The sequence below is a fragment of the Bacillus sp. EB106-04-04-XG123 genome (assembly GCF_058791855.1).
In genome coordinates this window covers 1-55,215 of sequence record NZ_JBYTDZ010000008.1, presented here as the reverse complement: position 1 = coordinate 55,215, position 55,215 = coordinate 1, and the positions used below count along the sequence as shown (strand labels likewise).

58 protein-coding genes, 2 tRNA genes and 1 pseudogene are annotated in these 55,215 nt (G+C 41.7%); 1 reads left to right on the top strand and 60 read right to left on the bottom strand.

Annotated elements, in window-relative coordinates:
• Positions 1-296: 296 nt before the first annotated feature.
• The 47 genes and pseudogenes from lysS to metG all read right to left on the bottom strand — a co-directional run bounded on the left by lysS (position 297) and on the right by metG (position 45,024).
• Entirely contained in the window at positions 297-1,796 is a 1,500-nt protein-coding gene (gene lysS / locus AC3WTB_RS19035; RefSeq protein WP_034284259.1) for a lysine--tRNA ligase, read from the bottom strand.
• 90 nt (positions 1,797-1,886) lie between these two features.
• Positions 1,887-2,888, bottom strand: a complete 1,002-nt coding sequence (dusB, locus tag AC3WTB_RS19030; protein WP_039175955.1) for a tRNA dihydrouridine synthase DusB — start codon at positions 2,886-2,888, stop codon at positions 1,887-1,889.
• Positions 2,881-3,114 carry a helix-turn-helix domain-containing protein gene (locus AC3WTB_RS19025; protein WP_024425661.1) on the bottom strand — a complete coding sequence of 78 codons (234 nt, stop codon included), beginning with the start codon at positions 3,112-3,114 and terminating at the stop codon, positions 2,881-2,883. The genes dusB and AC3WTB_RS19025 overlap by 8 nt, the downstream gene beginning before the upstream one ends.
• The gene (gene folK / locus AC3WTB_RS19020) at positions 3,066-3,569 is read right to left on the bottom strand and encodes a 2-amino-4-hydroxy-6-hydroxymethyldihydropteridine diphosphokinase (RefSeq protein WP_039175953.1); all 504 of its coding nucleotides are present in this window, start codon (positions 3,567-3,569) and stop codon (positions 3,066-3,068) included. Before folK ends, AC3WTB_RS19025 begins: the two co-directional genes overlap by 49 nt.
• A complete protein-coding gene (gene folB / locus AC3WTB_RS19015; protein WP_024425659.1) occupies positions 3,566-3,928 on the bottom strand; it encodes a dihydroneopterin aldolase in 363 nt (120 codons plus the stop codon). Before folB ends, folK begins: the two co-directional genes overlap by 4 nt.
• The gene (gene folP / locus AC3WTB_RS19010; protein ID WP_492334099.1) at positions 3,921-4,778 is read right to left on the bottom strand and encodes a dihydropteroate synthase; all 858 of its coding nucleotides are present in this window, start codon (positions 4,776-4,778) and stop codon (positions 3,921-3,923) included. The genes folB and folP overlap by 8 nt, the downstream gene beginning before the upstream one ends.
• A gap of 9 nt (positions 4,779-4,787) precedes the next feature.
• Positions 4,788-5,636, bottom strand: a complete 849-nt coding sequence (gene pabC, locus AC3WTB_RS19005) for an aminodeoxychorismate lyase (protein WP_058838230.1) — start codon at positions 5,634-5,636, stop codon at positions 4,788-4,790.
• Complete coding sequence (gene pabA, locus AC3WTB_RS19000; RefSeq protein WP_024425656.1) at positions 5,633-6,226, bottom strand: aminodeoxychorismate/anthranilate synthase component II; 594 nt, start codon at positions 6,224-6,226, stop codon at positions 5,633-5,635. Before pabA ends, pabC begins: the two co-directional genes overlap by 4 nt.
• A gap of 13 nt (positions 6,227-6,239) precedes the next feature.
• A complete protein-coding gene (locus AC3WTB_RS18995) occupies positions 6,240-7,658 on the bottom strand; it encodes an anthranilate synthase component I family protein (RefSeq protein WP_144495890.1) in 1,419 nt (472 codons plus the stop codon).
• A 124-nt stretch (positions 7,659-7,782) separates the two neighbouring features.
• Positions 7,783-8,706 (bottom strand): cysteine synthase A, encoded by a 924-nt coding sequence (gene cysK / locus AC3WTB_RS18990; RefSeq protein ID WP_024425655.1) that lies wholly within the window; start codon positions 8,704-8,706, stop codon positions 7,783-7,785.
• A 77-nt stretch (positions 8,707-8,783) separates the two neighbouring features.
• A complete protein-coding gene (locus AC3WTB_RS18985) occupies positions 8,784-9,692 on the bottom strand; it encodes a peptidyl-prolyl cis-trans isomerase (protein ID WP_492334098.1) in 909 nt (302 codons plus the stop codon).
• Between the two features lie 46 nt (positions 9,693-9,738).
• The gene (gene hslO / locus AC3WTB_RS18980) at positions 9,739-10,614 is read right to left on the bottom strand and encodes an Hsp33 family molecular chaperone HslO (protein WP_024425653.1); all 876 of its coding nucleotides are present in this window, start codon (positions 10,612-10,614) and stop codon (positions 9,739-9,741) included.
• A gap of 14 nt (positions 10,615-10,628) precedes the next feature.
• Positions 10,629-11,405 (bottom strand): type III pantothenate kinase, encoded by a 777-nt coding sequence (locus AC3WTB_RS18975; protein WP_039175940.1) that lies wholly within the window; start codon positions 11,403-11,405, stop codon positions 10,629-10,631.
• A gap of 161 nt (positions 11,406-11,566) precedes the next feature.
• A complete protein-coding gene (gene ftsH / locus AC3WTB_RS18970) occupies positions 11,567-13,468 on the bottom strand; it encodes an ATP-dependent zinc metalloprotease FtsH (RefSeq protein ID WP_034284252.1) in 1,902 nt (633 codons plus the stop codon).
• 95 nt (positions 13,469-13,563) lie between these two features.
• Positions 13,564-14,103, bottom strand: coding sequence for a hypoxanthine phosphoribosyltransferase (gene hpt / locus AC3WTB_RS18965; RefSeq protein ID WP_008357399.1), 540 nt, complete (start codon positions 14,101-14,103; stop codon positions 13,564-13,566).
• Positions 14,100-15,522: pseudogene (gene tilS / locus AC3WTB_RS18960) on the bottom strand (tRNA lysidine(34) synthetase TilS). Before tilS ends, hpt begins: the two are co-directional and overlap by 4 nt.
• Before the next feature lie 96 nt (positions 15,523-15,618).
• Complete coding sequence (gene prkT, locus AC3WTB_RS18955; RefSeq protein ID WP_084096458.1) at positions 15,619-16,626, bottom strand: serine/threonine protein kinase PrkT; 1,008 nt, start codon at positions 16,624-16,626, stop codon at positions 15,619-15,621.
• Positions 16,610-17,347, bottom strand: coding sequence for a vWA domain-containing protein (locus tag AC3WTB_RS18950; protein WP_034325063.1), 738 nt, complete (start codon positions 17,345-17,347; stop codon positions 16,610-16,612). The genes prkT and AC3WTB_RS18950 overlap by 17 nt, the downstream gene beginning before the upstream one ends.
• A gap of 76 nt (positions 17,348-17,423) precedes the next feature.
• Positions 17,424-19,907 carry a stage II sporulation protein E gene (spoIIE, locus tag AC3WTB_RS18945; protein ID WP_058838225.1) on the bottom strand — a complete coding sequence of 828 codons (2,484 nt, stop codon included), beginning with the start codon at positions 19,905-19,907 and terminating at the stop codon, positions 17,424-17,426.
• A 203-nt stretch (positions 19,908-20,110) separates the two neighbouring features.
• Positions 20,111-20,182: transfer RNA gene (locus tag AC3WTB_RS18940), tRNA-Glu, on the bottom strand.
• Positions 20,183-20,207: 25 nt separating this feature from the next.
• Positions 20,208-20,281 (bottom strand) — tRNA-Met (locus AC3WTB_RS18935).
• A gap of 177 nt (positions 20,282-20,458) precedes the next feature.
• Complete coding sequence (locus tag AC3WTB_RS18930; RefSeq protein ID WP_008357409.1) at positions 20,459-20,854, bottom strand: S1 domain-containing RNA-binding protein; 396 nt, start codon at positions 20,852-20,854, stop codon at positions 20,459-20,461.
• An 82-nt stretch (positions 20,855-20,936) separates the two neighbouring features.
• Positions 20,937-21,311: an FtsB family cell division protein gene (locus AC3WTB_RS18925; RefSeq protein ID WP_003217952.1), complete on the bottom strand. Its 375-nt coding sequence runs from the start codon at positions 21,309-21,311 to the stop codon at positions 20,937-20,939.
• Between the two features lie 18 nt (positions 21,312-21,329).
• Complete coding sequence (gene yabQ, locus AC3WTB_RS18920) at positions 21,330-21,968, bottom strand: spore cortex biosynthesis protein YabQ (protein WP_039175923.1); 639 nt, start codon at positions 21,966-21,968, stop codon at positions 21,330-21,332.
• Positions 21,965-22,273 carry a sporulation protein YabP gene (gene yabP, locus AC3WTB_RS18915; protein ID WP_024425646.1) on the bottom strand — a complete coding sequence of 103 codons (309 nt, stop codon included), beginning with the start codon at positions 22,271-22,273 and terminating at the stop codon, positions 21,965-21,967. The genes yabQ and yabP overlap by 4 nt, the downstream gene beginning before the upstream one ends.
• A 73-nt stretch (positions 22,274-22,346) precedes the next feature.
• A complete protein-coding gene (locus AC3WTB_RS18910) occupies positions 22,347-22,607 on the bottom strand; it encodes an RNA-binding S4 domain-containing protein (RefSeq protein ID WP_008341839.1) in 261 nt (86 codons plus the stop codon).
• Entirely contained in the window at positions 22,604-24,088 is a 1,485-nt protein-coding gene (yabN, locus tag AC3WTB_RS18905; RefSeq protein ID WP_492334097.1) for a bifunctional methyltransferase/pyrophosphohydrolase YabN, read from the bottom strand. The genes AC3WTB_RS18910 and yabN overlap by 4 nt, the downstream gene beginning before the upstream one ends.
• Positions 24,078-25,682 (bottom strand): putative polysaccharide biosynthesis protein, encoded by a 1,605-nt coding sequence (locus AC3WTB_RS18900; RefSeq protein WP_106025930.1) that lies wholly within the window; start codon positions 25,680-25,682, stop codon positions 24,078-24,080. Before AC3WTB_RS18900 ends, yabN begins: the two co-directional genes overlap by 11 nt.
• A 190-nt stretch (positions 25,683-25,872) precedes the next feature.
• Entirely contained in the window at positions 25,873-26,409 is a 537-nt protein-coding gene (spoVT, locus tag AC3WTB_RS18895; RefSeq protein WP_003217990.1) for a stage V sporulation protein T, read from the bottom strand.
• 139 nt (positions 26,410-26,548) lie between these two features.
• Entirely contained in the window at positions 26,549-30,082 is a 3,534-nt protein-coding gene (gene mfd / locus AC3WTB_RS18890; RefSeq protein WP_039175917.1) for a transcription-repair coupling factor, read from the bottom strand.
• Positions 30,083-30,150: 68 nt separating this feature from the next.
• On the bottom strand, positions 30,151-30,381 hold the full coding sequence (gene fin, locus AC3WTB_RS18885; protein WP_003217967.1) for an anti-sigma-F factor Fin: 231 nt from the start codon (positions 30,379-30,381) through the stop codon (positions 30,151-30,153).
• A gap of 55 nt (positions 30,382-30,436) precedes the next feature.
• On the bottom strand, positions 30,437-31,003 hold the full coding sequence (gene pth / locus AC3WTB_RS18880; protein WP_024425643.1) for an aminoacyl-tRNA hydrolase: 567 nt from the start codon (positions 31,001-31,003) through the stop codon (positions 30,437-30,439).
• 140 nt (positions 31,004-31,143) lie between these two features.
• Positions 31,144-31,770, bottom strand: coding sequence for a 50S ribosomal protein L25/general stress protein Ctc (locus AC3WTB_RS18875; RefSeq protein WP_039175914.1), 627 nt, complete (start codon positions 31,768-31,770; stop codon positions 31,144-31,146).
• Between the two features lie 138 nt (positions 31,771-31,908).
• Positions 31,909-32,862, bottom strand: coding sequence for a ribose-phosphate diphosphokinase (locus AC3WTB_RS18870; protein ID WP_024425641.1), 954 nt, complete (start codon positions 32,860-32,862; stop codon positions 31,909-31,911).
• A 22-nt stretch (positions 32,863-32,884) separates the two neighbouring features.
• Positions 32,885-34,255 carry a bifunctional UDP-N-acetylglucosamine diphosphorylase/glucosamine-1-phosphate N-acetyltransferase GlmU gene (gene glmU / locus AC3WTB_RS18865; protein WP_492334096.1) on the bottom strand — a complete coding sequence of 457 codons (1,371 nt, stop codon included), beginning with the start codon at positions 34,253-34,255 and terminating at the stop codon, positions 32,885-32,887.
• A gap of 198 nt (positions 34,256-34,453) precedes the next feature.
• Positions 34,454-34,750 carry a septation regulator SpoVG gene (gene spoVG, locus AC3WTB_RS18860; protein ID WP_008357439.1) on the bottom strand — a complete coding sequence of 99 codons (297 nt, stop codon included), beginning with the start codon at positions 34,748-34,750 and terminating at the stop codon, positions 34,454-34,456.
• Between the two features lie 224 nt (positions 34,751-34,974).
• Entirely contained in the window at positions 34,975-35,352 is a 378-nt protein-coding gene (gene ridA, locus AC3WTB_RS18855) for a 2-iminobutanoate/2-iminopropanoate deaminase (protein WP_024425639.1), read from the bottom strand.
• Positions 35,353-35,390: 38 nt separating this feature from the next.
• Positions 35,391-36,224 (bottom strand): pur operon repressor, encoded by an 834-nt coding sequence (purR, locus tag AC3WTB_RS18850; protein WP_024425638.1) that lies wholly within the window; start codon positions 36,222-36,224, stop codon positions 35,391-35,393.
• Positions 36,225-36,279: 55 nt separating this feature from the next.
• Positions 36,280-37,149, bottom strand: coding sequence for a 4-(cytidine 5'-diphospho)-2-C-methyl-D-erythritol kinase (gene ispE / locus AC3WTB_RS18845; protein WP_041085320.1), 870 nt, complete (start codon positions 37,147-37,149; stop codon positions 36,280-36,282).
• A 146-nt stretch (positions 37,150-37,295) separates the two neighbouring features.
• Complete coding sequence (locus AC3WTB_RS18840) at positions 37,296-37,481, bottom strand: small, acid-soluble spore protein, alpha/beta type (RefSeq protein ID WP_012008653.1); 186 nt, start codon at positions 37,479-37,481, stop codon at positions 37,296-37,298.
• A 163-nt stretch (positions 37,482-37,644) separates the two neighbouring features.
• Entirely contained in the window at positions 37,645-37,902 is a 258-nt protein-coding gene (gene veg, locus AC3WTB_RS18835) for a biofilm formation stimulator Veg (protein ID WP_024425637.1), read from the bottom strand.
• Positions 37,903-38,115: 213 nt separating this feature from the next.
• Complete coding sequence (gene yabG / locus AC3WTB_RS18830; protein WP_024427198.1) at positions 38,116-39,000, bottom strand: sporulation peptidase YabG; 885 nt, start codon at positions 38,998-39,000, stop codon at positions 38,116-38,118.
• 134 nt (positions 39,001-39,134) lie between these two features.
• Positions 39,135-40,013 (bottom strand): 16S rRNA (adenine(1518)-N(6)/adenine(1519)-N(6))-dimethyltransferase RsmA, encoded by an 879-nt coding sequence (rsmA, locus tag AC3WTB_RS18825; protein ID WP_039175905.1) that lies wholly within the window; start codon positions 40,011-40,013, stop codon positions 39,135-39,137.
• A complete protein-coding gene (rnmV, locus tag AC3WTB_RS18820; RefSeq protein ID WP_017359323.1) occupies positions 40,006-40,566 on the bottom strand; it encodes a ribonuclease M5 in 561 nt (186 codons plus the stop codon). Before rnmV ends, rsmA begins: the two co-directional genes overlap by 8 nt.
• 161 nt (positions 40,567-40,727) lie before the next feature.
• A complete protein-coding gene (locus tag AC3WTB_RS18815) occupies positions 40,728-41,930 on the bottom strand; it encodes a G5 and 3D domain-containing protein (protein WP_039175900.1) in 1,203 nt (400 codons plus the stop codon).
• Positions 41,931-42,174: 244 nt separating this feature from the next.
• Positions 42,175-42,942, bottom strand: a complete 768-nt coding sequence (locus AC3WTB_RS18810; protein ID WP_058838218.1) for a TatD family hydrolase — start codon at positions 42,940-42,942, stop codon at positions 42,175-42,177.
• A gap of 81 nt (positions 42,943-43,023) precedes the next feature.
• Positions 43,024-45,024 carry a methionine--tRNA ligase gene (gene metG, locus AC3WTB_RS18805; RefSeq protein WP_492334095.1) on the bottom strand — a complete coding sequence of 667 codons (2,001 nt, stop codon included), beginning with the start codon at positions 45,022-45,024 and terminating at the stop codon, positions 43,024-43,026.
• Between the two features lie 514 nt (positions 45,025-45,538).
• Between metG and abrB the strand changes: the two genes are divergently transcribed.
• On the top strand, positions 45,539-45,829 hold the full coding sequence (gene abrB / locus AC3WTB_RS18800; RefSeq protein WP_087975202.1) for a transition state genes transcriptional regulator AbrB: 291 nt from the start codon (positions 45,539-45,541) through the stop codon (positions 45,827-45,829).
• A gap of 44 nt (positions 45,830-45,873) precedes the next feature.
• Here abrB and rsmI read toward each other — a convergent pair whose 3' ends face one another.
• The 13 genes from rsmI to AC3WTB_RS18735 all read right to left on the bottom strand — a co-directional run bounded on the left by rsmI (position 45,874) and on the right by AC3WTB_RS18735 (position 55,013).
• Positions 45,874-46,755 (bottom strand): 16S rRNA (cytidine(1402)-2'-O)-methyltransferase, encoded by an 882-nt coding sequence (gene rsmI / locus AC3WTB_RS18795; protein ID WP_039175891.1) that lies wholly within the window; start codon positions 46,753-46,755, stop codon positions 45,874-45,876.
• Positions 46,730-47,029, bottom strand: coding sequence for a GIY-YIG nuclease family protein (locus AC3WTB_RS18790; RefSeq protein WP_039175889.1), 300 nt, complete (start codon positions 47,027-47,029; stop codon positions 46,730-46,732). Before AC3WTB_RS18790 ends, rsmI begins: the two co-directional genes overlap by 26 nt.
• Positions 47,016-47,759: a tRNA1(Val) (adenine(37)-N6)-methyltransferase gene (locus tag AC3WTB_RS18785; RefSeq protein ID WP_024427205.1), complete on the bottom strand. Its 744-nt coding sequence runs from the start codon at positions 47,757-47,759 to the stop codon at positions 47,016-47,018. Before AC3WTB_RS18785 ends, AC3WTB_RS18790 begins: the two co-directional genes overlap by 14 nt.
• Before the next feature lie 55 nt (positions 47,760-47,814).
• Entirely contained in the window at positions 47,815-48,168 is a 354-nt protein-coding gene (gene yabA, locus AC3WTB_RS18780) for a DNA replication initiation control protein YabA (protein WP_039175883.1), read from the bottom strand.
• A gap of 14 nt (positions 48,169-48,182) precedes the next feature.
• Positions 48,183-49,010: a competence/sporulation regulator complex protein RicT gene (gene ricT, locus AC3WTB_RS18775; protein WP_024425628.1), complete on the bottom strand. Its 828-nt coding sequence runs from the start codon at positions 49,008-49,010 to the stop codon at positions 48,183-48,185.
• A gap of 2 nt (positions 49,011-49,012) precedes the next feature.
• Positions 49,013-50,002, bottom strand: a complete 990-nt coding sequence (gene holB / locus AC3WTB_RS18770; RefSeq protein ID WP_492334094.1) for a DNA polymerase III subunit delta' — start codon at positions 50,000-50,002, stop codon at positions 49,013-49,015.
• 11 nt (positions 50,003-50,013) lie between these two features.
• Positions 50,014-50,454, bottom strand: coding sequence for a YaaR family protein (locus AC3WTB_RS18765; protein ID WP_039175878.1), 441 nt, complete (start codon positions 50,452-50,454; stop codon positions 50,014-50,016).
• Between the two features lie 12 nt (positions 50,455-50,466).
• Positions 50,467-50,796 carry a cyclic di-AMP receptor DarA gene (gene darA, locus AC3WTB_RS18760; protein ID WP_024425625.1) on the bottom strand — a complete coding sequence of 110 codons (330 nt, stop codon included), beginning with the start codon at positions 50,794-50,796 and terminating at the stop codon, positions 50,467-50,469.
• A 79-nt stretch (positions 50,797-50,875) separates the two neighbouring features.
• A complete protein-coding gene (gene tmk, locus AC3WTB_RS18755; protein ID WP_039175875.1) occupies positions 50,876-51,514 on the bottom strand; it encodes a dTMP kinase in 639 nt (212 codons plus the stop codon).
• Positions 51,511-52,920, bottom strand: coding sequence for an aminotransferase class I/II-fold pyridoxal phosphate-dependent enzyme (locus AC3WTB_RS18750; RefSeq protein ID WP_144490961.1), 1,410 nt, complete (start codon positions 52,918-52,920; stop codon positions 51,511-51,513). The genes tmk and AC3WTB_RS18750 overlap by 4 nt, the downstream gene beginning before the upstream one ends.
• 75 nt (positions 52,921-52,995) lie before the next feature.
• Positions 52,996-54,060: a toxic anion resistance protein gene (locus AC3WTB_RS18745; protein ID WP_366207065.1), complete on the bottom strand. Its 1,065-nt coding sequence runs from the start codon at positions 54,058-54,060 to the stop codon at positions 52,996-52,998.
• A gap of 18 nt (positions 54,061-54,078) precedes the next feature.
• Positions 54,079-54,693: a 5-bromo-4-chloroindolyl phosphate hydrolysis family protein gene (locus tag AC3WTB_RS18740; protein WP_073979330.1), complete on the bottom strand. Its 615-nt coding sequence runs from the start codon at positions 54,691-54,693 to the stop codon at positions 54,079-54,081.
• Positions 54,694-54,821: 128 nt separating this feature from the next.
• The gene (locus tag AC3WTB_RS18735) at positions 54,822-55,013 is read right to left on the bottom strand and encodes a sigma factor G inhibitor Gin (RefSeq protein ID WP_024425620.1); all 192 of its coding nucleotides are present in this window, start codon (positions 55,011-55,013) and stop codon (positions 54,822-54,824) included.
• Between the last annotated feature and the right edge of the window lie 202 nt (positions 55,014-55,215).

Sequence of the window (55,215 nt, the reverse complement as noted above, 5' to 3'; positions counted from 1 at the left end):
ATGAAGTATCATAGGATTTTTTTATAAAAACTCGAATTAACAGGTACGTTTTGTCTTGTTTAGTTTTCAAAGATCATTTTCGTTATCGCTCGTAAGCGACTTTAATATCTTACCATTTTGCATCAGTTAAAGTCAAGAACTTTTTTCAATTTCTTTTTTTAACCTCGTTGCTGTTTTGCGGCAACGAATAATAATATACCATCTGGCTTCTTTCCTTGCAATAGTTTTTTTAAAAAAAGTTTCATTTTATGAAAAATAAAAAGCGCCATAGATAAAATGGCGCTTTGGTTGATGTATTAGCGGTTTCTCATTTGTGGGAAAAGCAGTACATCTCTGATTGATGGAGAATTTGTTAAAAGCATGATTAATCGGTCGATTCCGATTCCTAGACCACCTGTTGGAGGCATACCGTATTCTAATGCTTCAACAAAATCGTCATCCATTAGATGCGCTTCGTCGTTTCCTTCTTCACGTTCTTTTAATTGAGCTTCAAAGCGTTCTCTTTGATCGATTGGATCGTTTAGCTCTGTGAATGCATTTGCATGCTCGCGGCGTACGATAAACAGCTCAAAGCGATCAGTAAAGCGAGGGTCTTCAGGATTTTTCTTAGCTAATGGAGAAATCTCCACTGGATGTCCGTAAATGAATGTAGGCTGAACCAATGTTTCTTCTACTTTTTGCTCGAAGAACTCATTGATAATATGACCTACTGTCATATTTTTCGTGATTTCAACACCATGATCAGCCGCATGCTGTTTTGCTTCTTCAACAGACATCTCCTGCCAGAAGTCTACACCTGTTGCTTCTTTGACCGCTTCAACCATATGAAGTCTCTTCCATTCAGGTTTGAGATCAATTTCATCTTCTCCATATTGAATGGTTGTTGTTCCTAACACCTCTTGGGCAATATGAGCAATCAGGTTTTCAGTCAGATTCATGATGTCTTTGTAGTCTGCGTATGCTTCATACAGCTCGATCATAGTGAATTCTGGGTTGTGACGAGTCGATACACCTTCATTACGGAATACACGGCCAATCTCGTATACTTTCTCTAGACCACCGACAATTAGGCGTTTTAAGTGCAGCTCGATCGCAATACGCATATAAAGCGGCATATCAAGTGCATTGTGATGAGTAATGAAAGGACGCGCTGATGCACCACCAGGGATGCTGTGCATTGTTGGTGTTTCAACTTCTAAGTATCCTTTAGAATCTAAGTATCTTCTCATGGATTGAATGATTTTGCTTCGCATGATGAACGTCTGCTTACTTTCTGGATTTACAATGAGGTCAAGGTAGCGCTGACGATAGCGTTGTTCAACATCTTTTAATCCATGATACTTATCAGGAAGCGGGCGAAGTGCTTTCGTAAGAACCTCAAAGCTGGTCGCTTTAATAGAAAGTTCTCCTACGTTTGTTTTAAAAACAGTCCCTGTTACACCGATGATATCGCCTAGGTCTGAGCTTTTGAATAATTCGTAAGCTTCTTCCCCTACACTATCTTTACGAACATAGATTTGAATTTGTCCTTCTAGGTCTTGAATATGTGCAAAGCCAGCTTTTCCTTTTCCGCGCTTTGTCATCATACGTCCAGCGATTGTTACTTGAGCCGCTTTTCCTTCTAAGTCTTCTTTAGAAAACTCGTCATATTCAGCGATAATTTGCGCAGATTGATGAGAACGGTCATATCGTTCACCGAATGGATCGATACCCTCTTCTCTCATTTTATTCATTTTGTCACGTCTGACCTGAAATTGGTCATTTAATTCTTCGTTATTAAGCCCTTCATTACTCATTTATATCACTCCAATAATGTATTTTGCAGAGAAAAGCAGAAAAACTGCCAGTACATGCACTAGCAGTGAGCTACAAAAAGAAAGATAGTCTTATCCTACTTTTATACTTTGAAGCTCTTTTGCCTCGGCTTCGATCGTAAAGTCATCAAGAACTTGTACAAGCTCCGCTCTCGTTTCACTTTGATTGATTTGATTTCTCACGTCCGCATTGCCTCGGACACCTTTTAAGTACCACGCTGCGTGCTTTCTCATTTCTCTGACAGCCACATGCTCGCCTTTCAGGTCAATGAGTCTGTCTAAGTGAAGTTTGCACACTGACATTTTCTCACGCACGTTTGGCTCTTCTTTCAGTTCACCCGTTTCTAAATAATGAACCGTTCGATAGATCATCCACGGGTTTCCTAGTGCGGCTCTTCCGATCATGACAGCGTCCACACCCGTTTCATCAAGCATACGTTTTGCATCTTGAGGGGTTTTGACATCGCCATTGCCGATGACAGGAATGGATACAGATTGTTTAACCTCTTTCATGATATCCCAATTCGCTGTTCCTTCGTACATTTGCACGCGTGTCCGTCCGTGAAGCGCAACCGCTTGTCCACCTGCTCGTTCAACAGCACGGGCATTATCAATAGCAAAGATATGGTCTTCGTCCCAGCCCATTCTCATTTTCACTGTAACAGGTTTGTCTACAGCATCTACAACAGCAGAGACCATTTCATAAATTTTGTTTGGATCAAGCAGCCATTTCGCTCCTGCATCACATTTCGTAATCTTCGGCACAGGACAGCCCATGTTGATATCAATAATATCCGCTGTGGTATTCTTGTCTACAAACTTTGCCGCTTCGACGAGTGTGTCTTTTTCCCCTCCAAATATCTGAAGGCTCAAAGGCTTTTCCCGTTCATCAATGTATAGCATACCCATTGTTCTTGCATTGTTGATCAGGATCGCTTTGTCACTGACCATTTCAGCGCAGACTAAGCCCGCTCCAAACTCTTTCACTGTCAGTCTGAAGGCAGAGTTGCACACACCAGCCATTGGCGCGAGCACTACTTTGTTTTTAATCTCGATATCTCCGATTTTAAACATTTTTCCCCCTCCTTTCTTCTTCAAGGATTGGCGAAAGTTCTTCCACCGTTATATTTAAAGCATCTGCTATTTGACCAACCAATTGGTTTGTTGGTAATCGATTGCCTCGCTCAATTTCTCCTAAGACAGAGACAGAGATGCCCAGTCTTTTCGCGAACCCTTCCTGAGTATACCCTTTTAGCTTTCGGTATGCACGAATTCTTCTACCCCACATGTCTTTTTCCATATGCTTACACCTTCTTGGTCTGTTACGGCATTTATTTGTACTTCGCCGATTTCTGGGCAAATCTCACTCATCGGAACAAGAACGAATAAACGTTCGTACATTCTAGGATGCGGCACTACAAGTTGTTCTGTTTCAATATTTTCACGATTATAAAGTAAAATGTCAAGGTCAGCCGTTCGCGGCCCCCACCTCACTTCTCTTGTTCTGCCTAACTCTTGCTCGATTGTCTGAGTAAGAGACAGTAGTTCCTCTGGACGAAGTGAAGTGGTAATTTTCACGGCCATATTTAAAAAGTCATCTTGGTTTTCATAGCCTACAGGTGTTGTTTCATATATTGATGAGATTAATTCCACTTGTACCTCTGGATGTTCATGCAGTTTTTTAACGGCTTCTTTTAAATAGGTTTCTTTTTTACCTATGTTTGAGCCTAATGCGATGTATGCCGTGTTATTCATGTGCGTGATCTCGTCATTTCAATTGCAACGGACTGATAGTGACCTGGAATTGGCGGATCTGGCTTGATCACCTTCACTGTACATTCCTGGACTGTCGGAAAGTCCTTTAACACTTGGTTTGCAATTCTTTCTGTCAGTGTTTCAACGAGATTGACCGGCTCACCTTCTACGATGCTTTTGCAGATTTGGTAGAGCTCTGCATAGTTGATCGTCTCATTGAGGTCATCAGTTTGTCCGGCTTTACTTAAATCAAGTGAAGCTGTTAAGTCCACGCGGAATCGCTGCCCTAGTTTGTTTTCTTCTGCAAATACGCCGTGGTACCCGTAAAATTCCATTCCGTTTACATATACTTTATCGATGATAAGCGCCTCCCTTATTCAGCATGGCATCCATCATTTTTGCCATTCTTGCAATTTCTTTTACATCATGTACACGGACCATCGCACTGCCCTTTTGAATCCCAAGACAGACCGTCGCACCTGTTCCTTCAGTACGTTCTTCAGGCGGCAGGTCTAAGACAGCACCAATGAATCGTTTTCGAGATGTAGCCAGCAGCAGTGGATACCCAAGGTGACAAAAATGTTCAAGTTCATTCATGACCTTCAGGTTGTCCTCTTTATTTTTCGCAAATCCTACACCAGGATCTAATATGATCATGTCATCGCGGACACCCGCTTGCTGGGCAATTTGGACACTTTCTTTCAAATCGGCGATCATATCTGAAATCAGATGTGTGTAGTTTCGTTCTGGCCGATTGTGCATTAAAATGATTGGAACATTGTGCTTCGCTGCCACATGTGCCATTTGGGGATCTGCCTTTGCTCCCCATACATCATTAATAATGGAGGCTCCAGCTTTCACCGCTTCATCTGCAACACGGGCTTTATACGTATCAATAGAGATAGGTACATCTAATTCTTTTGTGATCGTCTCAATGACCGGAATGACCCTTGAAAGCTCCTCTTCTTCCGAGACAAGTGCCGCTCCCGGGCGAGTCGATTCTCCGCCAATATCAATAATATGTGCCCCGTCTTCTATCAGCTGCGCTGCATGAGCCAGCGCTTTATCTACTTGATTAAACTTCCCTCCATCTGAAAAAGAGTCAGGTGTGACATTTAAAATGCCCATGACTAATGTCTTTTCTTCATAACTAAGGGTATGGTGCTTGGCCTGTATGATTTTAGGCTGTTTTATCAATTGTTGTGTCATTGTGTCCACCTACTCTTTATGGTCTTGACGTTCTTTAGTGTATTGCATTCTTAACCTTGTTGAAATTGTCCGGCTGTTTTTGGGAAAGTGGATTTCTCCTATTCCTCTGAACGGTACAACTCCCTGAACAGAATTGGTCATCCATGCCTCATCAGCAGAAAGCAAATGTGAGACTGGGTATCGCCCTTCCTTTAGCGAAGCCCCCATAGCGCGGAGCGTTTCCATACAGTATCGACGAGTGACCCCATTTAAAATGCCTGTATCAAGTGACGGTGTATAGATCACATCATCTTTTCGCCAAAATATATTCGAGGTAATGCCTTCTGCCACATCATCTTCTTTTGTTAAAAAGATGCCTTCTAACGACGGGTCATTCCCCACTTCCCTTTTAGCGAGCAAGTTGTTCATATAATGATGAGACTTGAGGCGTCTTGGGCCTTCCGGTGTATTTCTTCTCGTTTGAAGAATGACTCCCTTTTTCTCATCCAAAATAGATTCTGGACGGAAAGGAGAGATCATGACAAAAACGACAGGCTCTTCATAAGGATCTGCAGAGAATCCGTTTCCTCTGCCCGCAGAAACATTCAAGCGAATTCTCGCATGGCCGCCGGCTATTTGGTTTTTATTCAGTAAGGTATGAATGATGTCGAGTACAAATGGTTTCTCTATTGTGGATTCGATGCAAAGGTCACGTAATGATTGATTGAGCCTTTCAAGATGCCAATCCAACAGGAAGACTTGTCCTGCCAGGCTGGTAAATGTTTCGAATACACCGATGCCATATAGAAAACCATGATCAAAAGGAGAAAGAGTCGCGTCTTTCTCCTCTATATACTGACCGTTCAGATAAATGATCATGCGTTTACTTCATGCCCCTTTTTACGATAGGTTTCAATGAAATTTTTCAGCATTTCTTTTCCGAAGGACGTCATAATTGATTCAGGATGGAATTGCACACTTTCAATCGGCAATTCTTTATGGCGAATCGCCATGAGCTCGCCTTCCTTTGTGCTGGCTGTTGCGTCAAAGCACTCTGGCAGCGTCTCGTTTTTGACAATTAATGAGTGATATCTCGTTGCAACGAGCGGATTTTGAAGTCCTGTGAAGACACCTTTTCCGTCATGTTTAATCTCTGACGTTTTACCGTGCATTAAGCGCTCTGCTCGAACAACATCCCCGCCAAAGACTTGTGCGATGGATTGGTGGCCTAAACACACACCGAAGATCGGAATACTTCCTGCAAAGTGCTTGATCGCCTCCATACTAATTCCCGCTTCATCAGGACTGCATGGCCCTGGAGAAATCATGAGAAAATCCGGCTTGAGCTCTTCAATTTCCTGAATGGTCACTTGATCATTCCGTTTCACGATCAATTCTTCTCCAAGCTCACCTAAATACTGGACCAGGTTGTACGTAAATGAATCATAATTATCAATCATTAAAATCATACTCTGCTCACCTCTAACTCAAAATAGTCTCTTCTTTGCTCAACTGTATTGCTTTTTTCACTGCATAGGCTTTTTTAATCGATTCTTTGTATTCGTGTTTTGGGACAGAATCTATGACGATCCCCGCACCTGACTGCATAAAGGCTTTTCCTTCTGTACAATACGCAGTCCGAATAACGATATTAAAGTGCATATCTTGATTGAATCCAAACCAGCCTATAGATCCAGTATAAAGCCCACGTCTTGTTGGCTCAAGTTCTTCTATAATTTCCATTGTTCTCACTTTTGGAGCACCTGTAATCGTTCCTCCTGGGAATACAGCTCTCATGACATCTACCGCGTCACATTCATCACGCAGCTCTCCTTGTACATTGGAGACAATGTGCATCACGTGTGAATATTTCTCAATCGCCATAAATTCGTTCACTTTTACGGATCCATAAGTAGATACTCGTCCAAGGTCATTCCGCTCAAGGTCAACGAGCATCACATGCTCTGCGCGTTCTTTTTCATTTTCAATCAGTTCTTTTGCCAGCGCTTGATCCTCAGCGTCGTCTTTGCCTCGTGATCTTGTTCCGGCAATTGGTCTTGTTTCTAGCTGAGTTCCTTTTTTCTTAATAAGCAGCTCTGGAGATCCACAAACAATCTGGAAGTCAGGCGTATGCAGGTAAGACATATAAGGAGATGGATTCACTTGACGTAATGTTTTGTATAAATCATACGGATGAGTGTGAAGCTGTTCATCTTGTCTGATAGATAAATTCACTTGGAACACATCACCGTTTGCGATATATTGCTTAATTTTCTCTACTGCTTCTCCAAAGGTTTCTTCAGTAAAAGGTGCTGCTGGTACAAATTCTGTGGAAGATTCATTGACAGGTGATTGTGCTGATTCTTCAAAAGAGCTTGTCCACTTTCGCTTCCATTCTTCCAGCCTTTGATTCGCTTCACTCATTGGTTCTGCTTCCTCTGTGTGAGTAATCAGCCACAGTGCGTTCTCTTCATGATCAAAAACTGCAACATCGTTAAACACGAGGAAATAAAGGTCTGGTGTTTTAAGATCATCAATTGCCAGCATCTTAAAATGCTCGATGTATCTAGCATAATCGTAGCTTAAAAACCCAATCGCTCCACCTTGGAAATCGGGGTATTCGTCGTTTGTTTCGGTTTGAAGGGATTGAAACCAATCCGTAAACGCTCTGAATGGATCACCTTCTTTGAACAATACCTCATCTTGATAATGGATGGTCGTCATCCCATCTTTCCCCTTCGCTTTAGCGATCGGGTGAATACCAGCAATGCTATATGAACCGCCGCGTGCACTTTCTAGAAGCACATGATGAGTTTCACGAGCAGTTAATTGTTCGTATCTTTTCAAGAATGCATCTTTCGTAAAAGGAATTTTGATGCCCATCGGCCTGCGTTGTGTCATGTTATCATCCTTTTTTATTTTCATTAATCTTATTGTAATGCAATCCAATTTATTTAGAAAATAGTATTTGCTTTCCATCTTCAGAATTCATGAAAAAACCCCAGCAAATGCTGGGGTGATTGGTTTAATCGAATTGATAAAGAGGTGTACTGAGGTAACGCTCACCGTTACTTGGGATGATTGCGAGAACCTTTTTCCCTTTACCAAGCTTTTTCGCTGTTTGAAGTGCTGCGTAAATAGCTGCTCCGGAAGAAATACCGCCAAGGATTCCTTCTTCTTTCGCTGCTTTTCTTGCAAGCTCAAATGCATCTTCGTTTTTCACTTGGATGATGCCGTCATATATTTCTGTGTTCAGGATTGAAGGAACAAAACCTGCTCCAATTCCTTGAATTTTATGCGGACCCGGCTTTCCGCCTGACAATACAGGGGAATCTGTCGGCTCTACTGCATAAAGCTGGATGGATGGGATGGCTTCTTTTAGGACTTCACCAGCACCTGTAATCGTACCGCCCGTACCAACACCTGCAATAAATGCATCAAGCTCGCCGTCAAACTGTTCAAGAATTTCTTTCCCAGTTGTACGACGGTGAATCTCCGCATTGGCTTCGTTGCTAAATTGCTGAGGCATGAAGTAACCATGCTCTTCTGCCAATTCTTCTGCTTTTTTGATGGCACCTTTCATTCCTTCTGCACCTGGTGTTAAGACAAGCTCCGCACCATAAGCGCGTAAAAGGTTGCGGCGCTCCTGACTCATTGTGTCTGGCATAACCAAAATCGCGTTGATTCCTTTAGCAGCCGCTACCATCGCAAGGCCGATTCCTGTGTTTCCACTTGTTGGTTCAATAAGGGTATCGCCGGCTTTTAGTGTACCTTTTGCTTCAGCATCTTCGATCATCGCTAAAGCAATACGATCTTTGACACTGCTTCCCGGGTTCATATATTCAAGTTTCAAGTAGACATCCGCACTGTCTTCATCTACTAAACGGTTTAATTTAACGACTGGTGTATTTCCTATTAGTTCAAAAACTGAATTTGCAATACGAGCCATCACTAACACCTCTATCTCCGAGTAATTTTATTGTATTAATATTAAATTATCAATTTCAAAAAATTTTGTCAATGCTTTTAGTCCTGCTCGCCATCGTAAAACCATGTGACTTTTGCTTCCTTCCACAGGGTTTTGACATTCGCCTTTTCACCTAGATCTTCCATCGCGATCTGCCTTTTAATCTGATCTTTGACTTCGTCATAGGAGAAAGAGCGGCCATTTAATTTTTCTTTTAACTGAATAATGGCATACCCGTTTTGGGTCTGAATTGGCTCTTTCGTCCATTCATCTGGCTGAAGCTTTTGAGCTTCTTGTATGTATAGGGCTGGGATGCTTTCCTGCTCTTCTGTCACAAATCCAAGATCTCCGCCGTATGGTGAGGTGTAACGGTCGATTGAACGTTCAGCTGCCACGGCTTCGAAGCTGGATCCACCTTTTAAATCTTTCAATACATTTTCAGCCTCGTCCTTTGTCTTCACGACGATATGGCGAATGCGGTATGAATCATCATATTGATATAAGTCCTTGTTTTTTTCATAAAACGATTTCGCTTCTTTTTCAGAAACGACGGCATCTCTTGTTAAAAGCTGCTCTAATAAAATTTGATAACGAATCTGTTCTTTCCATTCCTTCTCACTTGTATGTCCATCTTCGTAGAAATTATTAGATACTGCTTTGAGCATAAGCAATTCACGATTGATCTCTTTCGAAGACACGTCCAGCTTGTTTTGCTTGGCAAGCTGATTGACCACCTTCTGATTGATCATTTGTTCAAGTGTTGCCTTTCCGTAGCGGTCTTCCATCTTCTTTAACCATTCTTGACGCGTTACCTTCTCTTTTCCAATCGATGCAATTTCTTCACCGCTCTTCCCATTAGAAGAAGCCTGTGACATTTGTGACTTTGTTAATACATATGCAATGACAACGGCATTAATCATGAGCAACACGAGGATAAATGTCCATACCACTCTTGCTTTTAATCTCATCTTTCGTCTCCTTTCCATTCTAAAAAGAAAACCCGCTGCTTAGAGCTTAGCGGGTTAATTCTTCACGTAGCTCTTCTAGCTCTTCTTTTGTAAATACATACGTTTCGTTACAAAAATGGCATTGAGCTTCTGCTTGTCCGTCTTGTTCAATCATATCATCAATTTCGGCTTTCCCTAGGCTGATAATGCCATTTGCAAACCGTTCTTTTGAGCAGTTACAAGAAAATTCGACAGGTACAGTTTCTAAAATTTGAGGTTTTTCACCGAGTACTTCTTCTAATATTTCTTCTGGTGTCATCCCTTTTTCAATGAGTTTAGAGATTGGTTCAATGGTTGATAGACGCTTTTCTAGTCTTTCAATGACAGCATCTTCTGTACCAGGCAGCAATTGAATGATGAAACCGCCTGCTGCGAGGATCGAATTATCTGGATTGACAAGGACGCCTACGCCTACAGAGGAAGGCACTTGCTCAGAAGAAACAAGATAATATGTGAAGTCATCTCCAATTTCACCCGATACGATTTCCGTTTGTCCTGTAAAGTGGTCCTTCAGCCCGATATCTTTGACAACACTTAAGGTTCCAGATGTTCCGACTGCACGTCTAACATCCAGCTTGCCATGTTCATTTAAATCAAAGTGAACTTGTGGGTTTGAGACATATCCTCGCACCTGACCTTTTGCATTTCCATCAGCAATAATGGCGCCGATTGGTCCACCGCCTTCTATTTTGACAGTTAGCTTATTCTCACCTTTCAACATAGCACCCATCATGACGGTTGCTGTCATCGTTCTGCCGATGGCAGCTGATGCAGTCGGCCACGTATGATGTCTTCTTTGTGCTTCGTTGATTGTATCTGTTGTGTTTGCAGCATATGCGCGGACTTTTCCGTCATATGCTAATGCTTTAACTAAGTAATCCATTTGATTTAAACCTCCTATAATACACCGACACGATTACGTTCATAAATGAGCTGCAGTCCTTTTAATGTGAGGAACGGATCGACAATATCAATGCAGTCTGATTCATTTCCAATCAATGTAGACAAACCGCCTGTTGCAATGACTTTCGGTGTTTGTTTGGCTTGCTGCTTCATCCGTTTCACTATTCCCTCGACTTGACCAACATATCCATAAAGGATGCCGGATTGCATCGCACTGATGGTGTTTTTTCCAACAATGTGATCAGGACGGACAATTTCAATTCTCGGCAGCTTCGCCGCTCTTGTATATAAAGCCTCAGTTGAGATGGTAATACCAGGTGCAATCGCTCCACCCATGTATTGTTTTTGTTCATTGATATAACAGTAGGTTGTTGCTGTTCCAAAGTCTACCACAATAAGAGGCGCCCCATATAGGTGAATTGCTGCTACTGCATTGACAATTCGATCAGCCCCGACTTCCTTTGGATTGTCACACATGATGTTTAATCCAGTCTTCATTCCAGGCCCTACAATTTGGGGTGTTAGATGAAAATACTTTTCGCACATTCTTTCAAGTGCGAACATCATTGGCGGGACCACAGACGAGATGATAATCCCTTCTATTTGATCAAACATCAGCCCCACATAATCGAATAAAGCCCTAATGGACATACCAAATTCGTCTTCTGTTTTATGACGGCTTGTTTCAATTCGCCAATGGTAGTTTAGATCGCCATTATGATAAACACCTAAAACGGTATTTGTGTTTCCTACATCTATCACGAGTAACAACTTCATCACCACTTTGAATAGTTTCTCAAAAAGAGCATTTTTCGACTTTCTATCATACCATACACGAATTGAGTTCCATTTGTAAACAATTCGAAACCGATCCATTCATGAATCGAAATAAAAAAGCTGCCGGTGATCCCGGCAGCTTTCACAGAAGGAGATTAGATCTCCTCATCTTCTTTTTTCTTGATGTTTACTTTCACATCATCGTTTTTCTCTTCGTCATCTGCGTATACACGCTCTGGAAGCTTTCCAGTTTCGTAAAGAGATTTAATTTGTTCAGCATCTAATGTTTCAACTTCTAGAAGGGCTTGTGCGATGATTTCTAGCTTATCTTTATTCTCAGTGAGAATTTGTTTCGCACGTTCGTAGCTCTCCTTAATGAAACGCTGAACTTCTTGATCAATTTCGTAAGCGATCGCTTCACTATAATTCGGCTCATTGTTGAAATCACGGCCAAGGAATACTTGACCTCCTTGTGATTGACCGAATTGAAGCGGACCAAGTTTATCAGACATACCGAACTCTGTGACCATTCTTCTTGCAATGCCTGTTGCACGCTGGAAGTCGTTGTGAGCGCCTGTACTTACTTCACCAAACGTAATTTCCTCTGCAACACGACCGCCGAGCAAGCCGACAATCTTATCAAGAAGCTCTGGCTTCGTTTGGAAATAACGGTCTTCTCTTGGAAGCATGACCGCATATCCGCCTGCCTGACCACGAGGAACGATCGTTACTTTATGCACCATGTCCGCTTCGTCTAAGATAAGACCAATGACGGTATGACCTGCTTCATGGTAAGCCACGATATTACGTTCTTTCTTCGAAATGACGCGGCTTTTCTTCGCCGGCCCTGCGATGACACGGTCAGTCGCTTCGTCGATATCACGCATATCGATTTTCTTTTTGTTTTGACGGGCAGCAACAAGCGCTGCTTCGTTTAGTAAGTTCTCAAGATCTGCTCCAGAGAACCCTGGTGTTCTGCTTGCAATGGCTTTTAAGTTGACTGACTCGTCAAGCGGTTTGTTTTTCGCATGAACTTTCAGTACTTCTTCACGGCCAATAACATCTGGGCGATCAACCGTAATTTGACGGTCAAAACGTCCCGGACGCAGCAATGCAGGGTCTAGAATATCTGCACGGTTCGTCGCAGCGATGATAATAATACCTTCGTTGGCACTAAAACCATCCATTTCGACAAGAAGCTGGTTAAGCGTTTGTTCACGCTCGTCATGACCACCGCCAAGACCGGCTCCACGCTGACGACCCACTGCATCAATCTCATCAATAAAGATTAAGCAAGGTGCATTCTTTTTCGCATTTTCGAATAAATCACGTACACGTGATGCACCGACACCGACGAACATCTCGACGAAGTCAGAACCACTGATGCTGAAGAAAGGAACGCCTGCTTCTCCTGCAGATGCTCTCGCAAGCAATGTTTTACCTGTACCTGGAGGTCCTACTAGTAAAACCCCTTTAGGGATTCTTGCGCCAAGCTCCGCAAATTTACGTGGATCCTTCAGGAATTCCACCACTTCTACAAGCTCTTGCTTTTCTTCATCTGCACCAGCAACATCTTTAAATTTCACACGTTTCTTCTCTTCTGTGTAAAGCTTCGCCTTACTCTTACCAAAGTTCATGACTCGGCTTCCGCCGCCCTGAGCTTGGTTCAATAAGAAGAAGAACAGGATAAAGATGATGATAAACGGAATGATGGTTGTCAGAACTTGCAGCCATCCATTTGTTTCAGGTGCTGGTTCTACTTTTACATCTGTATTCTTCAGTGCACTGTAAATTTGGTCAACACCTTGACCATCTGGAACATGGGTAATGAAGTATTGATCTTTCTTCGCGCCATCTAATTGACCACGAATTTCATAAACCCCTCTTACAGGCTGAATGGAGATACTCTCCACTTTTCCCGCACTTAGATTTTGCGAAAATTTGCTGTAAGACATGTTCTCAGGCTTTTGATTTGGGGATCCTAACCAACTAACGACCCCTATCACAAGTAATAAAATAAGTATATAAAAAATCGTATTACGAAAAACCCGATTCATTCCTTACCTCCTCCCACAGTAAGCACAACTATGTTCAATAGTATCATAGAAAATCATTCCAACACAACCAATAACCTCATGTATACGTATGCTGATCAGCCTTCGTAAACAGATGGTTTTAACACTCCAATATACGGGAGGTTTCGGTAACGTTCAGCGAAATCCAATCCATAGCCGACAACAAATGCATCTGGTACTTCAAATCCAACATAATCTGCTTTGATGTCTGCTTTGCGGCCACTTGGTTTATCAAGCAATGTCACAATTTTAATGGAATTTGCTTTACGGTATCGGAAAAGCTCTACCAGATAGCTCAAAGTTAACCCACTGTCGATGATATCTTCCATAATCAAAATATCTCTTCCTTCAACAGAAGTATCTAGATCCTTAATGATCTTTACTTCTCCAGAAGATACGGTAGACTTTCCGTAGCTAGATACATCCATAAAATCAAGTTCTAAATATGTATCAATGTGTTTGATTAGGTCTGCCATGAATGGAAGAGCCCCTTTCAAAACACCAATAGCCAGGGGAAATTTACCATCATAATCACTGGTTAATGTTGCACCCAGTTCCTTCACTTTTTGCTGGATCTCTTCTTCTGAGATCAAAATCTTTTCAATATCTTGTTTCATGCTTTTGCTTGCCCCCTACAAATTTTCGTGCTGTCTATATTGTAATACAATGAGATCGCTGTTTGTCATATCAATTTCTTCAAAAACAGATTTTTTCAGACCTGGGATCCAGATGATTTGATGATCCGAGTCAGTGACGATCGGCCAGCTGTCTCTTTCTGCAAGAGGCACTTTTTTATCAATAAATATATCCTTCACCTTTTTTGATCCATTCATCCCTTTAAGTTTGATTCGATCACCATTTTTTCGTGAGCGAATGATCAAAGGGAGACGAACATGATCTTTTAGAAGCAAGAAAAAATGGTTTCCGTTCCGTGCATCCTTCGGAACATGATTTGATACGACGATAGACTGTCCATTTGGGAGAAAAAGCTCTTCTCCAAGCTCAACCTTTAAGTGAAGAGCATAAGACTGGTCTACTACATGCGATCGTTCAAAGGTAAACATACAGTGATCATAAGACTTGACAGCTTGTAAACCTTTTGGCAAATCTAATGATCCAGACGGTTGATCAGTATGAGATAACCAGTCTAAAGTCCCTAGAATATGCTGGTTTGAAAACGCTGATTGAGTGTTTTCATAAAGATAGTTTAATATTAGTTGAATGCCTCTTCTTTGTAAAGGCAAAGGCAGGTCAAGCAAAGGCTTCGTTTTGATCTCAATTTGCTTAGGCGATTGACTCGTTATCACTTGGTTCATTTGTACCTTTGTTAAAGCCTGCAAGTATTGCTCATCCTCAGTCAGCATGTCACTTACAAACTGAAAGCTTTCATGTACATGAGGTGCCTCTTCTTTTAACACGGGAAGAATGTGTCTTCTTACCCGGTTTCTCAAGTAGTCATCTGTATGATTGCTTTGATCAATGACATAGGGAACATGTTCTTTTTCACAAGCTTTTAGCACGTCGTCCTTAGAGTATCCAATGAGTGGACGAATCAGCCATCCATTTTGAAAAGGACGTTTTGCTTGGATACCCGCGAGTCCTATACCAACAGTTCCTCTCGCAAGTCTCATCAACATTGTTTCTACTTGGTCGTCTCCATGATGTGCAAGCGCTATAAATTGAGCGTTGTATTGCTCCATCAATTGACGAAAGAAAGCATATCTGCACTCCCTTGCAGCTGCCTGTTTGTTTAAGCGGTTTTCTTTTGCATATTGGGTGACCTGTATGCGGGACGATTCAAAAGGGATCTCGTGCTCCTTACAGTAAGCCTCAACAAATGCCAAATCAGCAAAGGACTCTTCTCCTCTGAACATGTGATCTACATGGGCTGCAATCAGCTGATAGGAACCTTTGCGGCGCTTGTTAAGTTCATGCAGTAAGAGCATAGAATCTGGTCCGCCGGAAACCCCGACAATGACTGTCGTATTTTCAAGGTAAACATCATGTTTTTTCAAAAAAGATTCAATTCTATTCACAACTTCCTCCTCACAAAGAGCAGGTAATTTAAAGATATACATATCCTATCACTTTCAGTAGCTCCAAGCAAAGAAGAAGCCTGCTTTTTTACAGCTCTACAACAGGAACAAAACCACATATGCACAGTAAAGGGCGAGTACACTGCACACGATAAGAATGGTTTCAAAAAGTCCGCCTGATTTTTTACGTACTGACGTTCTTTTTGCTGCTGCAGCCCGCGATCGTGAAGTCACTTGTTGATTTCGATTAACAGCGGGTTTTGGCGCGTTTTTTTGCTGTTGCTTCTTTTGGCGTGATTTTCTTGATTCAATCAGCTGTCCTTCTTTCAGCATCGCACTTTTCATGTTTGCTGCTGATTGATATTTACCTTGTAAAGCAGCCTTTAACACCCTTTCATATCGCTTTAATAAAGGATGTCCTTCAATGGCTCGATAAAGCTGCTTTTCTGGTTCTGCTCCTTTTTTGAATTCTTTCTTATACGCACAGTTAACCATCACCATGGCTAGGGCAAATAAATCATAAGTTGGTTCAGCTTTTCGTGAGCCAAATCCCCAATATCCTCGATCAAAAAACTCGGTATACTCCTTAATTGCCCTGCCCGCTTTTGTCGTTCCTCCCACATCAATGCACCGGATCGTGGCCGGGGGACCAGAAACAATGAGATTATCAGGCTTTAAGTCACCAAAAATCCATCCTTCCTGATGTAAATGAGCCAGGCTAGATAAAAGCTGAATCATCAAAACAACGATCCACTCATCACCCTTTTGTTTCACAAATTCAAGCAGTAATGGGCCTCTGACATATTCCATCACGTAAAAGGAGCGTTTTTGAGGCATACCGGGATAAATCGCATCATCCATATCATAAAAAGAAGGCCCCATGGTTTTCACAGGAGCCTTTGAAAAGGATTTTAATACATTGACTTCAGATGCAATGAGCATACTGTCATCACTCACTTTAAGGGCCGCTTGCCCATGTGGCGATTCGGCCAGATAGACAACACCGTTCGCCCCTTTTCCAAGCTCTTTTACAATACGGTAATGATGGTGGTGCCATTTCCCTTGAATCACCGTGCCTAACGGGATGTTAGAAACCGAATTCATCATCATGCTCTTCCTTTGCTTCAAGCAGCCCTTTACGTGAGCGAACTGACTTGAAATGCTGAAGTGCTTCCCGAAGTGCTGGTCCCGTTGGGGTGATTCCTCCAGTGGTCAGTTTTGGGAAAATAGATGATAATGAATCGAATCGAGGCGTCCAATTCAACACAATTTCAGCATCTGAGTTTTTCCCGGGAAATACACACATCCCAAACTGATTTTCTCCAATTCTTGAATTTAAACTGATGGAAAGGTCGATAAGTGCTTCTTTGACAGTCGGCAGCTTCGGTTTCATACTTGCACTTGTATCAACAAGCACGAGTACTTGAAGGTGAACCGTCTCTCCTAACTCATCAACAACCTCCATTACTTCCCCGCGCTTATCTGGTGGAAGCTCTTCAATTTCAGTGTCTTTGCCGAGTATTTGCTGCAATTCTTTATTCACAACACCTTGTAAGGTTTGTGTCATCGCTTTTTTCGTGACCATTTGTACTGTTTGAGATAATTGCTGGACGTAGACAACTTGATGGATGCCTCCGCCTGCGAGAGCAATCCCCTCTACTTCTTTCATCGCTTCATGATCGTGTCTGTTTTCTTCCATAATGCCAATGACATTGACTGTAATCCCTTGTTCCTTTGCCAATGAGGCAATCGCAAGCGGATCTTCCCCGTGATTTGAGCAGCCATCTGTAATCAATAAGATTTGGTTGACGTGACCTTTTCGCATCTTCATTCCTCCTGGGATTGTAACTGAATGCTTATATCCCCATCATCGCCAGAAGAAATTCATATTATACGATATTTTAAGAAATCTCTTGTTTCTCAAGATAGAATGTACCTGTCGGAATGGAAGCCCATTTTGGTGTGTTGTGGTCGAGCCTAATGACAACAACCGTCATATCGTCGTCAATTTGGCCTGCTCTTGTTCGAATGACCTCTTCCATTAATAAATCAGCAATTTCTTGTGGATCTTCTGTTTTAAAGCTTTTCATTTTCCGTTTCACCCACAGATCATGATTTTCAATATGCTTTGGCCCTTCAAAAATGCCGTCACTCATCATAATCAAGAGATCTCCTGCTTTCATCTGTTCGCTCACAACCTCGACTTCGAATTCATCAATAATACCAATCGGCAAGTTGCTTGCTTGTACCTTCATCACCTGATCACCTCGTTTAATAAAGCTGGGTGTTGAACCAATCTTGAGGAACTTACAGCTTGCATCCTGTAAATCAATAATCGATAAATCCAATGTTGAATAGATCTCGTCCGTCGTTCGTAAAGATAAAATACTATTAATGGTTTTAATCGCTACTTTTTCATTGATACCTGACGCCAATATTTTTTCTAACAGCTTAATCGTCTCATTGCTTTCAAAATGAGCACGTGCTCCGTTGCCCATTCCATCACTAATAGCTGCGGCATACTTGCCTGCACCAAGCTCCATCATGCTGTAGCTGTCTCCAGATACCAGTCCTCCGCCTTTTGCTGCATGTGCCACGCCTGTAGCCACTCGATATGATTTGGCAGAGCCAAACACAACATGACAATAGCCTGTTGGATGCTCTGCACACTGCTCTGCTTTGACTAAAATCTGTTCTTCTAAAATATCTGAAAGCATTGGAGCAATGATTTTTTCACATTCCCCATGCCCTTGGCAATATGGGATTCTCATTTCAATATCGACATTTCCCTGTTCCAAGCTATAGATTTCTACTTGCTGAATTTCAATACCAAAGTGCTGAAGCGCTTCTATCATCTGCTCTTCTTGAATAAAATGCTGTTCTCTTTCTCGTTTTATTTCCCGGGAAAAATCCTCCATCACTTGCGAGACCCCCATCAGCTGTTCAGCCACAAGACGTCTGCTGTCTTGGACTTTTTTCTTCAGTGTCTGGTTGGCTTTATAGTAAGCGATCTCCTCTTCAATCAATTCCTCGACATGTTTTGATTTTGAGCAGTGCTGACTAAATTTCTTTTTCAATTTTCGGTTATGCTCATACGTTTTTTCATCAGATTCATGCATAACTTGTTTCATTAGTTCATAGGTTGTATCAAAGTTCTGCACCCAGCATTTATTTTTCTTATAGCACGTTTGACAGGATCGTTCTGTGATCGTACTTAAAAAAAGATCTACATCCTCTTCCTGCTTCTTCTCTTCAGGAATAGATTCGTAAAATGTCGCAAAACTCTCAGACAGCGCATGAAATACATTAGAGAATTGGTCTACCTTTTTTGCTGTCACGTCTCGTACTTTCCGAGCATATTGCTGCTGCTCTTGTACATGCTCTACCGTACCAGGAATGTATTTCGCTACCTTGGAGGTGACTGATTGCGGCGTGAGCAAAAAGAGCGCAACTGCTATAAGTGATTCATACAGTGTAGTCATGAGACCTGCTGACCCTTCCCCATACAGTGAAATGAGTAAGGAACCCACAATTAAGCCGATGGCTGCCCCTGCTTTCTTCCCTTCTTTCAGCAATCCGCCTAATAAACCTGAAAAGGCAAGAAGACTCATCTGATAAAGGTTTCCGATGTTGGCGAGACCGAGAATTAATCCTGTCACGACACCGACCGTACAACCAATACTGGCTCCGCCAATAAAGGCAAAGGTCAGCACTACATAACGTGATAAGATATGCTCTGCCTGCATCCCTTGAAATGAGATCCCAGCAAGGCCAGTTAAAACTGAGGCAATTAAAATCATAAAACAAATAATTTCTTCGACCTTTAAAGAGTGTTTAATTTTCCTGACTGTAAAAATCGGCAGGCTTTGAAGAAAAATCAGTGTCAAAATGAAGGCAAGTCCTGCTTCGACACCCGCCATGACGTAATCATAGCTTTGCACAGCACCTTGCTCTAGGTAAACAAACGCTCCTCGGGTAATCAGCATTGAGAGAACAATGACAACCGGTAATGTTTTCACTGGGTCTTTGATGATGAAAGAAACCACCTTTGACATAAGGAGAAACATAAGCAGCGATGCAAACACAAACAATGCATTTTGAGGTGATATCGTCATCGCCCCAGCGAGTAAAGCGAGACAAGCAAGCATTGCCTTATCTCTTTTAATAAGCAGCATGGAACCAAAGAAAGGCAGAGCAAACGGCATAATTTCAGATAATATAAAGGCTCGTCCTAATAAAAAGCCTAGAACAACATAAATAAACCCTTTATAGAAAAAAAGAGAATGCGTGTGATGAAGAAACAGGTTTTTCATCTTTTTTAACCCCGCACTGATTCTTTCAAACCCCGCTCCTGTTAAATCAGTTCTTCTTTCTAGTTTTTCCATCTTCTCATCCCCCACCTGATATTCGTTGCTTGTCATTATAGCGAAGGTGAAAAAGAAATTTTGTCAAAAGAAGTTGTCGTTTCCATAAAACGTTCGACGCTTTATTCGTCAAAGAGGCATACTTTCATGAAAGTCGATGTCTTTCATCAGAATTTTACGAAAGCACAAAAAAACAGCTTTCCTATAGAAAGCTGTTTCGAAGATGACCCGTACGGGATTCGAACCCGTGTTACCGCCGTGAAAGGGCGGTGTCTTAACCGCTTGACCAACGGGCCTTGCTTTATGTTCTAGTTAAAAGGATAGCGGCGGAGGGGATCGAACCCCCGACCTCACGGGTATGAACCGTACGCTCTAGCCAGCTGAGCTACACCGCCATAATAATAATGCGCTAAGAAGCACAAGAACTATAATACAAAGGATTCGCTTGTCCGTCAATAGAAAGTTTTAAATTAAATGACGAAATCTCAAAAAATGTAGGATAGGTCATGAAAAAAAGCACCTGCTGAACAGCAGATGCTTTGTTGTGAAAATATATAGAAAGCAGCAACAAGTTAACCTCTTCTTGCTCCGCGCCCCCCACGTTTTGATTCCGTGTTACGTTTTAAAGATGTTAAGCGATCTTCGCTATCTTTTAAGAATTTGTTCATTTTTTGTTCAAACGATTCCTTCGGACGGAAATCATTTCTGCTTGGTCTTGATTGTTGTTGAGGACGATCTTTTGCTTTTTTAATGGACAAGCCGATTTTACCGTCTTTTTCAACGTTAATCACTTTCACTTCAACTTGTTCACCGACTTTTAAATGCTCATTAATATCTTTTACATAGTTATCGGCTACCTCACTGATATGAACGAGACCAGTTGAACCGCCTGGCAACTCCACAAAAGCTCCAAAATTTGTAATGCCCGTAACTTTCCCTTGTAACTTGCTGCCAACTTCAATCGACATAAAAAAAGTGCTCCTCCTTAGACTTATAAAAAAATCTCATTTGTTCAATTATACATAAACTGAATTTTAAGTGTCAACAAGGCTAATCGCTCTTATTGCCCACATCAAAGATTTTTTCGCCTTTTTTGGACATATAATAGTCCCGTCGTGCCAGTTCGAGTACGTATTCCTTGCTTTTCAGCTTCTTAATTTCATCAGAAATATCTTCCTGCTTTGTTTGTAATTGCTTCAACTCTTTTTCGAGCGCAACCTTCTTCTCTTCTTTTTCCTTTAGTGAAGACGATTGCGACCAGAGGGCACTTGTCACCAAGACAGCAAACATGAGCACGATCACACCAAACACGGTAAGCCTTCTAAGGAGTCCGCGACGTTTGCGTTTTAAGCGCTGTGCTTGCTGTTCCATTTGTTTTTGGTAATCATTTTGAATTTGTGCGATATTTCTTTTTCTCTTGTTCAAGGTTGAAGGCCTCCTCTCTTACTTTGTCCAGAATTGTTTCCATTTCGTTTTGATGGTACCAGATAATTTCTTGGCCCCTTGTAAAATTCCTGCTCCTTTTGAGAAAAACAATCTCATTGATGTTCGCCATTTTTCGGGAATCCGATGAATAATGGTCACATTGAGTAACCAGATGAGCGGATAACAAACAATCGACAGCACCTTCCACACGAGCCGAAACGTAAAACGAACTAGACGTAAGAGCGAGTGGAGCAAGAACAGAATAGCACTTATGACCAATGTGATCATCCAGCGGATCGGCTGGAAGACAATCGACATGACCAGCCTTTTCAGGAAGAGAACGGTCTGATATACACACATCATGATAAACTTGAGAATCTTGAGATACAGCTGTTTCATCAATGCCTGATACATCGAGAAACCTAGAGCAACGGCTAGAAAAATATAAAGCCTGAATTCTCCCTCATTTGTCAGCAGCAGGACGTAAAAGAATAAGAGACCCTGCACCATCCAAAAAAGGAGATCGTGTATAGCCAAAAGCCATTTTGCTGTTTTTTCCCGGTTCACAAACAGCTTGTACGTATCAAGCGATGCGCCCAGCCAGATGCCCATCGCCGCCATGGAAAGCATCGTATAAAACTGGACTGTCAGCGTCATTTAAACAGCTTGCTAAAAAATCCTTTAGCTTTCTCCCCGTGCTGCTCATCAACATAGATTAAATCAAAGACACGCCCTTTGATCGACACAACGCCCTTTTCGACGTCTAGGTTCTTCATTTGCAGATTTTCTCCGCGGATGGCGAGAATCCCCATGACCGTCTCTAGCAGAAATTCCTCACTATCAAAGCTTTCCACTTGTTTGACACCAGTGATATCTAAATGCTTTCTGTTTCGCATTGTGACATTGTGCTCCGCGTCTGATGACAGCTTCGTGCCTTGAGGTTGATTATAATATTGATTCATTTATACATCCCCCATATCTCATACTTGCATGTTACTGCATTGTATGTGATAAGAGGGTCATTTAGAACAAGCCCTATTCTGCTGTTTTTTCTTCTTTTAGCACAGTATACATGCCAGCCGCTTCTTCTTTCTTCGTCGTGTCCTTTAACTCGTTGACTTGAACAGTCACTAGCTTTTGACCAAAGCGGATTTGCAGCTCATCTCCTTCTTTCACGTCAGAGCTTGCTTTCGCCTGTGTTCCGTTAATAGAAATCCTGCCTTGATCAGCTACTTCTTTTGCCAATGTTCTTCTTTTAATTAAACGGGACACTTTTAAAAACTTATCTAATCTCATGTATGTTCACCTCTTTCTATACGTTTCGCATCGTTCCATAGATCGTCCATTTCCTCTAGCGTTAAGTCATCTAATGAACGTCCCATGTCCTTTGCTTTTTGTTCGATATGCTGAAAGCGCCGCATGAATTTTGTGTTGGCAGAAGCGAGCGCCGTTTCAGGCTCTAGGTGATAGAACCGTCCAATATTGACGAGAACAAACAAAAGATCTCCAAATTCATCTTTCATCTGCTTCGTTGCATCTTCGTCCGTCTTCTCTGCCACTTCAACGAGAAATTCCTGCTTTTCTTCTTCGTATTTGTTCCAAATATCTTGAACATCTGTCCAATCAAAGCCTACCTTGGCGGCTTTCTTTTGGAGTTTATATGCCTTTGTTAATGCTGGAAGTGTCGCCGGAATCGATTGCAAAATAGAACCGGTCCGCTCTGGCTTCTCCTGCTGCTTGATTTTTTCCCAGTTGGCCACCACATCTGCTGCCCCAGAAACATTCGTGTCACCAAACACATGGGGATGTCGCCGAATCATTTTTTCTGTGACATGCTGAATGACGTCATCGATTGAGAAATAACCGTCATCTTCGCCAATTTGAGCGTGAAGTAACACCTGCAGCAGCACATCGCCGAGCTCTTCCACCATATGATCTGGGTCATCTTCATCTATCGCTTCAAGCAGCTCATAGCATTCTTCAATTAAATATGGTTTGAGTGACTCATTGGTTTGTTTTTGATCCCATGGACAGCCGCCCGGACCTCTTAATGTACGTATGACGTCACGGAAAGTGTCAAATTGTTGATAAAGCAGCTGTTCATCTTTAATTGGAGGAACATAAACACTCGTTAAGTTATTTATCGACACATCTCGATCAAGTTCAAATAAAGGAACGGCAGTAATCTGTTCCTGACTGCTTCCAGCTGCAGTCACAATATAAACTTCATAATCGTCAGGAAGCTTTTCCATCAGCGTGAGCTTCACATTCGATGCTGTCATCTGATCATATACCTGACAAATCAGGACATGCTGGGTTAATTTCAGATCATCAGCTCTCATATCCCCTGCATCAACGAATTGTAATCCTTCGATGGGGTCAATCTGCAAGGAGTTGAATGTCGCATCTAAAAAGCTTTGTCCACCAGCGACAGACACTTCGATCCCGCGCTCTTTCTGCCCGGCGACGAGCAGCTGTACGGTCTTTTCTGCCACAAATGGATGACCAGGTACTGCGTACACAATGTCTTTTTCCGCTGCCTCTGCAAATAATATTTCGGTAATTTCCTGATACACCTGATCAAACTGATCGTGCTTTTCATAAATTTCATCAAAAAAGGTGAGAGATGGGACCTCCTGCATTAACTCTGCGGTAAGCGGATGATCCTGCGTTCTCATATATACTTCTTTCGCCTGCTTCAGCTGCTTATATACACCGAGCGTCAGCTGATCCATGTCGCCTGCCCCGAGACCGACGACGGTAATCTTACCTGCCATTTTGATTCCCTCTCATCTGTTTAAAATATAAAATCTTTTTTCCTAATGGAATGAGTCTCCATTCCTCTTCCGTGAATACTTCTAGCTTAAGAATACTATATAAAAAGGCGAAACCACCAATAAAAACTGATGTCAGGCTCTCTAAAACGGAAAACGGACGTTTTTCAAAGGGGATAACCCAGGAAAACAGAGCCTGATATCCCATTAAGACCACAGCCATGAAGGCGGCTGATAAAAGAATTTTCACTGGAAACAGCTCTCTCCATGAAATCCATCCTTTATGCTTCAAATAAACGGCATTGAGCACGGCTGCTGTGAGAAAACCACATACAGTTGACCATGCGGCACCGTGGATGCCAAATAACGGAACAAGCGCAATCGTTAGAATCCATTTCACCAGCACGCTGATGATCACTACAACAGCGGGATACACAGTATGTCCGAGCCCTTGCAGTAAAGCCGCCTGCGTAATGGCAATCGACGTAAACGCAATCGATATACAGAATATTTGCAGGGCATCTGTGCCTAAATCATTACGAAAAAGCATTGTATTTACTGGTGATAAAATACAAATCAGCCCAACAGCTGACCCAATCCCTAATACCGACGTGGTCTTAACCGATGACCGCACTTTTTGCCGTATCGTTTCATGCTCCCCATTCCTCATGGCTGCCGATAAAAATGGCACAAGAGAGGTTCCAATGCTGATGGCAAACACCGTCCCTAGCTGCAAGAACGGCTGACCTCGGTCATACACACCTTTTGCCGCCTTTGCTGCCGCTTCACTGAGACCCTCACTGCGCAGCAACGCATACAGATGAAAAGCATCAATCATTTGCATCCATAAAATAAGCAAACCGCTGACACAAATCGTCAATGTATACAGCACCAAACTCTTCAAAATATCTTTTTTTCGAAGTGTCGCCTGTTTGCCTGACATACTTGCAGCAGACTGTTTTCGATAGGTCAACCAAAGGAAAAGAAGCAAAATGAGCGACGCCGCACTTCCCGCAATAGAAGAGAACACCGCGCCAGCCCCTGTTTCATAAAGCGAATAGCCGTGCCTCACGAAATAGAAGGATAAAACAAGCAGGACGCCTACCCTGATGAGCTGCTCAATCAACTGAGAAACAGCCGTAGGAAGCATTAGCCCGTCACTCTGAAAAACTCCTCTCAACATCACAGTGAGCGGCAGAAATAGAAACACAAAAGCACTCATCTGGATGAGCAGAATTAATTGACTATCTGCCATAAGGCTCGCCATTGTGCCTGCTCCTATGTAAAGACAAAGAAATAAGACCAAGCTTAGTAAAGTGATATATACCAAGGATACCCTTGTAATGATCTGTCGATTCTCTTCCCCATGCTCACTCAGAAGCTTGGACACCATGACAGGAAAACCTGTTGTACCAAGCATAATGGCAATACCAAGGAAAGGATATACCTGCTGATAAATATAAAACCCTGTGTCCCCTACGATGTTTTGAAACGGGACACGGTAAACGGCACTTAGTACCTTTGATAACAAGCCTGCGATGGTCAAAATCACCGCACCCTGGAAAAACCAATGCGGCTGATTCACAGCATTTTTCATGGATGACTCCTTTAAAATAGATCTACAGTTAAACGAACTCATTATATCATACGTGAATGAAAAGCCGTTTCTTTCTAAGGAGTAGACGGCACATGTCCCGATTTGTTTCATCCCATATAAAAAACCGACAAAATCAAATGATTTCATCGGCATTTTTTCGTTTTATCAAAATGATATAGAGTTATTAGACCTAATGTTCCATTTGACGGGCTAAGAAGCCAGCTGCCGTTTCTGCCGCTTTATGCTCCACTTCTCCCATTGAACGCTCTTTAGAAAATAAGACGACGGCGCCAATCGGATCTCCGTTTGCAACAATAGGTGCAATGGTATAAGCAGATACGTCATCATCAATACCATCGACAAGTTGAATTTCTTTTTTGCTTTCTTCTAAAACAGAATTACGCTGATCCATTGTTCGTTCAAGTAAATCACTGATCGATTTGTTTAAGTACTCTTTTTTCGAACTGCCGGATACAGCAATATACGTATCTCGATCACAGATCAGGATGGAATGACCCAAACTGTCGAATAATGCATCAGCATATTCCTTCGCAAAGTCTCCTAGCTCACTAATCGGCGAATACTTCTTCAAAATCACTTCTCCATCGCGGTCGACGAAAATCTCAAGCGGATCTCCTTCCCGGATGCGCAATGTTCTGCGAATCTCCTTCGGAATAACCACTCTACCTAGATCATCGATACGGCGTACAATTCCAGTTGCTTTCATTCACTGCTGCCTCTCTTTCGTTTGATGATGTGTTGGGTGAATGGAACAAAAGCGTCCACTTTATGCAACATTCACCACTTGACCCTGAGTTTAGTATCCGTCACATCAAACGTAATATACACGAGAGACAAACAAAATTTTATGAAGATGGAATGGTTTCTTTTTTCACATCTTGAAGCCCTCGAAGCATATTAAGAACAACCTCAAGCCATTCCTCCGTTTTCTTGCCTTTCGTTTGGACAGAAATAATCAGCTTGCTGCCTTCCATTCCCAACCCAATTTCACGTCCATATTTACTGCCAAGCTCAAATAATTTTTGACCGTCGATTTCACTGCTTGCTTGCTCATCAAGTGTCATTCTAACAATGCCTTTCTCCATCTTGATCAGCTCGACACGTTCCTGGACAGCGTACACCTTCATTGTCGCAATCGTAAACAAGTCTGCCACTTCTTGCGGATATTCACCAAATCGGTCGATCATTTCATCCTGAAGCTCTTTTCGCTCTTCAATCGATCCAATTGCTCTGAACTGTTTATACATCTCAATCTTCTGCTTGCCATCCGAAATATAAGTGTCTGGGATGTACGCATCAATTTGCAGATCAATTTCTGGCTCGAATTTATCTTGAGCCGTTGTATCGCCTCTTCTTTCCTCAATGGCTTCTTTCAGCATTTGAGAATAGAGGTCGAATCCAACCGAATCAATGAAGCCATGCTGCTGAGCCCCAAGTAAGTTCCCTGCTCCTCGAATCGTTAAATCACGCATCGCAATTTTAAACCCAGATCCAAGCTCTGTGAATTCTTTAATGGCTTGAAGTCTTTTCTCTGCAACTTCAGAAAGAACTTTATCTTTTCGATACGTGAAGTAAGCATAAGCGACACGGTTCGAACGCCCGACTCGTCCTCTTAGCTGGTAAAGCTGAGAAAGCCCCATTTTATCTGCATCGTGGACGATGAGCGTGTTCACATTTGGAATATCGACTCCCGTTTCAATGATGGTGGTACTGACCAATACATCTGATTCACCTTCAAGGAAATTGATCATCACTGATTCCAGCTCGTTCTCACTCATTTTCCCGTGTGCATAACTGACTTTTGCGTCTGGGACTAGCATGGAGATTTCGTCTGCTTTTCGTTCGATATCTTCAACACGGTTGTAAAGGAAGTACACTTGACCGCCGCGTGCTAATTCTCGCTCAATTGCTTCTCTGACTAAAGCGCCGTTGTACTCAACCACATAGGTTTGAACAGGGAATCGGTTTTCAGGCGGTGTTTCAATAACCGATAAATCCCGCACACCAAGCATGGACATATGAAGCGTACGCGGAATTGGCGTAGCCGTTAATGTCAGTACATCGATATTGGCTTTCATCTGCTTAATTTTCTCTTTATGCGTCACACCAAAACGCTGTTCCTCATCAATGATCAACAGCCCTAAATCCTTGTAGACGATGTCTTTTGAAAGAAGACGGTGTGTGCCGATGACCATATCAATCGTCCCGTTTTTCAGCCCTTTTAACGTTTCAGTTGTTTCTTTTCTTGTACGGAAACGGCTCAGCTGCGCGATTTTGACAGGGTAGTCTTGGAATCGGTCCATGATTGTGTCAAAATGCTGTTGCGCTAAGATAGTTGTCGGAACTAGCAGGGCTACCTGCTTCCCGTCAGCAATCGCTTTGAAGGCCGCACGAATAGCCACCTCTGTTTTTCCGTAGCCCACATCTCCACAAAGCAGACGGTCCATTGGGCGTTCCCGCTCCATATCCTGCTTAATTTCGTGAATCGAACGGATTTGATCATCTGTTTCCTGGTAAGGGAATGCAGATTCAAACTGGCGCTGCATCTCATGGTCAGGCGAGAAGGCATATCCTTTGCTAGCCTCGCGTTCTGCGTACAGCTTAATCAGATCATCTGCGATGTCCTGTACAGATGTTTCAACTTTTTTCTTCACGCGTTTCCAATCGCTGCCGCCAAGTTTGTACAGCTTTGGTTCTTTACCTTCTGATCCTACATATTTCTGCACCTGATCAATTTGTTCAACCGGTACATAAAGCTTGTCGCTTCCTTGATAATGAATATTTAAATAATCTTTATGAATGCCGCCGATTTCAAGCGTTTCAATTCCTAAATATTTACCGATCCCGTGGTTAATGTGCACCACATAATCGCCGACTTGAAGCTCTGAATAGCTCTTGATTCGCTCTGCATTGGTCAGCTTTTGCTTACGTGCCTGCTTTTTCACACGTTTCTTGAAGAGTTCACCTTCTGTGATCACAGCAATTTTTGATAACGGCAGTTCAAAGCCTGTTTGCAGCTCACCTTGTAAAATATACACCTGTCCGCTCACAAGCTCAGCGTCCGGTTTAGCAAGAGCAGCTTCAATGTCATAATCATGCAGAACAGACGATAGCTTTTCTGTCCGCTCTTCATCCGCACCTAAGAAGACAACTGTGTACTGCTGTTTTTTATAGCGTTCAATTTCACTCGCCAGCACATTCATCTGCCCGTGGAAATTCTGCATTTGCTTACTAGATACATTGACGATATTTTGCGGATTTGTCTGCTGGACATGTCTCAGGAACAAGGAGTAGTACAGAATGGACCTTGATTGCTGATTGATCAGTTCTTGGAACGGGAAAGAAAGAGATAAATCATGAAGAATATTCCCTTCTTCAAGCAGACTAATTGTCCAATCGGCTTCTTCCTGTTCAAGCTGTTCTTCCATCTCCTGAATTCTGCTGATTTCATCTAAAATAATAATCGTATCCTGCGATGTGTAATCTAGCAAACTAGCAGGCTTTTCATAGAAATAGGCTAGGTACTTCGTCATTTCCTGTGTCACGATGCCTTCTAGCAGCTTCTCGCGGTCAGCAGAAATATTTTGATGAAGCAGCTCTTTTTGCTGATCTGAGTTGAATTTCTTTAAGCTCTTTGCCAGCCCTTGATCAAGCTGTTCAATGGCTCTCACTCGTTCAGGACCTCTCACAATCAGCTCTTTTGCAGGACCTATTTTGATTTCTTGAAGGGTTTCTAATGAACGCTGTGTATCTGAATGAAACGTTCGAATCGAGTCTACTTCTGTATCAAACAGTTCAATACGGATTGGATGATCTTCCGTTAACGCATAGATGTCAATGATTCCTCCGCGCACACTAAAATCTCCGGGCGCTGCAACCATTGACGTCCGGTCATAACCAATTTGTACGAGCTGTTTTGAAAACGCCTCCAAATCAATTTCTTCACCGATCTTTAAATGGATCTGACTCTCCTTCCAGAGCTCAACTGGCGGAAGCATCCTGCGCACCGCAGCAGCGGGAGTAACGATAATGGGGTTTTCTCCATTCGCAAGCCGGTTCAGGACATCTAAACGCTGTGCTCTCAGCTCAGGGCTTGCCACTGCAATTTCTGAAGCGATAAGTTCATTGACAGGATAAAGAAGAACCGAGCGATCCGGCATCACACTTGCTAGATCATCTGTTACCTTCTGTGCCTGATATAAATTGTGAGTCACAATAAACATTGGCCGCTTCAGTTCGTCTGATATCGCGGCTGTAAATAAAGATCTGACGGAGCCTGATAGTCCGGCAAGCAGCTGTTCTTTTAACCCTTCCTTTAGTCCATTAAAAATGGACTGAAAATCATCACTTTGTTTGATAAATGATTGTATGTTTTTCATTTGGCTCCTCCTCCCTGTTTGTTTAAAACAGAAAAACGCTTTGGTCTAATATCTACACCAAAGCTTTTTTATTGAATAAAAGTATGATACTGATGGTAATCAGGATTTCTTTCGAGCGCCTCTTGGCAATCCTCACAAATGGTTTGTACATGTAAATCACCATTTTCCCTATAAGAAATCATATCGTTTCTTTCCTCATTTGTTAAGTGATGAAATCCAAGTGCTTCACTTTGGACAGCGGATTCATCTAGACTGCCAACCTTTACACCACAGTGGCGGCAGTAATAATGCAAAGCCATACGTGATCCTCCCATGCTGAGATTTTATGATCAGTATGTGCTTTGCTTATCATTCTTATACCTTCTTGTTAAAATCATTCATCACTTCTAAAAATGGCTTTTTTAAAGCTGCTTCACAGGCCTCGACAGATGATTGAATGGCTGATGCGATGTCAGGCTGTTCCTCTTCTGAGAAACGTCCTAGTACGTAGTCAACGACCTTCATGCCGTTTTGAGGACGTCCAATGCCGATACGGAATCGGTCAAATTCAGGTGAACCTAAATGCTGAATCAATGATTTGATTCCATTATGCCCGCCTGCACTTCCTTTTGTACGTAAGCGAATTCGGCCAGTTGGCAAATCAAGATCATCATAGATCACTTTCAAATGTTCAAGGGGAATATCGTAATAGTCCATCAGCGGACGCACACATTCTCCTGATAAGTTCATATATGTAAGCGGCTTTACAAGTAGAACCTTTTGCCCCGAAACAAACCCAGTTCCAAATTGTCCATGGAATTTTGATTGATTTAAAGGAATGTCCCATTTTTTCGATAGTTCATCTATTGTCATAAACCCGACATTATGTCTTGTTTTTTCATATTCTTTTCCTGGATTACCTAATCCAACGAATGCAATCATGAAACCAATAACCTCCTTTGTCACACAGCACACGCCTAAAAAATGAGCCAATCAGATTGCCTCATGTAAAAACGTATGAATTCTTTTCATTCTAGCACAAAAGACGCAACCGCGGGAGGGTTACGTCTCTAAATGACCAGTTATTCTCCATCGTCATCCTTTTCTTTAATAGCCTCAGGCTCTTGCGGCTCCTCTTCGCTATCTGGCTCAGGAACCTCTGATTGCTGAGGCGGCAGAATGGATGCAACGACTTCTTCTGGATCGTTATTGATTTGATAAGATGACTGAACAGGCAGATCAGCAACTGTTAAGACATCATTGACTTCTAAGTTTGTAATATCAGCTTCAATATTCTGCGGGATATCTTTTGGTTTCGCTGTAACAGATAGTTCAAATAGTGGTTGCTGAAGCACACCGCCATCTTTTACCCCTTTAGACTCGCCGATCAGCTGCACTGGTACATCCGCGTCAATTTCACGCTGTAAGTCAACGACTTGGAAATCAGCATGGACAAGTTCGTTTTTCAGCGGGTCTGTTTGTAACTCTGTCACCATCACAGATTTCGTTTCACCACCCACGTCTAAGGTAATGATTGTATTCTTCCCTTCATCACGTAAGGTTTTTAATAAATCGATGCTGTCTAATGAAACAGCCAAGCTGTCTGTATTTTTTCCGTATATGACACCAGGAACGTGTCCTGAATGACGGATTTTTTGCAGTGTGGAACGTTTGAAATCAGTTCTTTTATTTGCTTTTAAAGTTGCCATATTCAGCACCATCCTATTTCTTTTTTGTCACTACTCTCATATTTACCCATAACCGAATCATTTTAAACATGTTTGCCTGTGATTGATGAAAGCAAAAAGACCCTAAGCTGATGCCTAGGGCCTTTTTCAATAATAAAATTAGCTGAAAAGGTAGCTCACAGATTCTTCTTCATGTACACGGATGATGGCTTCTGCAAGCAAAGGCCCAACTGAAAGCGGAATGAATTTTCCAACTTTCTTGTCATCAGTTAATTGAATACTGTTTGTCACAACCAATTCTTTAATTTTAGAGTTTGTGATGCGTTCTACTGCTGGTCCAGACAATACTGGGTGCGTACAGCAAGCATAGACTTCAGCTGCTCCATTTTCCACAAGTGCATTGGCTGCAAGTGTAATGGTACCAGCTGTATCAATGATATCATCGATCAGAATAGCCGTTTTGCCTTCAATGTTACCAATAATGTTCATGACTTCAGCAACGTTTGGCTTTGGACGGCGTTTGTCGATAATTGCGATTGGCGCTTTCAGACGATCTGCCATTTTACGCGCGCGTGTCACACCACCGTGGTCAGGAGACACAACAACGATATCATTCAAGTTCTTCTGTTCGAAATAGTTTGTTAAGATTGGCACAGCCATTAAGTTATCGATTGGAATATCAAAGAAACCTTGGATTTGCGGCGCATGAAGATCAAGTGCAATCACACGTGTAGCACCTGCTGTTTCAAGCAAGTTTGCAAAAAGCTTCGCAGTGATTGGCTCACGAGGTTTTGCCTTACGATCTTGACGTGCATATCCGTAATAAGGGATCACAATATTGACAGTTTTCGCAGAAGCGCGTTTTAGCGCATCCACCATAATGAGCAGTTCCATAATATGCTCATTGACTGGCGCACTTGTTGATTGAATGACATAACAATCACAGCCGCGGATACTTTCTTCAATATTGATTTGGACTTCACCGTCACTAAAGCGTTTAACAGAGCTCTTTCCTACATCAACTCCGATACGATCGGCAATTTCTTTGGCAAGTTCAGGGTTTGAATTCAAAGAGAAAATCTTTAAATTCGCATCAGCATAACGATTAGACATGGTAAACCTCCGGGTATTTGGATTATTTTTTATGAATATTTTTCACATAATCTTCTTTATTGACTTGTCTTGCTCTAGCAATAGACAATGCATCCTGCGGTACATCTTCTGTAACCGTTGAACCGGCTGCAACATATGCCCCTTTTCCGACAGTGACTGGTGCAACGAGATTTGAATTACAGCCAATAAAGGCGCCGTCTTCAATCTTCGTTAAGAATTTGTTTTTCCCATCATAGTTGACTGTAATGGAACCACAGCCAAGGTTTACATCAGTTCCGACCTCTCCGTCTCCAATGTAGCTTAAATGAGATGCTTTGCTGCGGTCTCCGAAAACTGTTTTCTTGATTTCGACAAAATTCCCGATTTTCACTTCATCGCCAATTTTCGACAACGGGCGAATATGAGCAAACGGTCCAATTGTCACATCAACTCCAACCTCACTATCGCAGACGACAGATTGCTTAATGACTGTTCGATCTCCGATGATGCTGTCAACAATTTCAGTGTTTGGCCCAATAATGGCGTCTGCACCGATTTTTACATTCCCTTTGATGACCGTCCCAGGATAAATAACTGTATCTTCACCGATGACAGCATCTGGCGAAATATACGTGTTCTCAGGATCAATCAAGGTCACACCATTCTTCATATGCTGATGATTAATACGTCGCTTCATGAATTGCTCTGCTTGTGATAGAGCGATACGGTCATTAACTCCAAGTGTTTCTTCAAAATGCGGTGTTTGATAAGCTGCAACTGTTCGCCCTTCATTTTTTAAAATTTCAATGACGTCTGGCAAGTAGTATTCACCCTGTGCATTTTCATTCGACACTTGCTCAATCACACGGAAGAGATCTTCATTTGAAAAGCAATAAGTCCCTGTATTAATTTCATTCACTTGACGCTCTGCATCGTTCGCATCTTTATGCTCCACAATTTTTACGACAGCACCTGTTTCGTCACGAATAATTCGGCCATAGCCTGTCGGATCATCCGCATGTGCTGTTAAAATAGTGACTTTCGCTTGATGTTTTTGATGCTCGCTTAACATGGCTTCCATTGTTTCCGCTGTCAATAATGGCGTATCACCACAAATGACAATGGTTGTTCCCTTTTCCTGCGCGAGGAACGACTTTGCTTGTTTAACGGCATGGGCAGTTCCCAGCTGTTCTTCTTGAAGTGCATACTCACTTCTGTCTCCAAGCTGCTCTTTGACGTCCTCTGCTCCATGACCGACAATCGTCACTAGCTTGGCTAAAGAAAGCTTTAACGCTTCATCTGCCACATGCTCGACCATTGGCTTTCCGCAAACTGGATGAAGTACTTTATATAGCTTCGACTTCATTCTCGTTCCTTTTCCCGCTGCTAAAATCACTGCGAACCGCTTATCCATTGATTGGCCTCCAATATCCCTATTATCCATAGAAAAATATATCCTAAATAAAGACTGATTTCAAGGATACAAAAGGAAGTACAATAATTTTCTAACAGATGAAAGACTTAAGAAACAAGAGAAAGAATGCAAAAAAGACAGCATTTAAAAGAAAACATTCATTTTCTCTTAAAGCCGTCTTTTTAAGTTTAAGTATGATTAAGAAGCTCCAGCTTCTTCATATTCAATTGTCTCTTCCTCTTCGCCTAAGCGATGATATTCATTTAATACAGCATCTTGGATTTTACCCCGAGTGCTTGAATTAATTGGATGTGCAATATCGCGAAACTCTCCATCAGGCGTGCGTTTGCTAGGCATTGCAACAAACAACCCATTGTTTCCATCAATCACACGAATATCATGAACAACAAATTCGTGGTCCAGCGTGATGGATGCAATCGCCCTCATGCGACCATCGGTATTCACGCGGCGTAATCTTACGTCAGTAACTTCCACAGTAGTTCACCACCTTTTCCCAATATAAAAGCATTACTTAGGTATTCAACGATCGTGGTGATTCTCCTGCTCTTTTTTTAAACTTTTTTTGAAATATCGGGATATTTATACATTATTTGTCATATTCATGACGACGCTTACATAATCAGCATAAAAAAAGACATCATGATGATGTCTTTCCCTGCATATGATGAAACCAAACGGCTTTCATCGAGAGTGCCTGTTTATTTTACTAGTGCAACTACTTCTATTTCTACAAGCGCATCTTTTGGAAGTCTTGCCACTTCCACGCATGAACGAGCTGGCTTATGTGTATGGAAATACTCACCGTACACTTCATTCACTTCAGCGAATTGTTCCATATCTTTGATGAAAACAGTTGCTTTCACGACTGTTTCAAAGGAAGCACCTGCTGCTTCAAGTACAGCCTCAAGATTACGGAATACTTGATGTGTTTGTTCTTTAATATCTCCATTAACAAAATCTCCAGCTGGGGTTAATGGAATCTGCCCTGAGCTGTAAAACATGTTATTGACAATAATTCCTTGAGAGTAAGGTCCAATGGCTGCTGGTGCATGTTTGGTTTGAACAACTTTTGTCATATCAATCTCTCCCATTCAAATACATGTTTGATCAAAGCTTACGCTTTCGAATGAAAAAACTCGTGGAAATTGCCTTCATTGATCTCAATGATTTTTTGTTTCATATCAATAGTTGAAAGCTTTAACAACGAGACATATTCATCGACAAGACGTTCATCTACGCCTTCATCTTCTAAAAGAACACCGATCCCTGCAACATTTGCATTAAATTCCTCAAGCAAATTCATCATGCCGTTAATGGTTCCGCCCGCTTTCATAAAGTCATCAATGATCAACACATTGGAGCCTTTATCTAAGCTGCGCTTTGCAAGGGACATGGTTTGAATTCGGTTAGAAGAACCTGACGCATAATTAATACTGACAGTTGATCCTTCGGTTACCTTATTATCTTTTCTAACGATCACAACAGGCACATTTAAATAACCCGCAACAGAATAGGCAATCGGAATCCCCTTTGTCGCAACGGTCATGACGACATCAATCGCACGGTCCGCAAAGATGGTCGCAAACAGCTTACCGATTTTCGCAAGAATCGATGGATTGCCTAAAACATCGGTTAAATATAAATAACCGCCAGGAAGTACACGTTCAGGAGTTGATAATGCCTCTCCGATATCGTTTACTACGTCATCTGCTTCTTTTAGGTGAATTTTTGGAATATATTTCACTCCGCCAGCAGCGCCAGGTACAGTAAGCAATGTGCCGATTCCCTGCTGTTCGAAGGTCTGTTTGATAATCGTTAAGTCTTCACTAATGGAGGACTTTGCAGATTGATATCGTTCTGCAAAAAAAGTTAAAGGTACTAGTACGTGCGGGTGGGCTAACAAATAATTTGTTAAGTCCACCAATCTGCCGCTTCGACGAAACTTCATGAACTTACCCCCAGAACCCGAATAATTTATGAATAATATAACTTAATATACGGATTTAATCAAGGGCATTTTGTTCGCCGATCATGCGGACAGCGTATACTTGATCACAAAATCCTCTCAGTCCGTTATATATTCTTTGTACCTTCGATTCATATTGAATCAGGCCAAATACAGTTGGGCCGCTTCCACTCATTAATACAGCATCAGCACCGAAACGCTTCATCTGTCTTTTGATCATATCTACTTCCGGATACATCTTTAATGTCACAGACTCCAGAACGTTACCGAGTGAGCTGCACATCTCTTTATAATCTTTTGCTTCAATGGCTTCAATCATACGCTGTACATTTGGGTGTTCTACTTTGCTTGCGTCATATTGTCTATAAACTTCAGCTGTAGATACCCCAATCACCGGCTTCGCTAAAATCACCCAGCAATGCGGCGGTGTCGCGATATGCTTCAGTTTTTCTCCACGTCCTGTCGCTAGTGCTGTGCCTCCGTGTACACAAAAAGACACATCTGAACCGATCTCCGCTCCAAGCTCAGCTAGTTCATCTAACGTGAGATTTAACTTCCACAAACGGTTTAAACCGCGAAGCGCTGCTGCAGCATCACTGCTGCCTCCAGCTAAACCTGCTGCCACAGGAATTGCTTTTGTGATGACAATCGATACTCCTTTTTGAATACCGAACCTTGTTTTGAGTAATTTAGCCGCCTGATAAGCCAAGTTACGCTGATCATCTGGCACAAATCGATTATGAGATGATACACGGATTTCATCTTTGTCCAGCTCCGTCAGCTCAAGTCGATCTGCAAGGTCTATTGTTGTCATCACCATCTCCACTTCGTGATATCCATCCGGTCTTTTTCCATGAACATCAAGTGAGAGATTAATTTTTGCCGGTGCTTTTTCTAAAATACGCAAACATTTCACCTACTTCTCCATCTAAACATAAGTATCAATATTGTATCACATTTGATGGATCTGATGAATATTGGCTTTCACGCCCAGCACACTGACTTTTTCAACAAAAAAAGCCAGAGACACCCGAGGTATCCCTGACCATTTTTCTATCGTTGATTCTCATCCTGAGCCATGTGCTGCTGAGCTAATTCGATGGCACGCTTGACCATATTACCTGCGTCACGTGCACGAATTTCTCCCCAGCCTCCATTTTTGACGGTATCATAAAATCCAAGATCCTTCGCCAGCTCGTATTTGAACTCATCTGACATAATGCCTCGGCGTCTACCCAAACGAAACAGCCCCTTTAGTCGAGAATTCGAATCAGTGCCACTGCTTTTGTGGCTTTCTTATTTTGTATCGAATCCTTTCTTTTACCCCTTTCAAAAAATGGACAGACTCCCATTCAGAAAAAAAGGCAAAACAAAAAGCAGTAAACAAAAAGTTCACTGCCCATTAATAGGCGACTGAGCTAGCGGCATCATCGAACGTTAATTCGACCGTCTCAGTCAGTATATCTGCATAACTGTAAGAAACTCTTTCAAACGAATTCTCATCTTGATCTAATTGAATCACAAATACAGAAGGGTACGTTTCAGCTAAAATGCCCGAACGCTCAATTGTTTTACGGCGGCCTCCGTTAGCCTTTAACGTCAAACGTTTACCTAAGTTACCATCAAGCGATCTTTTGATGTCGGACAAAGTCTTCGCCATTGCATCCACCTCACTGAGATAATTATACAACAACGGCCCATTTTTGTCAAATAAAAATTAAATTATATCAACCAACACGAGCCATTGTCAACAAAATAATTTTGACAAACTTCTACCTTTTCTCCTCCCTATTTTTCTCAAATTCCGGTGGATTATGTATCCATTTGAAATTTCTTTTTGAACATAAAAAAAACCAGACTGAAATCAGTCGGGTTATGTCGATTCATGGTCTTTTTTGTATGGCATACCTACCCTTAAAACACCCTTCGTCTCGATGCCTCCGAGACCTTTTTCTCTTGTTAATGTATTACGAAGCACATCCCACACATTGATTCGATCTACAAATGGAGTGAAGCTGATCTTCGCAACGATATAGACGGGGTCGAGCGCATGGATGTTCACACGTGAAGGTGAGCTTGCAAAATTGGCACCTGCTTGGATCAATGATTCGAAATGAGATTGACAGGCACCAGCAAAGATCACAAGCTGATCTAAATGAGGAATTTTCTTTCTTGCTTTTTGAACCGTTTCAACGAAATGACGAGAATGGCGATAAGCACCGATATCATTTACGCCGCCTTTTTGCTTGGAATACGCATCATGCCCTGTAATGACCAAAATATCAGGCCGATATTGATCAAGTAACGAGTCGATCACGCTTGGCATTTTCTTCTCATGACAATGCACTCCGTACACAGGCACACCAATTCGTTCATATACATCTAAGCATTTCTTTAAGTATGAAGCATCTCCATCTAAATGAAGGACCTTTCCAGGCATGTGAAAATACTGCTCCTGATGCTGATATTGTCCAGAAGTATAATACTCTTGTTTTTCACGCAGCAGCTGATAATCCTGTCTTAGTAAGTCGAGCGATTCATTAATCTTCCGTTCGTCGTCCTTCTCTCTTGTCAGCTGCTCCTCTTTTTGAATCAAGACGAGATCCGACATCTTAGCATCAGCAATCAGCCTCACTTCATTCCCATGCAATATGGCAGTGGCTTCGTGCTGATCTGTCTCATCAATTCGAATGATTCGAAACATAATATCCATTTGATAGGATGCCCTCGTCACCATATCTCCTATTTGAAATTGCATGCTTTTCACTCCACAATCAGGCTCATATCCTGTTGGTATCGTCTTGCACTAAACATATTCATCTTTCATATGTGCTGTTCTTTCTAGCCTATGCCTGAACAGTTGAAGTGGTGAAGAACAAAAGAAAAAAGCCCTCACGATAGGGCTTTTTGTAAAACATTCGACAATCTGGCAAATTCCTCAATGGATAATGATTCTCCGCGGCGCTTTCCATCAATATCTGCTGTTTGAAGAGCTTCCTCGATGATCGCTTTATGTTTTTTTCCATCAGGAAAATTGTTCATCAAATTATTCATCAATGTTTTCCGGCGCTGGCCAAAGCTCGCTCGGATCAATTGAAAGAAAAACGCATCATTTTCTACTGAGACAGCAGGCGTTTCACGAACAGTCAGCTTAATCACAGCCGAATCAACATTTGGCTGAGGCACAAAAACCGTTTTAGGCACAACCATCACCGTTTTTGCTTCCGTATAAAATTGAACTGCGATAGACAATGAATTGTATTCCTTTGATGAAGGGACAGCTGCCATACGATCTGCTACTTCTTTTTGCAGCATGACCACAATCCCTTTCAATGGAAGGTTTTCTTCAAGCAATTTCATAATAATCGGTGTTGTCACGTAATACGGAAGGTTGGCTACGACCATCACTTCTTTACAGTCAGCAAAATTTTCTTCGATGACCTTTCTCACATCCGCCTTTAATACATCTTGATGAATAATCGTGACATTATCATATGGAGAAAGCGTATCGTTTAAAATAGGCAATAAACGCTGATCAATTTCAAAAGCAGTGACTTTCTTTGCACGTTTAGCGAGCTGCTCTGTCAATGCGCCGATACCAGGCCCAATTTCAATGACGCCGGTCTCATCTGTAACCTCTGCGTGATCGACAATGCGATCTAAAATATTTGTATCAATTAAGAAGTTCTGCCCTAAGCTCTTTTTAAAAGAGAAACCGTACTTCTTCAGTATTTCCTTCGTTCTGACGGGTGTCGCAATATCTTTATTCATCGGCTTCCTCCTGCATGACGGTCTTTAAGGCCGCAATAAAATCATGTTTGGTTATTTGGAACATGTGAAGGCGCTTTTGCAGCTGCTTCGCATTGGTATATCCTATATTTAAAAGCACTCCTAGTCGTTCGCGGCGGCGTTTCGATGCTTCGCCTCCGATAAGGCCTGCGTCAAATAAGTCGTCTAATGTAATGTCACTTTCCGATTCTTCCATTTCTTCATGGACATGGGCAAGACATTCCCGAATACTGTCCAAGGAAGCATGCTCGACACCAATTCCTTTATCCCGCTTCGCCTTCGCAAGATGCTTTGGCAAAAAAGCGTGCTTACAGCCAGGAACCGCCTCTGCGATGGTTTTACGGATCTTCTCACCAGGAAAATCAGGATCTGTTAAAATAATGACCCCTCTCGTCTCCTGAGCAAGACGCACTTGTTGTATGACTGTATCGCCAATGGCAGATCCGTTTGTTTCGATTGTATCTGCATCCACCGCCATCTTCACTCTGGCAGTGTCATCACGACCCTCCACCACAATGATTTCTTTGATTTTCATGTATTCCTCCGCTTGCAAAAACAATCTACATTTTTTGGTTAAAAAAACGAAACCTTTCATGCTGTTTTTGCGTCTAATTAATTAGAAAACAGTGCTTCTATTATAACCAAAAAAACAGAGGGTGCGCAAAGCCCTCTGTTCATATAAATGATTTGATGTGTTTATTTGAGCACTCTAATTTTCACTCGTTTATTTCCCCATTGATAAGCTGCCGACTTACTTGGGACGAACACATCAATTTTATTCCCTTTTATAGCAGATCCAGTGTCTGATGCAACGGCATAACCATAGCCTTCCACATACACTTTTGAGCCCAGCGGAATGACACTCGGATCAACTGCTATGACCTTTGCACCCGGATTTGCTTTTAAATCAAAACCTGTAGACGTTCTGCCCGTACATCCAGCACAGCTCGCTGTATAGGCTGTTGACGCCACATAAAATTCTTTTCCTGAAGACTCATTGCTTCGTGAAACCACAGGGGACGCTGTAGGCTCCTTTTTGGTCACTTGTGTACCAATAGCCACTAAACGGTCCTTACTATCTTTTTCGGTCACTTCTTTAATCAATTCTTTAGACACCACTTTGCCGTTTTCTTTCACAATGGCATAGTGCTTCTTCAATTTACCTTCTTCACCTTTTTTAAGTACCTTCTCTTTCCCTTTTTCAAGAGAATGGTCCTTTTTATGTTTGGTATCAAAAGCAATTTTCTCTTCCACTACATCGGTGACTTTTTCCACCCGAGTGATCTTTATATCTGCGCTCTTTTTAGAAAGGTTACTATGTAACGCAGGCTTGATCTTATCGTGCTTCTTGAGCTTCAGCTCTTGTTGCTTTAAAAAGTCAGCGACCGTAGTCGAAGTGGTCCACACTTTTTTATCTTTTCCTCCATCATTTAAGCTGACCTGGAAGGCCTGCTGAACCACAAGCTTCATATCCTTTGTTAACTTGTCATTCTTTCCTGGAGTGACTTGATCGTGCTTCCCGATATCTATCTTCTCATTCTTCAATAATGCTCCAACCGTCTGATCTGTTGTCCATATCGTTTTCTCTTTCCCATCTAGGGTCAGATGAACCGGTATAGCCGCATCATACACAATGTTCATGTTGTCTTGAATTTTTGTATTTAGACTTGGAGAGATATGATCCTCCGCCTTGGTCCTTATGCCAAGGTCTGAAAGCAGCTGTGCTACTGTCTCTTCATGTGTACGAATTGTCTTCTCTTTACCATTGATTGAAATGGTAATAGACTGCTTAGTGAGCTCATGCGCACCGTAAGCCGTTCCAGTTCCAGCTAAAAGCAAGCAAACAACTAGTAATAAAACCTTGCCTTTTCCTAGCTTAACAGAAAACAGATTTTTCATTTTTTGTACGATGAAAAACGCCTCCTTCTCCTCGGAGAGATTATATAGAGTATCTCAAAACCTGTCAACCCTTCCACCCACTGTACAAAAATGCTCGATTGTAAACCTATTATGGGAGATTTATGGAAAGAAGGGAAGAAAGACTTATCGACAACTTATCCTATGAGGAGGCGCAAACGTGTAGAACTTTTTCGTTATGTTTCACAATTGGACAAGCTTAAACAAGGATTGACATCATATACTGTCAGTTTATACGGAAAACTTTTTTTGCATTTTTTGTTGTCAATTCGGCAAGCTCTTCAAAGCTGATTTCTCTCAGCTCCGCAATCTGTTCTGCGATATATTTGACATAACTTGGCTCGTTACGTTTCCCCCTAAATGGCACTGGCGTTAAGTATGGGCAGTCTGTTTCAATCAAAAGCCGGTCACTTGGTATCTCTTTTACAACTTCCTTTGGCTTTTTGGCATTTTTAAATGTCACGGGTCCACCGAATGAGATGTAAAAATTCATATCCATACACGCTTTTGCAGTTTCTAAGCTGCCCGTAAAGCAGTGCATAATACCTCCGACCTCAGCTGCTCCCTCTTCCTTTAAAATCGTCACGACATCTTCCGTTGCGTCACGGTTATGAATAACGATTGGAAGATTCACTTCCTTCGCAAGAGCAATTTGGCGTCTAAAGACTTCCTTTTGTACATCTTTCGGTGACTTGTCCCAATAGTAATCCAGACCCATTTCTCCAATCGCAACCACTTTTTCGTGTTGAGATAAATCTTTAATCCAAGCCAAATCCTCATCTGTCATATCAATAGCATCGACTGGATGCCAGCCAATAGCTGCATATATGAAATCATACTCTTCAATTAATTCCATCGCTCTCGTAATTGTCGGACGGTCAAACCCCACCACCACGATTTTCTCAACTTTTTCGCTTTTTGCTCTTTCGATCACCTGCTCTAAGTCTTCTTTGTATTGTTCTGCATTTAAGTGGGCATGTGTATCAAATAACATTGTTGATTGCTCCTTTCGACAAGTCTGCTAAAAAACAAAAGGTGTTCGACGAAATGTTACACGTGGAACACCTTTGTTGCTTTATAAAATTTTTGTTCCATTTGCTAGAGATTGATCTACTTCAAGAACCTGCAATTTCCCGCCTGTTTCTCCAGTTAAAATCATTCCCTGGGAAATTTCCCCTCTGAGTTTAACTGGTGTAAGATTCGCTACGCAAACGAGCTTTTTCCCTACTAATTCCTCTGGTTGATAGTGCTTGGCAATCCCTGAGACTATTTGTCTTTTTTCAAATCCAAAATCAAGCTGAAGCTTTAAGAGACGATCCGCTTTTTTCACTGGGGCTGCTTCCAATACCTGTGCAACTCGAAGATCGACTTTCGAGAAATCATCAAATGCAATCTCAGCTTCCAGCTCAGGTAATTCCGTTTCTTTGATTTCCACTTTCTCTTCTTCTACCTTAGGTGCACTTCCCTGCATTTTTTCTTTAATGTAGGCTACTTCTTCTTTTACCTCTAAACGCGGGAACAAAGGCTCGCCTTTTTGTACCGTCGCATGTTGAATTGCACCAAATGATAGGATACTATCCCAGCTTTTGAGCTTCTCTTCTTCAATTCCAAGCTGGAAGAAGATTTTCTCAGGTGTTTTCGTTAGGAATGGCGTTAAGAGGACTGCTGTGATTCGAAGTGATTCTGCTAAATGATACATAACAGAATGCAATTCTTTTCGTTTTGTTTCATCCTTTGCCAGCACCCATGGAGCTGTTTGATCAATATATTTATTGGTTCTGCTGATTAATGTCCAAACATTTGAAAGAGCCACAGAGAATTCAAGGTTTTCCATCGCCTCTTCATAGGCTTTGACGGTTTGCTCAGCGACTGCTTTCAGCTCTTCATCAAACTCATTAACAGGGCCCTTATAGCTGCTTAAAGTGCCGTCAAAATATTTTTGGACCATCGCAACTGTACGATTAAGCAAGTTACCTAAATCATTGGCAAGGTCATAGTTTACACGTTCCACGAATCCTTCTGGTGTAAACACACCATCCGCACCAAATGGTACTTCGCGAAGCAGATAATAACGGAGGGCATCGAGGCCATAGCGATCAATTAATGTGACCGGATCTACCACATTCCCTTTTGATTTAGACATTTTGCCATCTTTCATGAGCAGCCAGCCGTGTGCGAAAATTTGCTTCGGTAGAGGCAGATCTAATGCCATCAACATAATCGGCCAATAAATCGTATGGAAGCGTACAATTTCTTTTCCTACGAGATGTACGTTGGCAGGCCAATATTTTTTATATTTCTCATCTTGATCTGTTCCATAGCCAATCGCAGTTAAATAGTTGAATAACGCATCAATCCATACATAAATGACGTGTTTTGGATTGTTAGGAACTTTAATTCCCCAATCAAAGGTTGTTCTTGATACGGCTAAATCCTCTAAACCTGGTTTAATGAAGTTATTAATCATTTCATTCTTTCTTGATTCAGGCCGAATAAACGATGGATTCTTTTCGTAATAATCGAGCAAACGATCCGCATACTTACTCATACGGAAGAAATATGATTCCTCTTTAATTAATTCAACAGGGTGTCCGCTGTCAGGGCTTTTCCCGCCAATGACTTCCCCTTTCTCATTACGCTCAACATCAACAAGCTGTGTTTCCGTATAGAATGTCTCATCAGGAATACTGTACCAGCCCTCATATTGATCTAAATAAATATCGCCTTGATCAAGAAGTTTTTGGAATACCTGCTCGATGATTTTCGTATGTCTTTTTTCTGTTGTACGGATGAAGTCGTCATTCGAAATGTCGAGTTTCTTCCATAATGATTTAATGTCTTCAACGACTGGATCTAAATACTCGATTGGTGTGATATTTTGTTCTTCAGCTTTTTGCTGAATTTTTTGTCCGTGTTCATCTGTACCCGTTAAATACATCACATCATAGCCTTGAAGACGTTTATAACGAGCCATAGCATCTCCTGCTACTGTCGTATAAGCATGTCCAATATGTAATTTTCCGCTCGGATAGTAAATAGGTGTTGTCAGATAAAACGTTTTTTTCTTTTCTGGCATGTCGGAACCTCCTGCGTGTGTGTAAATGTCAAAAACTCCCGCCCAATGGACGAGAGCGGTTATGAAATCATTAAAATGTGCATTTCTTAATTATTTGTTGCGCTTGTACTTTCTCTATGATACCATCTTAGCCTTTAAGATCAAGCATATATACATAGAACGAGATGAAATGATCGAAAAAGATGAGTTTTTCGAAAAAAACGACAAACCCGTCGACATTTTGTCGAATATTGTCGTATGAAATCTATTTCCAGATTTACAATTGGCTAAATTAGGGCAAAAGTCTTGTTAATCTGAACTCGTCATTTCTTATATTTTCATAGAAAAAGCCTACAAAATCCTTATACATCAGTAGTTTCAAGGTCTTTTGACTTTAAGAGTCATATTTTACAAACAATAGTAAACAAAATGATTGACGATTTATGGAAACCTTGTTATGCTAGGAATGTAAGGAATTTGTCGAATAATGACGAAGATAATATTATTTTAGTAATAAGAACTTTTTGGGAGGAGAATGAAGATGAAATCTACAGGTATTGTACGTAAAGTTGACGAATTAGGACGCGTGGTGATTCCAATCGAACTTCGCCGTACGCTAGGAATCGCTGAAAAAGACGCTTTGGAAATTTATGTTGATGATGAAAAAATTATCCTAAAAAAATATAAACCAAACATGACTTGCCAAGTAACAGGTGAAGTATCAGACGATAACCTTAAACTTGCTAATGGTAAATTAGTTCTTAGCCGTGAAGGTGCAGAGCAAATCATTAACGAAATCCAAAACCAACTTCAATCACAAAAATAAGTTTCATATAAAAAGGTTCTTGCACCGTTTGCAAGAACCTTTCTTTATTGTTCAATATGATAGGCATCGTATATCGTGCGCTTTGGCACACCACGTTCGACAGCTGTACGTTTAATGGCTTCCTTCGACGTTAATCCTTCCTCTATGTAATGAATCACATGTTCTTTTTCAGATAAGGACGTCCACCATGCTTCTTCATTCAGCTCTTCTTCAGCTTGATCATTTCCTTGCACTACAAGACAGAACTCACCTCGAATTTGATTCTCCGCAGCCCATGTCAGCACAGATTCTAAATCCCCACGAATAAACTCTTCGAATTTTTTCGTTAGTTCTCTCGTAATGGCGATGTTCCGATTTCCCCACACTTCCTTCATCAAAGTCAGCGTTTCTTTTAACCGATGGGGCGCTTCATAGAAAATGACCGTTTCTTGGCGTTTCTTCAAGGCTTCAAGCTGCTTTTTCTTTTCTTTTTTTTGACGGTCGAGAAAACCGTAAAAGAAAAATGGCTGAGGCGCGATTCCTGATGCAATGAGTGCCGTTAGTGCAGCATTTGCGCCAGGTAACGGAATAACATAGCCTCCGATGCTAGTAAAATCTCGAACCACTTCAGCCCCCGGATCTGAAATCGTCGGTAAACCGGCATCACTCACGAGTGCGATATTTTTCCCTTCTTTTAGCCATTCGATTAACTTGTGGCCGCTGCTGTCTTTGTTATGCTCATGATAACTCGTTAAGGGTGTATCAATTTCGTATACATGACAAAGCTTTTTCGTTTGCCTTGTATCTTCTGCGGCAATATAGTCTACATCTTTTAACGTTTGTATCGCTCGGAACGTCATATCTTCTAGATTTCCAATCGGGGTTGGGACGAGATAAAGAATGCCCATGTCAGATTGACCATCAAAGCTTTTCTGTGTCTTTTTCATGTGCCGCCTCCTTTTCCATTCGCATTTCTTCTATATACATGTCTTTCTTTTTCCGTGTCCACGTTTTGAAACGATATTCTTGCTGCATGGCTTCTCTTTTGGTTGCAAAACATTCATGATAAAAAAGCTCAACCGGCCGTCTCGCTCTTGTATACTTTGCTCCTTTTCCACTATTGTGGGTCATCAATCTTTTTTGTAAATCATTTGTATAACCCGCATACAGGCTGCCATCTGCACATTTTAATACATAGAAGTAATGATTATGCTTCTCCATACAGTATCGTCCTGATTTCATCTGTATACTCCTGGTCTTCTCCATAAACAAAAAGAGGCGGGAGAATTTTCAGATCTGGTTTTCCATCTTTTATGCCCTCTACCAAGATGGTATTGGCTTCTTTCCCTTGTTTGGGATAAACAAATTGAATACGTTTTGGCTCAATTCGGTATTTCTTCATTAATTCCACAATCTCAAGCAGCCGTCCTGGTCGATGAACCATCGCCAGTTTCCCCCCTTGCTTTAGCAGCGTGGAAGAAACACGAATAACATCTTCTAATGTACAATGAATTTCATGCCGGGCAATCGCCAAGTATTCATTTTCATTGATTTCATCCTTAGAAGGTGTTTTAAAATATGGCGGGTTACATGTAATCACATCAACTTTATGGTTGCCGTAGCGTTCCGGCATATCATTCAAGTCACCATGAATCAATTCGATCTGGTGCGCAAGTTGATTATACTCCACACTTCTTTTGGCCATATCAAACAGCCGTTCTTGAATTTCAACACCCGTAATCGAGGCCTTAGATCGAGTCGAAAGCAGCAATGGCACAATGCCATTTCCGGTACAAAGGTCAATGATTTCCCCTTTTTGGATTGGCACATAAGCAAATTTAGCTAATAACACTGCGTCCAATGAAAAGGCAAACACAGTTTTACTTTGAATAATCTTCATATCTTCGGCGAGCAGGTAATCTAAACGTTCATCTTCTCTTAACGAAACCATGATGTATCCTTTCTTTTCCTGTGAAAAAGGCTCCCGATTCAGCGGAAGCCTTTTCTCATTTTTTATTTAAAAATGACAGACAGAACAAACAGTCTCCCTCTTTACGAATGCTCCCATAATGTACATTACAAATATGGAAGCCCTCCTGATATAATCGGGCCAGGTTATCATGACCTTCTCCTATATCAGAATGACTTGCCTTCTGGGCAGAATCATTCTCTGCCTCAGACGATTTGTCTCGATCGGACTGATCCAGACGTTCACGCAAGTGCTGATTCTCCATCTGCAGCTGATGATTTTCTTCAATCACTTCACCGATATGATTTTTCAAATCACCTAACTGGCGATAAAGAGAACCGATTTGTTCTTCTAAATTAATCACCGTATCAAATAGTTCCTTTTTATCCAAGGTGGCACACCTCGTTACTCAGTTGTTTGTGCAGATACAACGCCTTCTTGTAATAATTCTTCCCATGTATATTCTATCACTTTTTCTTGCCCGGTTAATTCAACTTGCAAAATTCGTTCTAAAATATTGAGCCCTACTACCTTTGCAGAGCCATTAGACGTCTGAATCGTTTCGCCGATATCCGGTAATTGTTCCTTCGCTGTTTCATACTCATCATTCTCATATTTCAAGCAGCACATCAAACGGCCGCATAGTCCTGAAATTTTTGTAGGATTTAACGATAGATTTTGATCCTTTGCCATCTTAATCGACACTGGTTCAAAATCTCCTAAGAATGTCGAACAGCAGAGCATTCGCCCGCAAGGACCAATGCCTCCAAGCATTTTTGCCTCGTCTCTTACACCAATCTGGCGAAGTTCAATTCTCGTTTTGAAGATTGATGCAAGATCCTTCACTAGCTCACGGAAATCAACTCTGCCATCTGCTGTGAAGTAGAAGATGACCTTGTTGCGGTCAAATGTAAACTCAACATCGACCAGTTTCATTTCCAGCCCATGTTCACTTACCTTCTGAAGACATGTATCAAAGGCTGTCATCGCTGCTTCTTTGTTTTCCTCAACGATGAGCCGGTCTCGTTCGTCTGCTACACGAATGACTTTACGCAGAGGGAGAACCACATCGTGTTCATCTACTTTTTTGTTGGCGATGACCACTTGTCCGTACTCAACCCCTCTGACTGTTTCTACAATGACACAACTATCATTTTCTATATGAAATCCATTAGGATCGAAATAATAGATTTTGCCCGCTTTTTTAAAGCGAACACCAATTACGTTGTACAAGCTTATCCCTCCTGCAACATCAACACCAATTGCTCCATCAGCCCTTGGGCATTCACGTTGGATTGAAGTCTCTTTTTCGCTTCTAATACAGCAAGGATCTGGCTGGTCACCATCTGCTGTGTGGAATGCAGCGCATGCTGCTTCATTGTCTGGAATAAGTCTTGATAAATGACTTTATCTTCATTTCCTATTTGAATCGACAATACATCACGATATATAAATAAAAGCATATCCAGACCTGTTTCTTGAAGGTCTTTCTCTTTGAAAAAAGGCATCCATTGATCCTGAATATAAAAAAATGCATGTTCTTTTCGCTGGTGTAAGACTTCATACAATTTTATCACTTTCGCTCTAGACTCTGCAAACTGATCATTTCGACTTAATTCGAGTGCTTCTGCTAAATTATTGGTTAAATTCGACAAAAGCCTTGCGAGATGCTGAGATACGCCTTCTTGTAAAAGCTGCTGCTCCAAGGATTGTGGCTGCAGCGGCTGAAAGCTGAGCATCTGACATCTTGAAATAATCGTATCCAGCATTTTATGCGATTGCTCAGTGATTAAAACCGCCATCGTTTCCCGATTGGGCTCCTCTAGGAACTTCAATAAACTGTTCGCGGCATTGACCGTCATTTTGTCCGCATGAAGAATAATATACATTTTCCGGTGAGATTCTACACCCGCTTTTGTAAATTCCTCCTGCAGTACCTGCACTTGCGCCTTCTTAATTGATTGGCCATCGGGCTGCACAAGATGTAAATCGGGATGGTTTCCTGATGCAATCCTTTTGCAGTTTTGACAGGATTCACATGGTTTCACTCCTGATTCCAAACAAAAAAAGCTCTTAGCCAACAGCATCGCTGCATCCAGCTTACCGGTTCCTTTTTTCCCTTCAAATAAGTAGGCATGCGCAAGTCGGTCTTTTTCAATACTATTAAAAATCAGCCGCATGACGCGCGGCTGCAAATCATTCATGTCATCCCAGCTAATTGCCATGTTATCACTCTCTATGTGTAAAGGTTAATCAATAAACCTTTTATTTCTCCAATACGTTCAAGCAAATCAATAGATGGTTTCTCTTGGTCCATCATTTCCTCGGTTAATTCAATCAGCTTTTCATCTAAGGCTTTGACTAAAGCAAGTGTACGTGTGTTGCCATAAATGTCAAAGCTCCTTGATGTTTCTATATTTAATCCATTATCGACTGTCTCTTTCACAAAGCGCTTCACCAGTCCTTTAAACCTAGCCAAATCCTTTAGGTTTCGTGACTTCGCCAGCTTTTTACCGAACACTTCGATATCACTGAGCATGACCGTCAGCTGTTCTAAGCGCAGTTTGCCGCTTTGCGTCTCCATCGAAGCTTTAAAGGAAGCAGATGTCTGGTTTCCTTTCAATGCTTGAAGTTCACGCTTTTCTAGACGCAGCCGCATATCTTGATTAATTTTCACAGCAACCCATCCTTAAAATTGATGAAATTGTTCAACTGGCAGAATAAATACAGTAGCTCCGCCAACTTCAACCTCAACAGGGTATGGTACGTATGAATCTGCATTTCCACCCATTGGGGATACAGGCGCGATCATTTGATCACGTTTACGGCAATTTTCTTTTATAAGCTGTAATGCTTTATCCACCCGGACATCATCACAACCAATAATAAAAGTCGTATTCCCAGACTTTAAAAACCCACCAGTTGAAGCTAATTTTGTCACGCCGAAATGATGTTCAGTCAATATTTTCAACAACTTGCTGCTATCTTGGTCCTGTACAACGGCAACAATTAATTTCATTTGATTGGCCTCCTTTATTTTAGGCACAGATGACATGCCGATGTCTTCCTCTATATTATAACAACGATTGGGAATTAGGTCATATTTGATTTTGCTTTAATGTGTCCTGAATCAATTGAAGGACTTCTTCATAGACAGCCTGCATCGGCTGAGACGCATCCACTACACGGAATCGTTCTGGTGATTGTGCAATAAGCAGTTCATAGCCTTCTCTGACCAGCTGGTGGAAATTCAGCGTCTCCATATCTAATCGATTCTTTTCTCTTCCCTGGTTGGCATCAATTCGCTTTAGCCCTTCCTCAGGTGTAATAGAAAAATAAATGGTCATTTGCGGCATCGTGCCATTGATAGCAAAATCATTAATTGATTTTACTGCTTCAATCCCAAGCCCTCTCGCATAGCCTTGATAAGCAAGGGAGCTATCAACAAAACGATCACATAAAACTGTCTGCCCGCGCTGTAATGCCGGTTCTACCTTCTCAGCCAAATGCTGCCTTCTCGCCGCTGCATATAGCAAAGCTTCCGTTTTCGCATCCATTTTTGTGTTTTTTTCATTTAAAATGACTTCACGAATCTGCTCTGCAATGTCAATGCCGCCAGGCTCACGTGTCGCCATGACTGCATATCCTTGGCGTTCCATTTCTTCATACACTTTTCGAATCACTGTCGTTTTTCCGGCACCCTCTGGCCCTTCAAACGTAATAAACATACCGCTCATAGTGTCTCCTCTTCTATATAAACATATAATTTTCTCTGATGAATCACCTGACTCGCTTGAACATGAACCTGATGTCCAAGCAAACGGCTTAAAGCCGCGATTTGATCGATTTCAATACGTTCTCCCTTTACGATCAAAGGAATACCCGGTGGATATGGTATAACCGATTCTGCACTAATCCGGCCTGCTGCATGTTCAAATGGGACGGCTTCTATATCCTGTCTATGCTCATTGTTTTCAATAGCCAGTGCCTCTCTTTGGATATGATCTTTTCCTTTGATAAATGAATTGCTTTGATTAAGGGCCTGCTCTATTCGGTTAAAAGGAATATCCTTCTTCTGTTCTAAACCAAAGACAAGTAAAACCTGATGTTCGTCCGCAAGCTCTGGGTGAACCTCCACTGATTCAAGCACTCGTTTTAGTTCATAACCCGTCAGCCCTTTTGTTGATCGAATCACACATTTTAAAGGATCGTTAGAAAGCAATTCAGACTCGACTACTTCAAGCTGAGGTATACGGTTGAACTCATTTTTCAGCTCTGCCAGCCCTTTCATCATTCCATCCAGGATTCCTTTTTTCTTGATCTCCTCGACATAGGCCCTTGCCACATCTAATGAGGCCATAATTGGATAGGATGGAGAACTGCTTTGAAGCATCGTGAGGAATGTTTTCAAACGTTTTGCATCCATTCGTCCCCCCTGAAGATGAAGGTAGGAACCCATCGTCATGGCTGGAAGGGTTTTATGTGCTGATTGTACCACCACGTCAGCTCCATAGGAAAGAGCAGATGGAGGAAAAGCGCCGCCTAATACAAAATGTGCACCATGTGCCTCATCAACCAAAACGATCATGCCTGCTTCGTGGCACATGTGAATCAGTTTTGATAAATCAGCTGCATGACCATAGTAGTTCGGATAAGTCAAAACGATCGCCCGGCAATTAGGATGTTTGGCTATGGCTTTTTTGACTGTTTCATCTGTCACATGTGTTGGAACATGTAGATGTTGATCTATCTCAGCTTCTACCATAATAGGCATTGCTCCTGCAAGCTCAATCGCATGGTAAACAGACTTATGACAATTTCGCTGGACAAAAATCTCATCTCCCGCACGACAGGCTGTCATCACCATCGCTAAATTTCCGACAGTTGTCCCATTCACAAGGAAAAAGCTTTGATCTGATCCATATAGCTTTGCCAATAAATGTTCAGCCTCTTGAATCACACCAGTTGGATGATGAAGATCATCTAATCCTTCAAGCTCTGTTACATCCAGCTGAAGAATTGAGTCATAATAAGTCCGTGCCTCATCAAAAAAGACATCTCCATTGTGATGTCCTGGAACGTGGAAAGAATAAGGTTTCTTTTCCGCATGTTGTACTAATGCTGTATATAAAGGTGTTTTCAAACAAATCGATCCTTTTCACTTTCGATATCTTATGTCTATTATAACGTTCATACAAGGGAACCGAAAGATGGATTCTCATTCCTTTATTGGCTGGTGATTTGTCAGCTGCTGTTCTGCCTCATACATGCTGTTTTTCAATTGAGCACGCTCTTGGCTTCCATGCTCTTTCACCTGTAACGTTTCCTGTAAGGTTTCTGCTAATTGGCGTTGAACCTTTTTCAACGTATCTATAGGTGCAAAAGCTGCTTCTTCAAGAAGTTCTCCCTGCTGCTTTGATACCTTTTCGTATGTTTTTTGGATACGATTCTGAAGAGCTGAATTGGCACGCTGCTGAATATGCGTTAACGCAATCGACATTTGGTTGATCCATAGAGGAATGGATGCAGAAACAGTTGATTGAATGTGATTGGCCAATGTATGATTCGTATGCTGGATCATTCTAATTTGGGCATTACATTGCAACGCAATTTGCCGGCTTAACAGCAAATCATATTTCCGTTCCTTCAACCTCTCCATATACTCTTCTGCATTGAATTCCTGACTCATCATTTGCTCCTCTATAGTCCGATTACCAATATGCTGTGTATCTGATATGATCTGCTTTTCTAAAGTTGTCATTTTCGCTTCAACTGCTGCAACCTGCATCGTCATCTCTTGGAAATAAGTTTGATTTTCTTCAAATAAACGCTCTAATAACATATGATCCGAGATTAATCCGCCTTTTGCGTAACGAAGTCTTGCTGATAATCTCTCGATCTGTGATTTTGCATGTTGAAAACGCGATATGATTTCCTGAGTAGAACGCTTCTCCCGCTGAAACAACTTCAAAAAAAAGCCCTGCTTCTTTGGCAGTAAATCCTCAGGTTCTACTATATGCAGCTGGTGCAAAAAGGCCTCAAGCACATCTCCTATTTGATCGATATCTTTTTTCTCAACATATTTCATCATTTGTTGTGATTGTTCCAATAATCGTTCCTGAACACGTGTACCATAGAAAAGCAGCTTTTGCGGATTGTCAGGGATCTGCTCGGCACGCTGTATGGCTTCTTGTTTCTCCTCATCAGATAAGGTATCAAACACCTGAAACTGAAGATCTGTAGTGGAAGCAGTTGATGATCGGATGTGATCTTCTGGTTTCATTGCGTTTGACTCCTTTCATTATTTCTTTATCATTTTATCTGCCACTTCAAGCTCAATATGAAGAGCTTCTATGTCTCTTCCTAATACTTGCTGCAAATCATTCGTCAATTGCTTTTGCAGCTCTGTCAGCGTCACTCGAGTTTGGCTAAGTGTCATTTCCAGCTCATGACTGCGATCAGGCTGATTATACAATAGTGCATATTTTTCAGTTAGTTCAACAACAGAATCCAAGCTTTCGAAATAAAAACGCTGTGCATCATAAAACCGAGTCGGCTCTTTTTTTGTAATCGTATAGATTCGTCGTGCAAGTCTGAGAATTTCATAATTATGTTTGATCGTTTGTACGTTTTTCACAGCAAATAAAGCTTTCTTTAAACGTACAAGCTTTTGTCCTGCTTCTTTTAAATGCTGTTTGATATATACATAATCACTACGAGACAGTCCGTGTTTCTTTAAAAACAACTGGAAAGCAACCCACCTGCTCCCTGCAAACATCACGCCCCACCCCACCATCGCATACAGTATCGATAATCCAACATGATGATGGAAAACCCCAATACTGACGGTTAAAATCACAAGCGAAAAAAAAGTAGAGAGGATGGCCCATATAAATGTATAAAAAATTGATTTCATGTTCATCGACTCCTATGAATAATCAGGCTCTCTGTTTATCTTATTATTAATTACGGATGATGTCCAAACTAAGTTCCAAAAAACAGGCCCAATCCTTCATGGCTCATAAAAAAAGACCATCTAATGGTCTATGAATACAAAGGCGGCGTATGAAGATTTTTAAGCTTTCTAACATAATCGGCATAGCTGGGATCCGAGGTCGATGTAGAAATTAACTTTCGCTCACATTCTCGGCACAAAAACTGATGATATAAATAAATTCCCTTTGTTTTTTTCTCTTCACAAATCAAACAAATCGCTTCTCGCTCTTTTTTGCTCATTGTGACACCTCCACTTATAGCTTCAGTATGCCCTAGCGCTTTCAATTGTATACAAAATTAAGAATGTTTTAGATGGTAGTTTAGTATATGTATCCATGTCAGATCGAGTGTTTGTTCCTTTTCTTAAAACACAAAAAAGACCAGTTCCAAATGGAACTGATCCTGATAGAAGCTTGGCGGCGTCCTACTCTCACAGGGGGAA

Coding starts and splice junctions, on each gene's coding strand:
- hslO (WP_024425653.1), bottom strand. CDS start 10,614: ATGGATTACTTAGTTAAAGCATTAGCATATGACGGAAAAGTCCGCGCA.
- AC3WTB_RS18785 (WP_024427205.1), bottom strand. CDS start 47,759: ATGGTTTCGTTAAGAGAAGATGAACGTTTAGATTACCTGCTCGCCGAA.
- spoIIE (WP_058838225.1), bottom strand. CDS start 19,907: ATGGAAAAACTAGAAAGAAGAACTGATTTAACAGGAGCGGGGTTTGAA.
- fin (WP_003217967.1), bottom strand. CDS start 30,381: ATGGCTTTGCATTATTACTGCCGCCACTGTGGTGTAAAGGTTGGCAGT.
- mfd (WP_039175917.1), bottom strand. CDS start 30,082: ATGAAAAACATACAATCATTTATCAAACAAAGTGATGATTTTCAGTCC.
- holB (WP_492334094.1), bottom strand. CDS start 50,002: ATGGCAATTAGCTGGGATGACATGAATGATTTGCAGCCGCGCGTCATG.
- AC3WTB_RS19025 (WP_024425661.1), bottom strand. CDS start 3,114: ATGGAAAAAGACATGTGGGGTAGAAGAATTCGTGCATACCGAAAGCTA.
- AC3WTB_RS18875 (WP_039175914.1), bottom strand. CDS start 31,770: ATGGCAACTTTAAAAGCAAATAAAAGAACTGATTTCAAACGTTCCACA.
- ridA (WP_024425639.1), bottom strand. CDS start 35,352: ATGACAAAAGTTGTTCAAACCAAACATGCACCAGCAGCCATTGGACCT.
- AC3WTB_RS18790 (WP_039175889.1), bottom strand. CDS start 47,029: ATGGAGAAGCATAATCATTACTTCTATGTATTAAAATGTGCAGATGGC.
- rsmA (WP_039175905.1), bottom strand. CDS start 40,013: ATGAATAAAGATATTGCGACACCCGTCAGAACGAAGGAAATACTGAAG.
- lysS (WP_034284259.1), bottom strand. CDS start 1,796: ATGAGTAATGAAGGGCTTAATAACGAAGAATTAAATGACCAATTTCAG.
- AC3WTB_RS18815 (WP_039175900.1), bottom strand. CDS start 41,930: ATGAAAAATCTGTTTTCTGTTAAGCTAGGAAAAGGCAAGGTTTTATTA.
- hpt (WP_008357399.1), bottom strand. CDS start 14,103: ATGAAACAAGATATTGAAAAGATTTTGATCTCAGAAGAAGAGATCCAG.
- AC3WTB_RS18930 (WP_008357409.1), bottom strand. CDS start 20,854: ATGTCGATTGAAGTTGGCAGCAAGTTACAAGGGAAAGTTACGGGCATT.
- pabA (WP_024425656.1), bottom strand. CDS start 6,226: ATGATTTTAATGATTGATAATTATGATTCATTTACGTACAACCTGGTC.
- AC3WTB_RS18900 (WP_106025930.1), bottom strand. CDS start 25,682: ATGAAAAATGCTGTGAATCAGCCGCATTGGTTTTTCCAGGGTGCGGTG.
- yabQ (WP_039175923.1), bottom strand. CDS start 21,968: ATGACGCTGACAGTCCAGTTTTATACGATGCTTTCCATGGCGGCGATG.
- dusB (WP_039175955.1), bottom strand. CDS start 2,888: ATGTTTAAAATCGGAGATATCGAGATTAAAAACAAAGTAGTGCTCGCG.
- abrB (WP_087975202.1), top strand. CDS start 45,539: ATGAAGATGAAATCTACAGGTATTGTACGTAAAGTTGACGAATTAGGA.
- AC3WTB_RS18745 (WP_366207065.1), bottom strand. CDS start 54,060: ATGAAACCAGAAGATCACATCCGATCATCAACTGCTTCCACTACAGAT.
- ftsH (WP_034284252.1), bottom strand. CDS start 13,468: ATGAATCGGGTTTTTCGTAATACGATTTTTTATATACTTATTTTATTA.
- glmU (WP_492334096.1), bottom strand. CDS start 34,255: ATGGATAAGCGGTTCGCAGTGATTTTAGCAGCGGGAAAAGGAACGAGA.
- AC3WTB_RS18740 (WP_073979330.1), bottom strand. CDS start 54,693: ATGAAATCAATTTTTTATACATTTATATGGGCCATCCTCTCTACTTTT.
- rnmV (WP_017359323.1), bottom strand. CDS start 40,566: ATGAAAATCAAAGAAATCATTGTGGTGGAGGGTCGTGATGACACTGCC.
- cysK (WP_024425655.1), bottom strand. CDS start 8,706: ATGGCTCGTATTGCAAATTCAGTTTTTGAACTAATAGGAAATACACCA.
- metG (WP_492334095.1), bottom strand. CDS start 45,024: ATGCCAGAAAAGAAAAAAACGTTTTATCTGACAACACCTATTTACTAT.
- folP (WP_492334099.1), bottom strand. CDS start 4,778: ATGACACAACAATTGATAAAACAGCCTAAAATCATACAGGCCAAGCAC.
- darA (WP_024425625.1), bottom strand. CDS start 50,796: ATGAAATTAATTGTTGCCGTTGTACAGGACCAAGATAGCAGCAAGTTG.
- purR (WP_024425638.1), bottom strand. CDS start 36,224: ATGAAGTTTCGTCGAAGCGGCAGATTGGTGGACTTAACAAATTATTTG.
- pth (WP_024425643.1), bottom strand. CDS start 31,003: ATGATTGCATTCGTTGGATTAGGTAATCCAGGAAAAGAATATGAAAAA.
- pabC (WP_058838230.1), bottom strand. CDS start 5,636: ATGATCATTTATCTGAACGGTCAGTATATAGAGGAGAAAGACGCGACT.
- yabN (WP_492334097.1), bottom strand. CDS start 24,088: ATGGCAGGTAAGATTACCGTCGTCGGTCTCGGGGCAGGCGACATGGAT.
- AC3WTB_RS18985 (WP_492334098.1), bottom strand. CDS start 9,692: ATGAGATTAAAAGCAAGAGTGGTATGGACATTTATCCTCGTGTTGCTC.
- rsmI (WP_039175891.1), bottom strand. CDS start 46,755: ATGAAAAAGACACAGAAAAGCTTTGATGGTCAATCTGACATGGGCATT.
- AC3WTB_RS18810 (WP_058838218.1), bottom strand. CDS start 42,942: ATGTTATTTGATACACATGCCCACTTAAATGCAGAACAATACAAAGAA.
- AC3WTB_RS18950 (WP_034325063.1), bottom strand. CDS start 17,347: ATGCGAAAAGGTCACGTCAACCAAATCTTATTGATTACAGATGGCTGC.
- yabP (WP_024425646.1), bottom strand. CDS start 22,273: ATGAATCAATATTATAATCAACCTCAAGGCACGAAGCTGTCATCAGAC.
- tmk (WP_039175875.1), bottom strand. CDS start 51,514: ATGAGCGGTATGTTTATTACGTTTGAAGGGCCAGAGGGTGCCGGAAAA.
- AC3WTB_RS18995 (WP_144495890.1), bottom strand. CDS start 7,658: ATGACACAACGCAGGCCGATGGGCATCAAAATTCCTTTTACGAAAGAT.
- folK (WP_039175953.1), bottom strand. CDS start 3,569: ATGAATAACACGGCATACATCGCATTAGGCTCAAACATAGGTAAAAAA.
- yabG (WP_024427198.1), bottom strand. CDS start 39,000: ATGCAATTTCAAATAGGAGATATGGTGACGAGGGCATCCTATCAAATG.
- AC3WTB_RS18870 (WP_024425641.1), bottom strand. CDS start 32,862: ATGTCTAATCGTTATGCTGATGCGAATTTAAAGATTTTCTCTTTGAAT.
- AC3WTB_RS18910 (WP_008341839.1), bottom strand. CDS start 22,607: ATGAGATTAGATAAGTTTTTAAAAGTGTCCCGTTTAATTAAAAGAAGA.
- veg (WP_024425637.1), bottom strand. CDS start 37,902: ATGGCGAAGACTTTGTCCGACATCAAAAGATCGCTTGATGGTAACTTA.
- spoVT (WP_003217990.1), bottom strand. CDS start 26,409: ATGAAAGCAACTGGAATTGTACGCCGTATCGATGATCTAGGTAGAGTG.
- prkT (WP_084096458.1), bottom strand. CDS start 16,626: ATGAATTCGGTTTCTAACATCCCGTTAGGCACGGTGATTCAAGGGAAA.
- AC3WTB_RS18735 (WP_024425620.1), bottom strand. CDS start 55,013: ATGAGCAAAAAAGAGCGAGAAGCGATTTGTTTGATTTGTGAAGAGAAA.